The organism is Solitalea agri, from assembly GCF_023914155.1.
Lineage (GTDB): Bacteria > Bacteroidota > Bacteroidia > Sphingobacteriales > Sphingobacteriaceae > Solitalea > Solitalea agri.
The window spans coordinates 1-43,416 of the sequence record NZ_JAMWYS010000021.1 but is presented as its reverse complement, the minus strand read 5'-3'; the positions used below and the strand labels follow the sequence as shown (position 1 = coordinate 43,416).

The following is a 43,416-nucleotide window of genomic DNA, read 5'->3' as shown; positions in this document are numbered from 1 at the left end:
AAGTACATAGATGGTAGGGAAGATGTCTAAAAGCAAAAAATCCCGACCAAATGAATGATCGGGATTATGCTCCTGAGGCTGGGCTCGAACCAGCGACCCTCTGATTAACAGTCAGATGCTCTAACCGGCTGAGCTACTCAGGAATTGTGAGAAGTGGGAGTCGTCCCTTTTTCGTATTGTCTAAAGAATTAATCTTTAACAATAGCGCTCCTGAGGCTGGGCTCGAACCAGCGACCCTCTGATTAACAGTCAGATGCTCTAACCGGCTGAGCTACTCAGGAGTGTGAGTATTTTATATATCCCGAAATTCGGGACCGGTAAAAATCAATTTTTCAAATTTTATCTGAGCAAATCTCTGATAAGTTTTATGGTTCAAAGTTAAAAATTTCCAACCATTTTCCCCTTTGTTTTCGATAGCGTTCCATCGATTTGGGAGTGCAATATTCGGGATTTAGAATTAATTATGCAATATTTGCGAAGAAAAATTTTAAAAAAAATCGAATGAGTTTATTGGCAGTAGGTACCGTAGCATTTGATGCTATTGAAACCCCTTTTGGCAAGACCGACAGAATCGTCGGAGGAGCAGCGACTTACGTTTGTTTAGCCGCTTCTTACTTTACTAAAAATGCAAATTTAGTAGCTGTTGTTGGAGATGATTTTCCTGAGGAAGAAATTAGAGATTTGAATAATCATGGCATCAACACCGAGGGATTGCAAATAAAAAAAGGAGAAAAATCTTTTTTCTGGGCAGGTCGTTACCATAACGATATGAACAGCCGTGATACCTTGGTGACCGATTTGAATGTATTGGCCGATTTTGATCCAATTATTCCGGAAAGCTATCAAGATTGCCAGTTCTTAATGTTAGGCAATCTTACGCCTAAAATTCAACAAACGGTAATCAATCGCTTAAATAATCGTCCAAAATTAATTGTAATGGATACCATGAACTTTTGGATGGACATTGCAATGGATGATTTGAAAGAGACGTTGAAGATGGTAGATGTGCTTACGATTAACGATGCAGAAGCTCGTCAATTATCCGGAGAGTATTCTTTGGTCAAAGCCGCCAAGAAAATTCAGGAAATGGGCCCAAAATACCTTGTAATTAAAAAAGGTGAACATGGAGCGTTGCTGTTTGGTGAAGGGCAAATATTTTCAGCACCAGCATTACCTTTAGAAGAAGTATTTGATCCAACAGGAGCAGGTGATACTTTTGCAGGTGGCTTTATCGGTTATCTTGCAAGCCAAAATGAGGTTAGTTTTGAAAAAATGAAGAAGGCCGTTATTTACGGTTCGGCACTGGCTTCGTTTTGTGTAGAAAAATTCGGTACAGAACGGATTAAGAATTTATCACAAGAAGAAATTAACAATAGAGTAAATCAGTTTTCAAGTTTGGTAAGTTTTTAATTACTTAGCACCTAAATTTATTTTTTAAACAATGGACTTTTTCTTACAGACCTTAGCGTTCCTCGTAACTGGATTTTTCATGACAGCATTGGTAGTTCTATGCTATTATTTAATTAAGTTCCTGCGGAATCTAACCGACCTTACAGAAATCCGGATGGAGAAAGAAAAAAAGGAAACTGAGCTTTTGAAGGAGCAAATAAAAAAAGCTCAATCATAACAACCTTCCAACAACTTTAAATTTCTCAAAAACATTTTCACTGTGCGGTGCATCTTTTAACTCATCGGTTAAATCTTGTCCCGCCCAGTGTTCATAATGCTTCCCGTTTCTCCAAAGCCTGCTTTCCGAAACATCATAGATCATTCCCTTGTAGGCAACCCAAATTTGCGGCTTATCCTGCCCGTTTCTTAATGCCAGTTGATTTCGTGTGTATCCTTGCTGTGTTTCTTCCATTGTGGCAAAAGTAAAAAATCCTTGCGCATTCAAAATTTGAGTTTGGTAATTCTGATAGTATGGGACTTCAAATAAAAAAACCGAAGTTTTGCAACTCCGGTTCTCTTCTTCATATAACTATCTAACTAACTAATTTCCTGCTATTACTTCTGTTCTGTTTTGAGACTTAAAAGTTCTTTCGGTTGTTACAGGCCTTAGCCCCTCATTAGTGCTTTTAAAAACCAATTTATTTTCAGTTAATTCTACCAAATCAAAGACTTCATTAAAAATCTTATGATCGGCTATGTCTCCATCGAATGCTATTTTTACCTGGTTGTTTTCCAGTGTCCATGTTCCGAGATAATCGTGCGGAGATAACATCCTATAGCCGTTTTCATCTCGATTCTCAACATAATATGTTTTCTTGCAAAGTTGTTTGCCCTGGCCATCAATGGAAAAGTCATATGCAACACCATAGGTAATCAAATAGCTTCCGCTAAATCCACCTGATTCAGTTCCACTCCATATATAGCTGGTCAGTTTCGTTGGATCAATAACTTTTGCTTCATCATCTTTTTGGCATGCTATTGTTGTAAATAGGCCCACAACTAAGGCAACCACATAGGCTAATTTTTTCATGTTTAAAGAGTCGTTTTTTAAGAGTTTTGTCCTGTAAATAAGGATGTGTTTCATCTTTATACGTATTCAAAATGAATGAGTTACAATTTTTAAAAGATAAAATTGAAAAAACATAAGTCGTTAACTATCAGCAAATAAATATTCATTATGGATAAATTAAATGAATAGAACTAAAGTTTAAAATTGAAATCGAGTTGTCTGAAATTCTTGGTAGCTTAAGGTTAAATAAATCTAAATCCTATGCGCTCTAACAAATTAAAATGGATAACATCATCGATTATGCTGCTGTTATTCGCTCTCTTTTTTACGGCTTGTGGGCCAAAAGATTCTCAAATCTCAGAGGAGGTAAATAAGCAAATTGCTTCCTATGGTCCAGGTGTTTCCGCAACGGTTGAAAAAGGAGTTGTTACTTTAAATGGAGAACTGGCTGATGAAATGAGTCGCGGATCGCTCGAAACATTGGTCAAAAGTGTAAAGGGAGTTAAGTCTGTTGTAAATAACACAACTGTTAAAGTTGAACCTCCACCACCTGCCGCTGTTCAAATTAACCCCGATGATGTATTAAAAACTACTATCGAAGAATCGTTTAAGCAGAAGGGGATCTCCGGGGTTACATTTTCTATTTTAAATGGAGAAGTAACGCTTACGGGAGAAGTTACAAAGGAAGACCTGATGAAGGCCGTGCAGGCTGCAAATGAAGCTAAACCCAAGAAAGTTATCAATCAACTTAAAGTTATTAAATAAACAGCTATGGCTTTACAAGATAAATACCAGGAATTGATCAGTTTTGCCCGGGCCAATGGGGTGAACGATCTTTCTGTTCAGGAACAAAACAATGTATTGTATTTAACCGGTACGGCTCCCGGTGATGCAATAAAGCAGCAAATTTGGGCGGTGTATGAAAAGATTGACCCAGAAATGCGGTCGGCAGATTTGGTGCTGAACATTAGTGTTGCCCCAGGTGCCAGTACAACTTACACAGTGCAGCCGGGCGACAGCTTAAGTAAGATAGCCACGAAGTACAGCGGGCTTAAATGGCAGGATATATTTGAAGCGAATAAAGATCAAATAAGCAACCCGGATTTAATAAAACCAGGGCAGGTACTTAAGATTCCTCAATAGGGAATTTCTTAAAATTAAAAGGCCTTCAGAATCAAACTGAAGGCCTTTTAATTTATTTTTGCTTTGAGGTTATTAATGTTCGTTAACAACACCCATTGAAGAGAATTTATCGATACGCTCAGCAATCAATTTTTCTATTTTCTTTTTACCTAATTCTTCCAGATCGCTAAGGATTTGCGCTTTTAAGGTCGCTGCCATTTGAGCAGGATCGTTTTGAGCACCGCCCAATGGCTCTTTTACAATGCCGTCGATAAGTTTGTTTTTAAACATATCCTCAGCGGTAAGTTTTAGTGCATCGGCCGCTTTTTCTTTATGATCCCAGCTTCTCCATAAAATAGATGAACATGACTCTGGAGAGATAACAGAATACCAAGAATACTCAAGCATATAAACTTTATCGCCAATACCAATACCTAAAGCTCCACCCGAGGCACCTTCGCCAACAATGAAACATAGAACAGGTACTTTTAGAACCGACATTTCGAGAAGGTTTCTGGCAATTGCTTCTCCTTGTCCACGCTCTTCAGCTTCAAGTCCAGGGTAAGCACCCATTGTGTCAATTAAACTAATAACCGGAACATTAAATTTCTCGGCAAGTTTCATTAGGCGAAGCGCTTTTCTATACCCTTCAGGATTGGCCATGCCGAAGTTGCGGTATTGACGCTCTTTCGTGTTTTTTCCTTTTTGATGGCCAATAATCAATACTGGTTTTCCATCAATAGTTGCAAAACCACCAATAATGGCTTTGTCATCTTTTACAGTACGATCGCCATGAAGTTCAATAAAATCTTCACACATCATCGAAATATAATCAAGCGTTTGTGGACGCTCGGGATGACGCGACATTTGTACTTTTTGCCAGCCTGTAAGGTTGTTATACACGTGGTGCTGTGTTTGTTCTATTTTAGTTTCTATTTCGCGAATAGTTGCCGAAAAATCTACTTTGGTCTTTTCCTGAGCCATTTTCACTTTTTCTAGCTCTTCCATCAGGATGCCTATTGGTTTTTCGAAATCAAAAGTTGGTTTCATCAAATTGTGTCTCTTAAAATTAACCTTTGAATTTGCCTGTTTAGAGACTACTAAACGGAGAGCATGTGAACGCAAAATTACATCGGTCTAAAATTGAGGGGTAAAAGTAAGAAACATTTTCAATATCGATGTATATCTGTACGCTTAATAAAGGTTAATGATTATTAAGTATTTGAAGATTAATAGCTTGAGTCTTTAATGACAATGGCTCTGTATTTTTGTTCCCCGTTGGAAGATTTAAATGTATTGATGATATTCAGTAGTTTTCCTGTAGATATAAGTTTTGAATCGAAATGAATATTAGCTGTGGCAAGCTCAAAATTGATTTTAACACTATTTACTCCTTGCTGTTTTTTTAACTCTTCGCTTAACTTCTCCGTTTGTTTTTTAGAAAGTTGATCTCCTGTGATTTTTACATATAATGAATCATCAGCTTTGTTTTTAAGCCATTTAGATGGAGAATAAATATTAACGCTTCGATCCTGCAGCGGTGATTCAGCAAATAAATTTGTGGTAATTGTAAGAAGAAACAGGACTGGCAGGAGTTTACAAAAATGCGTTTCCATATGTTATAGTGTTTGCATTTCTATAACTCTATTTCATCTGAATTATTGTTTATAAAGTGTTATAATTCTTTGAATTAAGAGTAATAAATTAGAACGTAAGCGTATGGTTTGCCTGTTTCATTTTTTTTAATTCGGAAAATGGAATAATTGACCACCCCGGGTTATCACATGACCTTGCAACACGTGCAAAATAAGCCCCTACGTATAGCCCTTTTTGGGTAAAATACCAAGAACCAAAGTCCCACACTTCTGAATCTGTATAATCACAATTCTCTTCTGTTTGGGGCTTTATCATTTCTGTAGGGTAGAGTCTTTTAAACAATTTAACAATTTGTGGTGCATAGGTTTTTGATCGATAACTGAACCATTCGTCAGATTCTTTTTTAGGTTTAGCTCCGGTTCCAAACCATAAAATGTCTTCCAATTCCAACTTCTTGCCGGTTTTAGTATTGAAGGTAATGCCGGATTCGCCAAAGTCGGGGTGAGCCGCCGGATGACAATACCAACCACTGCTAATACAGATGCTCACAAACTGCTCATTTAAAAAACAGCTGGTGATTTCGATTTGCTCGTAGCCCGCATTTCCATCCATATCAGAGCAAGAGAAATAAGCTTCGAAATTTTGATAATACTCGTTATAAAGCTGATCGTTAATTGTATTGATAATCGGTTGAGGGTAACCGCTAATAATTTTAAAGACATTGATTTTGGAGTTAGGTTCGCTGTACCATTGAATAAGATACTTTTGATTCAACAATTCCTGTTTGCCGGGTATAAGCTTTATTTCGTTTAAACGAAGCTTTGAATAATCGCTTAGCGTTTTTGAAAGCGTTTCATTTACAAAAAGTAGTTTAACTGAATTTGGTTCAACATCATTGAGCCTTACCGGTAGTTTAGTTCCCTTTTTGTTAGTATAGGTCCCGTTTAATGTATGGCCATTTCTAGTTAACTCAAACTTGTCGCCGGTTGATTCTGATTTAAGCGAGAGATTATTGGAAGCCGCAGTTCCCTCAAAGGCAATGTCTTGTTTAAGTTTTTTATAGAAATAAGTGCCTGAGGCAGAAACTGGGTCGATATTTAATTCCATTACAATTGGAATTTTACCAATTGTGCCTTGCAAGGTTATGGTTCCGGCATATGATTTTTTTTCAATTAATATGAGGGTGCATAATAAAAGAATTATAACAGTAAGTTTTTTCATTATTAGGGTTATTTGAGCACTGCACTAGGTAAGGAGCAGAGCTGTTAAGTCGATTTTTATAAAGTTCCGGTCTTCAACACTTTAAAATGCTTTCTTCGATATAGTATGCCGATTTTTTATTTGTGGTTTTGTTTACTATGGTGGATTGGGCTTTTAAAATTGTAAAACAGAGGTTAAACAAGAGTACAAGCGGCAATAATTTTTTCATTTCAGTTTTAGTGAAGAGAATAAATTTGATGTATTTCAATTTTAAATTGAATCATAAGTAGATTGTACCTGCTTTTAATAAAAGCTATTTTGAGTTGTTGTTAGTCAGTTATTTGCTATACAAAAATAAAAATGAATTAACTAAAATGAATTATTTTTTACCAAAAAGAAAGCTCTTGACTGTAAGATTAGTTTCGTGGGTCGTGTAATATGTTTGTTAGTAATTCCCGACCTTTTTAAATAAATTAATATTGTTGCTTTTTATTTAAGCAATTAAGCTAAGTTTAATCTCCATGAAAATTAAAAACCTATTCAACATTTGCATGCTCTCTATCCTTTCTCTTGGGTTTAGTACGTCTAAAGCTCAAGATCTTCCAAGAACAGAATTAACAATAGCAACGTATAACATCCGCTTAAATGTCGCTTCAGATAGCATAAATGCCTGGCCTAATCGTAAAGATTGGGTTAAAGAGCTTATTCAATATCACCAGTTTGATATTTTCGGAGTCCAAGAAGCATTGAACGAGCAGATGGTTGATTTGGATGAATTGCCAGGATTCGATTATGTAGGCGTTGGTCGTGATGATGGTAAACAGGCAGGGGAGTACTCGGCGATCTTTTATAATACCAGGAAGTTTAGTGTATTGAAAACCGGTACTTTTTGGTTATCACCTACACCCGAGAAACCATCAAAAGGCTGGGACGCAGCCATCGTGCGCATTTGCACTTGGGCTTGTTTTTCCGATGTTAAAACCGGAAAACTGTTTTATGTATTCAATACGCATTTCGATCATATTGGCGTAAAAGCTCGTGAGAATTCAGCCAAACTGATACTCGAAAAGATAGAGGATATTGTTCCCCCGGGAACTCCGGTAATTGCAATGGGCGATTTCAATTCAACACCCGAAACTTCGGCCTTTAAAACCATGAACACGAACATGGCGGATGCCCGCGAAGTAACGAAAGCCAAACCTTATGGGCCAATTGGTACGTTCAATAACTTTAATTATAACAGCGATTTAAAAGATCGCATTGATTATATTTTTGTGAACAGCAAAGTTGAGGTGCTGAAATACGGTGTGCTTTCTGATGCAAAAGATAAGCGTTTCCCTTCTGATCACTTGCCGATTGTTTGCCGGATCGTTTTAAACTAAGCCTCACCCTAAATCCCTCTCCTTCGGAGAGGGACTTTTGTGACCTTGCTAGCCCATTAAACCTGCCGCTTTGGTCATTGTTTAACTACTGCTCAGTTACAAAAAATGGTGCCTTTGAGCGAACTGAAAAACAGATAATCTACCTCTTTTATATAAACTAACTCATGAAAAAACAATTTTTATACATCTGCTTATTTTTAATGAGTCTGCTGCTCATCTCGGGCTCCTGCAAAAAAGAAAAAATTGGCATTGCCGCCTTACCAGAGGCTACCCAGGAAGGGAAAAATACATTTGGATGTTTATTAAATGGGAAAGCGTTTTTACCTAAGGGTTCAGCTTTCGGTAGCCCGGTACTTAATTGCTATTACCAATACATTAATGATTCTAAAGGAAATGGATATTATTTTCATGTTTCTGCAAGTAAAGAAACTGATAAAGAATGTGAAGTTTATTCTATTGCAATTAATTCTACACTGATGAGTATTGAAGAGGGGGAAACTTATCCATTAAAAAGCGAAAGTATTGGTAATATTTCAGGTGACTTCTGGTATTATCCACCTAGTTGTGTAAGTAATTTCACCCATTATAGTACCACTTCTAATTCTATCGGAGAATTAAAAATTACCCATTTTGATCAAACTAGACAAATTGTCTCAGGCACTTTTTGGTTCGATGCCATAAACGATAAAGGAGAGAAAGTAGAAGTGCGGGAAGGTCGATTTGATATGAAATATACTCTATAATACATCTATATACTCATTTAAAAATGAAAAACTATTTAGTGAAGGCCGCGATGGCCGTTTTTTGCTATTGCCTTTTTATGAGCACTACCTCGGCACAAATTGCGGGTGCAACAATGACTACTGCTATTAATGCAGGTACAATAACAGGTTCGTTTTATCAAATTTGAAGATAATAAAAAAAATGGCTGCCTGATTTGGACAGCCATTTTCAGTTATTGATCAGCTAATTTCATAGCAACCGGTACGACTTCCTTTTTATTTATGGGAAATCTTCTTTTAAACAAGGAATATTGCCTCAATTTATAGAAATAACTCATTCGACTTAAAGAAAGTTTCATTTAGAAACAGGAGTTTTTAATCCGGTTAATGGAAAATTGCTTTAAGAAAAGGCAATTTTGCTATGTCACTAAGCAAAATTTCATTAGTAAAGGGCAATACAGTATTGAGTTTAGGCAGTTCTTTTTCAAAATCTTGACATTCTGAAGTAGGAGAGAGCCGATGCCCGGAGAATACTATGAAACCTGCAGACTCCCTATTTAGGGTATTGATCTAAAACAACAAAAAACCTCCGACTTATTTAAATCGGAGGTTTTTTTATTTTTTATCTTTTCAGTTTTTATTGCTGCATTACTGCGCTGAACTTAGTTTCTAACGACTGTAGTTCGGTTTTAAGTTTTTGAGTAAGTGCAGTTTGTTTGTTTTTCTCAGCCATTCCAGCTAACTCATTAACCAGACTTAAGCCAAAGTTAATCTCTTCGCCAAATCGGCCAATGCGTTGGTTACCTAATGAATGATAATAATTAAGCTGATTTGTAATGAAATTGTTGATTAACTCCACCTGTTTAGTCGCTTTTTGCGGCTGATTACATTTGAAATATAGATCCGCAGTCATTAAATCAGGAATCAGGTTATAGCCAATTTGATTGCTCATAAACGGAATGGAAACATTCATTTTATCAAGCGTTTTAACACATGAATCAACTTTGCCTTTATTAAATAAAGATTGCGCTAAAATAGTGAAGGTACTCTTACAAGTGGTGGTCATACGTGAACTTTCCGGATCAACGTAAATTTTACCGTTGTTATAGTTACCCCATTTAAACTTGTTGTGCACATTGTTGTACAATATGTTCACGTCAATACTTCCTTCGCGGCCTAAAATAGCATCAGTTGAATCACTTAATACAGGTACCAAGCGATAAGCGAAACCTTCGTTCTGGAAGTATTTTTCTAATCCATAGAAATTACGATCAGGAACGGTGATGGCAAAATAGATAGGACGCTCCCAAATGTTGTGAGCAATAATATCTAAAGCTAATAGGTCATTTTTGTATAAACCGTTGCCAGGCAGGCTCCAATTAATACTCTGAACAATTTTATCGTTTTCAGAAGCGTCAACTACTTTGTTAGCAATTGCAGCATTTTTATCAACGGTAATTTTCAGGTTTTTTGTCGGAAGGTAATTAATAAAATCTCCTCCTTGTGTTTGAGCTTTTGCTTCCTGACTATCGCTGCCAATAAAATCAACTACGTCTTTCAGCTCGGCATTTCCTTGCATACTCTGGTCGAATAATGGAGTATAATCACGTATGCCGGCAGCAAATTTTTCGTTCGCCATTGAAATTTTAACAGGTGCCGATTCATTCATTTTTTCTTTCATCTGACGTCCATACCAATCAGTACCCAATAAACTCAGGTTCACTATACGAACATCCGGACGAATATTTTCCACTTCCTGACAATACCACAACGGATAAGTATCGTTATCGCCATAGGTAAAGATGATAGCATTTGGTGCACAACTGTTTAAATAGTTGGCAGCCAAATCGCGTGAAGTATAACGATTTGAACGGTCATGGTCGTCCCATTCTTCTTTAGCCATTACATAAGGTACAGCCACTAAACAAAGAACCGTGGTAATACCAGCAGAAGCCATAAGGTTGATCTTCTTACCTAAAAACTCATAAATAGCTAAAACTCCCAGCCCTATCCAAATAGCAAAGGCATAAAAGGAACCTACATAAGCGTAGTCTCGTTCACGCGGTTGCAAAGGGGTTTGGTTTAGGTATAGTACAATGGCAAGTCCGGTCATAAAGAACAACAGGAACACGACTGAGAAGTCTTTAAGATTGCGTTTGTATTGGAAGAATAAACCAATTAAACCTAAAATAAGTGGTAAGAAATATAAGCGGTTGTACGCTTTATTTTCAGTAATGCTGGCAGGTAAATTATCCTGGTTGCCTAAGCGCCAGGCATCTAAAGGTTTAATACCACTTATCCAGTTTCCTTCATGTACAGCTCCAGCTCCTTGCACGTCGTTTTGGCGACCTGCGAAGTTCCACATAAAATAGCGGAGATACATATAGTTAACCTGGTAACCAATAAAGAAACCAATATTATCAGCGTAAGTAGGTTCGCCGCTAATGCCCATCCAGCTTTTGTAAAACTGAACATGATTGGGATCATCGCTGTAAATGCGAGGGAACGGAATATTCTTCGCATATTTAGCTATTGGTCTTGCTCCAACTTCCTCGTATTTGGTTGCTCCCTTACGGTATTGCATATCGCCTTTATCCTGACCAGTCATTTCAGTATTGAAGTAAGGTCCGAACGCAAGAGGACGATCGCCGTATTGCTCACGGTTCAAATAACTTAAAAAGCTATAAGCATTTGAAGGATCATTGTTGTTCAAATTTGGATTTGCTTTCGCTCTGATAACGATCATGGCAAAAGATGCATATCCAATCATAATGAACATGGTGCATAAAACCGCTGTATTTAAAATATACTGATTGATAGTTGGTTTCCAGTAAAACAGTACAAGGCCCATAGCTACTGCCGCAATTGCTCCGCCTAAAACTCCCCAGCCGAAGAAAAGCTGAACGACCAGGTTTGCAGCAGCAAAATACAGCAGATTTTTATTCTGATTCATGCTATAGATAAGCAGACTTATCAGGAACGAAAAGAATAAAATACCAAATACAATTACACCACTGCCAAATGTCATTCCTAATGAATTAACAAAGAACAAATCGAATTTGGCTGCAAAAGCAATGGTTCCCGGAATTAATCCGTATTGTACGAATACTAAAATAACACAGGAGATTAAAAAAGCGCCAATCACCCCTTTAGTAGTGGCCTGATGTTTCTTAAAATAGTAAACCATACCCAAAGCAGGGATGGTCAATAAGTTTAATAGGTGAACACCAATTGATAAACCCATTAAATAGGCGATGAAAACTAACCAACGGTCAGCAGATTTTTCACCTGCTTCATTTTCCCATTTTAAAATGGCCCAGAAAACAACGGCTGTACACAATGATGACATGGCGTATACCTCCGACTCAACGGCTGAAAACCAGAATGTGTCAGAAAAGGTATAAGCTAAAGCTCCTACTAATCCGGCGCCAATAATGGCGAAGATCTGAGAACCAGAGATTTCGGTATTGACTTTAAAGACTAGTTTCTTGGCCAGGTGTGTAATGCTCCAGAAAAGAAACATGATTGTAGCTCCGCTTGAAACAGCAGATCCAAAATTGGTCCACCATGCAATCTGACTTCTGTCGCTTGCAAAAAGTGAAAGCACTTTCGAAATCATCAAAAACAATGGTGCTCCCGGCTGGTGACAAACCTGCATTTTATAAGCAGATGAAATAAACTCGCCGCAGTCCCAAAAGCTGCCGGTAGGTTCAAGGGTTAATGTGTAAACAGTAGTTGCAATCAGGAAGGTAACCCATCCAAAAAGGTTGTTTAACCTGGTGTAATTCGTCATAATATATGTTTGACTTCTGGTTTTTAGCTATTCAATTCAAAACGCCGAATTTAGAAAATATTTTAATGTCTGTAGTTTTTGTTTGTAAAGAATCTGAGAATCCCAGATTAACGTTAAAAGTGTAGAAAATATTGCCTTATTAATTAGGATAAACTTTAGTGGTTTTCTTTAATATATAGAGCTAAATAAATCAAACAGGTAAATGAAAAACGATCATTTGATTTTCAAAATTGAATGACCATGCTATCTTTGCAGGCGACTTCAATGTTGTTTGGACATTGTTTAAGGCTTGATAAAATATTTTCTACTGACTTTCAGAGAGTTTTATCAGCTCATAAAAAAAAGTGAAAAAAGATTTTGGAGAAATAAAATTGATTTCTACTTTTGCAGTCCCAAACAACAACAAACGGTAACACGAAAGAAGTTGTAAAGGAGATAGCCCGATAGTATAATGGTAGTACGACGGTTTTTGGTACCGTTTGTCTTGGTTCGAATCCAGGTCGGGCTACTTAAAAAAAGCAAATTATTGCGAAATACGATTCTTAAAGATTTCGTATTTCGCAATTTTAGTTTTAAGCTAAGCTTCAAAAAAAACGCTTCTCAGTCATTTGAACTAATGCCGTGAAGTTTGTTCAGCGTCCCGATAGCTATCGGGATTGATGACCGCTAAAAAACAAAATGCAAAGCATTCATGAGTGCATTAGGAATAAAACAACTCACGAATAATTAAACGTTCAGAAAAAATGCCTTCACGTTTTAATCCCGTTAAGTTATTTGCCGGCTCAGCTTCGAGTGGTCTGGCAGATCAAATTGCTCAGGCTAGTGCTCGTGAGCTAGGTGATATCACAGTTTCGCGTTTCAGCGATGGTGAGTTTCAGCCGATCTATAACGAATCTGTTCGCGGTTGCGATGTTTTCCTGATTCAGTCGACATTCGCTCCTTCAGATAATTTAATGGAGCTGCTGCTGATGATCGATGCAGCAAAGCGTGCTTCAGCGCATTACATTACAGCGGTTATCCCGTATTTCGGTTTAGCCCGTCAGGATCGTAAAGATAAACCGCGTGTAGCCATTGGAGCTAAATTAGTTGCTAATTTATTAGCTGCTGCCGGTGCTCACCGTATTATGACCATGGATCTTCACGCTGCTCAGATTCAGGGCTTTTTTGATATTCCGGTAGATCACCTGGATGCCTCGGTTATCATGGTACCTTATATCAAATCGTTGAAATTGCCTAATCTGGTAATTGCATCTCCTGACATGGGCGGTACCGCTCGTGCTCGTGTGTTTGCAAAAGCCTTAAATGCTGAGGTGGTAATTTGTGATAAGCAACGTAAACGTGCCAATGAAATTGAATCAATGTCGGTGATTGGTGATGTTAAAGGAGCTGATATAGTTTTAGTAGATGATATTTGCGATACAGCCGGTACATTAACTAAAGCCGCAGCTTTATTGAAAGAAAAAGGTGCAAACAGTGTTCGCGCGGTTTGTACGCATGGTGTTCTTTCAGGTAAAGCATATCAAAATATTGAGAATTCAGTTTTAGAAGAATTGATCATTTGTGATACAATTCCATTGAAACAGGCAAGCGATAAAATTAAAGTTTTAACTGTTGCCGACTTATTCTCAAAAGCAATTGCCAATGTTTACGAACATGGATCTATTTCTGATCTGTTCCGCATGGGTGATGGCGTTCAAACAACAGTTAAGTTTTAAACACGAAGTACACGAATTAAACTAATTACACCAATTAGTAAAATTCGATCAATTCGTGAAATTAGTGCGTATAATTTTTAACATAATATATTTTTAAAAAATGAAATCTATAGCTATTAGCGGTTCGAAAAGATCGAACGTAGGGAAACGTGATGCTAAGGAGTTACGCTATGAAGGTTTAGTACCAGCTGTATTATATGGTGGTAAAGAACAAACTCACTTCTCAGTATCCGCTGCAGATTTACGTCCAGTATTGTACACTCCAGATGCAATGTTCATCGAGTTAACAATTGATGGAGCTAAACATACTGCAATTGTAAAAGACTCACAGTTTCACCCATTAACTGACCTTGTTACTCACATCGACTTTTTAGAGTTATTTGATGACAAACCAGTTGTTATGGAATTACCTATCCGTTTAGAAGGTACTTCTCCAGGTGTACGTATTGGTGGTAAATTGAACCAAAAATACCGTAAACTGAAAGTTAAAGGTTTACCTAAAGACTTTGTTGACTACGTTCCTGTTGATATCAGCAAATTGGAATTAGGTAAAAACATTCGCGTTGGTGAAATCAAGTTAGAAAACCTTGAAATCTTAAATGCAAAAGTTGATACTATGGTTTCTGTTCTTGCTTCACGTGCTACACGTCAGGCTGATGCTGAAGCTGCAGCTGCAACTAAAGGCGGTAAAAAATAATTTTTTCATCCTTGAAAATGAAAGCAGTCCCGGTTTAGGCCAGGACTGCTTTTTTTATTTGAGATTTTTGTTCAGCCTGATTTTTCATTGCATTGAAGAGAAATTGGGAGCTCTGAAGTTCAAAAACTTATATTGAATTATTAAAAAACCGATAATCCTCTATTTTTGCATGAGTTTTTGGGAAATGAATAATCTCAAACCTCATTTCGCAATTGTCATATCTATAAAACAATGAAATACTTAATTGCCGGACTTGGAAATATAGGGCCAGAGTATGCCGATACACGCCATAATATAGGGTTTATGGTTTTGGATCAATTTGCCAAAGAAGAAGGAGTGAAGTTTGTTACAGAACGTCATGCTTATTATACTGAAGTAAACTTTAAAGGCCGGACCTTGCATCTGATCAAACCAACTACTTACATGAACCTTAGTGGCAAGGCTTTGAATTACTGGATGCAAACATTAAAAATTCCGGTGGAAAATGTTTTGGTGATTGTAGATGAATTGGCTTTGCCTTTTGGCCGAGTTCAATTAAAACCCAAAGGAGGGAATGCCGGTCATAATGGATTAAAAAACATCGAATCAATGATTGGGACACAGGCTTATCCTCGGATCCGTTTTGGGATCGGCGATAATTTTCCGCGCGGTCGCCAAGTCGATTATGTATTAAGTGGCTTTGACAATGATGAAACTCCGCAGTTACCTTTATTAATTGATAAAAGTATTGAAATGATCAAAGGTTTTTCTACCGTTGGTATTGAGCTTGCAATGACTCGATTGAATAAGTAGACCGCATAATTTATTTGGTTTTAATGATTTTCCAATGGGTGTTATATAGTTTAGTCAGATAAAGGTAACATCGGATAGTTTCTTATCTTTTTTGTAAACAAATTTTTAAGAAAATAATTAAACTCTATATTGGGTTTTTGAAATAATACAACCAAAATATCCAAAATCAATGAAGAAGAGTTTAATTATTATTAGTGCAATTACTTTAGCTGCCTGTGGAACTTCAAAAGTAACAAGCAAAAATGCTGACGTAGAAAGAGGAGCATTAAAGTTTCCGGGCTATACCGTTTCAGAGTATAATGCCGGAAAAAAAGCAACCCAAGCTTATTGTGGAGGCTGCCATGCTTTAAAAACACCGCAAGACTTTAACGAAGCGCAATGGAGTATGATTGTGCCCAAAATGGTTAAAAAGGCGAATAAGAAAGCTGGAAGTGAAGTGATAGATCCCAAAGCTCAGGAAGCCATTATGAAGTATTTAATTACTATGAGTTCAGCACCGGTTACTGCTAGTAAATAGGGTATAGTTAAGAGATCATAGTTCATAGTAAGAAAATGCTATGAACTATGATCTACAAACTATGTGCTATCGCATCTCTTTCCACGCATTGATCAACCCATTGGTCGAAGAATCGTGAGAAGAGATTTTATCACCTGACATTAATTCGGGAAGAATAACATTAGCCAATTGTTTACCCAATTCAACTCCCCATTGGTCGAAACTGAAAATATTCCAAATAACACCCTGTACATATATTTTTTGTTCATACATGGCTAACAAAGCTCCAAGATTAAATGGCGTTAAACGCTTGTAGATAATGGAGTTCGTTGGACGGTTACCTTCAAATACTTTGTAAGGAGTAATGAAATCAATTTCTTCCTGTGATTTTCCTGAACCTAAAAACTCTTCCCTTACATCTGCTTCAGTTTTTCCAAAAGCTAATGCTTCGGTTTGAGCAAAGAAATTTGATAATAATTTTTCCTGATGGTCACCCATGTCATTTAACGGTTGTGCCGCTGCCAGAAAATCAGCAGGAATCAATTTAGTTCCCTGGTGAATTAATTGGTAAAACGCATGCTGACCATTGGTGCCCGGCTCTCCCCAAATAATTGGCCCGGTTTGGTAGGTTACAGCATTGCCCGAACGGTCGATGTATTTACCATTACTTTCCATATCGCCTTGCTGGAAATAAGCAGCAAAACGGTGCAAATACTGGTCGTAAGGTAATAAGGCATGACTTTCAGCTCCGAAGAAATTGTTATACCAAATGCCCAATAAAGCCAAAATTACCGGAATGTTTTTATTAAAGTCTTCTGATTTGAAATGCTCATCCATTGCGTGAGCCCCGTCAAGAAGTTCTTCGAACTTATCAAAACCAACACTTAAGCAGATCGACAGTCCAATGGCACTCCATAATGAATATCGACCGCCAACCCAATCCCAAAAACCGAACATATTGACCTCATCGATACCAAATTCAGTTACTTTGGTTTTATTGGTAGAAAGCGCCACAAAGTGTTTAGCAACCGCGGCATTATCTTTTGCTGATTTCAAGAACCAATCACGGGCAGAAAGTGCATTGGTCATGGTTTCCTGCGTAGTAAAGGTTTTTGAAGCGATGATAAATAAAGTGGTTTCGGCATTTAAGCTTTTCAATGTTTCGGCCATGTGAGCACCGTCAACATTTGAAACGAAATGCATTGTTAAGCGGGTTTTGTAATGCTTTAAGGCCTCACAAACCATATATGGACCTAAGTCAGAACCACCGATACCAATGTTTACTACATCTGTAATTTCTTTACCTGAAAAACCTTTCCATTCGCCCGAAATTACTTTTGCCGAAAATGTTTTCATTTGCCCTAAAACAGCATTTACATCAGGCATCACGTCTTTTCCATCCACTAAAACAGGTGAGTTTTTACGATTGCGTAAAGCGGTGTGTAGAACTGCACGTTTTTCGGTCGCATTGATTACATCGCCTGCAAATTGCTTTGTAATGGCATCTTTAAGACCACATTCTTCAGCTAACTCTAAAAGCAATTGAAGGGTAATGTTGTTGATTCGGTTTTTTGAATAATCAACTAAAATATCATTGAATTGAATGTGATGAGTTTGAAACCGATTGATATCGTTAGCAAAAAAATCACGGAGATGAGCGTCTTTAATTTCCTGGTAATGCTGTTCAAGCTTTTTCCAGGCATTTGTACTAGTAGGATTTACGCTTTTAAGTGCCATTTTTATAAGTCTGTGGTTTGCAAAGTGTCAAAAATACACAATTAAATATTTACGTTGGGGCTAAGTTTTAAAACCTTTTCAGCGAATTTATAGCAAGCGTTTTCAACGCTTTTAATGTCTTTGCTTTTCAGAGGGTTTCCCAATACATGATTTTCTGGAGTAGCTAAAGGTACGAACTGTTTTAATGCAGATGGGGTTCCAAGCTGCTCCATCATTTCTCTCATGGCCGATACTTTTACAACAGGATCCTGATGTTGTTCATCTTTGTAATAACAAACCGTTAAAACAGGACACTTCACTTTCTCAAAAGTTTCTTTGGTCATCGATGTTTCCAGTAATTCCTCTAAAGCCGAAACCGACTCAATTCTATATTTATAATACCAGTACTTTGGCCCTTCTGCAGTATCAAGTTCAGAATTTCTGTATTTGCCCCCTAAAACCAGCTCCGCCAATTTTAATCCCCAGTGATTATTAGCAATAAAAGCTGTTGGATCATTGATAGCAATATTGGGTGAGAGGTTTAGGAGTGCATGAATCTCCGGAAACTCGGCGGCCAGTTTTAATGCCAGGGTTCCACCAGTAGATGTACCCAGAATAATAACTTTATCACCCAACTGTTTGGCAATTGCATAGGCTTGGACAGCACTTCTCCAATAATTTTCAGCAGTTAAATTGGCCATTGCGTCTGTAGTGTCTATTCCATGTTCGGCCAATCGGGCTAAATATAAATTACATCCATAACGCTTGGCAAAATTACGATGCACCGGATTGCCTTCTTCATGACTGGCGGAAAAACCGTGAAGGTATAAGACAGCGTAGGGTGTTTTTGTTTTAGTAGAATCATTCCAAACAATCTCAGAACCATTTCCGGGTTTTATCTTATGATGACTATCAATTCCTTTGACATAGTTTTCAAGGGCAGTAGGGGAAGATGGAACTTCCGGGAGCTGTGTATTATAAACAGGTCTTTCAGGTGTTGGTCCTAGAAGGTATGCAATAATCGAAATAAACAGGAGGAGTATAACAATTGTCAAAGCTTTTTTCATTTAATAAGGTCTATAATAATAAATTAAGAGGGCAAATGGTTAACTCAACAGGATTCAAGATTAAGCAATAGTTCATTTATTAACTAATCTGCCCATTCAAATTAGTAAATTTAATGGTTCACCAATGTCTCTCTTATGAATAATCAATTATTCTATCTGGTGGTGATTACCTTGCTGCCAATTATTCCGTCTTACATATTATATAAAGCATTGCCTTCCAAAACATCGGTTAAAGGACCTTTTAAGGGCTTGACCTTAAACCTTTCGGGTGCCTTTGCCGCTTATTTTCTTTTGTTTCTTATGCTGATGGGCTTTATATATTTTATTACTCAACATGATTTTAATAAAGAAACGGTTTCTCTTAGCAATGATGAAACAATTAAAGCATTAAAGACTGAAAACACAGAGTTAAAACAAAAGCTATCTTTATTAGAGACTTCGAACCAATTGTGGACAATGGAAGGAAAAATAGAAGCCAACAGTGTTGAACAGACGAAATTCTTTGTGGATGACGGGTCTTCAAGGGTTTTATCAACCGGTCGGTTTAAGGTACTGGTGAAGGTTCCCGTTTTAGATAATAAGCCCCTGCTGCCGGAAGCGATCTGTATATTTAATCGTTCGGCCAGTTATAAGGTCATCGACCTGAACAGGGTTTCTTCTCAGGATTTAAAAACTTACGGAATTTCATTTATAGATAAAGATCGTCTGATCCAATTTGACCAACCTGTTAAACTTCCCGAATGGCAAAAACCATGGCATGTGGTTAAGAAGTAGACTAGTTCATAGCTCATGGTCCATAGTTAATGGTCTATATATTCCTACTTTCTATGGACTATCGACCATGGTCTATGGACTAATCTAATTAACTGAATATTAAATTACTATCAAGCCTTGTTAAATAAGAAATAAGTTTCTACTTTTGCAGACCCCAAATTAGGGGTGTAGTATTTAAATTTTATAAAGCAAAAATGCCTACTATTCAGCAATTAGTAAGAAAAGGTAGAGTAGCTCTGGTGGAAAAGAGTAAGTCACCAGCGTTGGATTCATGTCCACAGCGAAGAGGCGTGTGTACCCGTGTATACACTACTACCCCAAAAAAACCTAACTCTGCAATGCGTAAAGTTGCCCGTGTGCGTTTAACCAATGGTAAAGAGGTGAATGCGTACATCCCAGGTGAAGGTCACAACTTACAAGAGCACTCGATCGTATTGATTCGTGGTGGTCGTGTGAAAGACTTACCAGGTGTACGTTACCACATCGTTCGTGGCGCATTGGATACTTCAGGTGTTGATGGCCGTAACCAACGTCGTTCTAAGTACGGTACTAAACGTCCTAAACCAGGTCAAGCACCAGCTGCCAAAGGAAAAGGTGGCAAGAAGAAGTAATTAATTCAAGGCAACAAAGACATTAAAACAAAATGAGAAAGGCAACCCCTAAGAAGCGCATCATTTTGCCAGATCCTAAATTCAATGACGTAATGGTAACTCGTTTCGTTAATCACATGATGTGGGATGGTAAGAAAAGTATTGCGTACGATATTTTCTACAAAGCTGTAGAACTAGTTGAGAAAAAAACCAGCGAAAATGGTTTAGATGCTTGGAAAAAAGCATTAGCTAACATTATGCCTGCTGTAGAGGTTAAAAGCCGCCGTGTAGGTGGTGCTAACTTCCAGGTTCCTACTGAAGTTCGTCCTGACCGTAAATTAGCGTTAGGTATGAAATGGATGATTCTTTATGCACGTCGTCGTGGTGAAAAAACCATGAATGAGCGTTTAGCTGGCGAGATCATCGCTGCTGCTAAAGGAGAAGGTGCTGCGGTTAAGAAAAAAGAGGATACGCATAAAATGGCTGAGGCTAACAAAGCGTTCTCTCACTTCCGTTTCTAAGATAAGATTTGGATTACACCGAGCCATTCGTGGTTTCGGTGTAATCTATTTTCAATAATCACTGTAATATTATTACAATGTCAAGAGACTTAAAATTCACGAGAAATATTGGTATTGCTGCTCACATTGATGCGGGTAAGACCACTACTACTGAGCGTATTCTTTATTATGCCGGTGTAAACCACAAAATTGGTGAGGTTCACGAAGGTGCTTCAACAATGGACTGGATGGTACAAGAGGCTGAGCGTGGTATCACCATTACTTCTGCTGCTACTACCGTTTTCTGGCCTTATAGAGGTAACAAGTTCCAAGTGAACATTATCGATACTCCTGGTCACGTTGACTTTACCGTAGAGGTAAACCGTTCATTACGTGTATTGGACGGATTGGTGTTCTTATTCTCGGCGGTTGACGGTGTTGAGCCTCAATCAGAAACTAACTGGCGCTTAGCTAACAACTACAACGTATCTCGTATCGGTTTCGTTAACAAAATGGACCGTTCAGGTGCTGACTTCTTAAAAGTTGTTAAACAGGTTAAAGATATGTTAGGTTCTAATGCAGTTCCATTGCAATTACCTATCGGTTCTGAAGATCAGTTTAAAGGTGTAGTTGACTTAATCAACAACCGTGGTATCGTTTGGAATGAGCACGATAAAGGGATGACCTTTACTGAAGTTCCAATTCCTGACGATATGTTAGACGAAGTTGCTGAGTGGAGAGAGAAATTATTAGAATCAGTAGCTGAGTACGATGAGTCTTTGATGGAGAAATTCTTCGAAGATCCTAACTCAATCACTGAGCGCGAAGTATTAGACGCATTACGTCAGGCTGTATTAGCAGGTTCTATCGTTCCTATGGTTTGTGGTTCATCTTTCAAAAACAAAGGTGTACAAACTATGCTTGACCTGGTAATGGAGTTATTGCCTTCGCCAATGGATCAGGAAGCAGTTAAAGGTACTAACCCTGATACTGGTGAAGAAATCGTTCGTAAACCGGATGTTAAAGAGCCATTTGCCGCTTTAGCATTTAAAATTGCAACTGACCCATTCGTAGGTCGTTTGTGCTTTATCCGTGTTTACTCAGGTAACTTAGAAGCAGGTTCATACGTATATAACGCTCGTTCTGAGAACAAAGAGCGTATCTCTCGTATCTTTCAAATGCACGCTAACAAGCAAAACCCAATTCCTAACGTAGGTGCTGGTGATATTGCTGCTATCGTTGGATTTAAGGATATCAAAACCGGTGATACCTTGTGTGATGAGAAACATCCAATCGTTCTTGAAGCGATGGAATTCCCTGAGCCAGTTATCGGTTTGGCAATTGAGCCTAAAACTCAGGCCGACGTTGATAAATTAGGTATGGCTTTAGCGAAACTAGCTGAAGAAGATCCTACTTTCCGCGTTAAAACTGACGAAGATACTGGTCAAACTATTATCTCTGGTATGGGTGAGCTTCACTTAGAGATCATCGTTGACCGTTTGAAACGTGAGTTTAAAGTAGAATGTAACCAAGGTGCTCCTCAAGTATCATACAAAGAGGCATTCACAGGTTCTGTTACTCACCGTGAGGTTTACAAAAAACAATCTGGTGGTCGTGGTAAATTCGCCGATATTCAGGTTGAAATTTCTCCAATCACTGAAGAAGGTAAAACCGGCTTACAATTCGTTAACGAAATTGTGGGTGGTTCAATTCCTCGTGAGTTTATCCCTTCAATTGAGAAAGGTTTCAAATCAGCGATGGCTAACGGTGTGTTAGCAGGTTACGAAGTTACCGACATGAAAGTTCGTTTATTTGACGGTTCATTCCACGCGGTTGACTCGGATGCTCTTTCATTTGAGATCTGTGCTCGTGCAGCGTTCCGTGAAGCGTTACCTAAAGCTAAACCAGTGTTAATGGAGCCTATCATGAAGGTAGAAGTTCTTACTCCAGAGGAGAACATGGGTGATGTTATGGGTGACTTGAACAAACGTCGTGGTCAATTGGAAGGTATGGATACTCGTGCCGGTGCACAAGTAATCAAAGCTAAAGTTCCATTGAGCGAAATGTTTGGTTACGTAACTATCTTACGTACTATTACTTCTGGTCGTGCTACTTCAACAATGGAGTTCTCTCACTATGCTGAGGCTCCTAAAAACATTGCTGAAGAAGTAATTGCTAAAGTAAAAGGCAAAAAAGCAAACGCATAAATTCAGATATGAGTATTGGGATTTGTGATTCGAGATCTTCTCAATTGCAAATCTCAATCTCAAATCAAAAGATAATCTTCAAACCGTAGCAAATAGCTCTTACGGGGCGAAACAAACAAAAACAAAATGAGCCAAAGAATTCGTATCAAATTAAAATCTTACGATTACAACTTAGTTGACAAGTCAGCTGATAAAATCGTAAAAACTGTTAAGCCTACTGGCGCAGTAGTTAGCGGACCACTTCCGTTACCAACCGAGAAAAAAGTATTCACTGTACTTCGTTCTCCACACGTTAACAAAAAAGCACGTGAGCAGTTCCAATTATGTTCTTACAAACGTTTATTGGATATTTACAGTTCAAACGCTAAAACTGTTGACGCTTTGATGAAACTTGAATTACCTTCAGGTGTTGAAGTAGAAATCAAAGTGTGATAGATTCACAATAAAAAATTAAAAAGGAGATGGTCGAAAGATCATCTCCTTTTTAATTATATAAGGAAGCTATAGAACAGGGATTTGCTTACTGAGGTGATATTTTTTAATTCTTAAGATATTGATAAAAAATTAGTTGCGTAACTCTTTGATTTTAAGTAATTGTTTTCTACCTTTGCGGTCCCTTAGCGAGTAAAGTGTAACAATCTCATCGCCAAAGTGTTTGAGCTTGTAAAGCGGCAACTGCGAAGGGAAGAGAAAAATTAATTAATTAATCAATTTTTAGAATGTCTGGTATTATAGGTAAGAAAGTTGGAATGACCAGCATCTTCGGTGCCGATGGAAAAAATATTCCATGCACAGTTATCGAAGCTGGTCCTTGCGTGGTTACGCAAGTAAAAACTTTAGAAAAAGACGGATACTCAGCGATCCAGTTGGCCTACGACGAGAAGAAGGAGAAAAATACTTCTAAACAGTTGTTAGGACACTTCCAAAAAGCGAACACCACTCCAAAACGTAAGTTAGTGGAATTCAAGCACTTTGAGGAAGAAAAGGCGTTGGGTGAGACTGTAAACGTAGACCTTTTCGCAGAAGGCGACTATGTTGAAGTTGTAGGTACTTCAAAAGGTAAAGGTTTCCAAGGCGTTGTTAAACGTCATGGTTTCTCTGGGGTAGGTGGCCAAACTCACGGTCAGCATAACCGTTTGAGAGCTCCTGGTTCATTAGGTGCATCTTCATGGCCTTCACGTGTATTCAAAGGAATGCGCATGGCGGGTCGTATGGGTGGTAACCGTGTGAAAGTTCAAAACTTACAAGTTTTAAAAGTGTTCACTGAACAGAATTTATTAGTAGTTAGCGGTTCAATCCCTGGCGCTAAAGGTTCTTACGTAATTTTGGAGAAATAGCCATGGAAGTAAAAGTAGTAGATATTACAGGAAAAGAAACAGGCAAGACCGTTACTCTTGCTGACGCTATATTTGGTATTGAACCGAATGACCACGCTATTTACTTAGACGTTAAGCAATATTTAGCGAACCAACGTCAAGGTACTCACAAATCGAAACAACGTAACGAAATCTCTGGTTCAACCCGCAAGCTGCACAAGCAAAAAGGTACTGGTGGTTCTCGTAAAGGTAGCATCAAGAACCCGTTGTTCCGTGGTGGAGGTCGTATTTTTGGTCCACAACCTCGTGATTACAGCTTCAAGCTGAATAAAAAATTGAAATCACTAGCTCGTCAGTCAGCATTGACTTACAAAGCTATTGCTAACAACATCGTAGTTTTAGAAGATTTTTCTTTCGATACTGCTAAAACTAAAAATTACACCAACTTGGTAAGTGGTTTAAAATTGAACGATACTAAAACTTTATTGGTTTTAGCGGAAGGCAACAAAAACGTTTACTTGTCAAGCCGTAATTTGCCGAAAGCAAAAGTTATCACTGCTTCAGAGTTGAACACTTATGCGTTATTGAACGCTTCGAAGCTTTTGCTTACTACGAGTTCAGTTAAAACTATCGAAGAGTCATTTGCTAAGTAACAGTAACAATGGAAATCTTAAAGAAACCGGTATTGACAGAGAAAGTTGCTGGATTAACTGAAAAGTTAAATCGCTTCGTTTTTGTTGTCGACAAAAATGCCAATAAAATACAGATTAAAGAGGCCATTCAAAAAATGTACGGTGTTACTGTTGAGTCAGTAAACACAATGCGCTATAGCGGTAAAGTTAAATCGCGCGGTACAAAACGTGGCTTCGTAGCGGGTAGAACCCCTTCATTTAAGAAAGCGGTGGTAACAGTAGCCAAAGGCGAAACCATCGATTTTTACGGAACAGTTTAATTGATTAGAGAAATGGCAGTTAAAAGATATAAACCAATCACTCCGGGTACCCGTTTCAGAATTGGCGCTGATTACTCTGAAATCACAACCAACATCCCTGAAAAATCGCTGGTAACCTCTATTAAGAAAAGCGGTGGTCGTAACCATGATGGTAAAATGACCATGCGTTATATCGGAGGTGGACACAAGAAAGCTTATCGTATCATCGATTTCAAACGTAATAAACCTGAAATCCCTGCTACTGTAGCTACAATTGAGTACGATCCTAACCGTACAGCATTTATCGCATTATTGAATTATGCTGATGGTGAAAAACGCTACATTATTGCTCCAGCCGGCTTAAAAGTTGGTCAAAAAGTTCAATCAGGCGAGAATGCAGCTCCTGAAGTAGGAAATGCATTACCATTAAAAAATATCCCTTTAGGTTCGGTAATTCATAACATTGAGTTAAACCCAGGCCAAGGCGGTACTTTAGCTCGTTCAGCTGGTGCGTACGCACAGTTAGCTGCTCGTGATGGTAAATATGCGGTAGTTAAAATGCCTTCTGGCGAAACCCGTATGATCTTATTATCATGTTTAGCAACTATTGGTGCAGTATCTAATTCAGATCACCAATTAGAGCGTAAAGGTAAAGCTGGTCGTAACCGTTGGATCGGTATCCGTCCACGTGTTCGTGGTGTTGCAATGAACCCTGTTGATCACCCAATGGGTGGTGGTGAAGGTAGAGCCTCTGGAGGTCACCCTCGCTCACGCAAAGGTTTATTAGCGAAAGGTTTCAAAACCCGCTCAAAGAAAAAAGCATCGAATCGTCACATTATTGAAAGAAGGAAAAAATAATGGCTCGTTCAATTAAAAAAGGTCCTTATATCGCTCATCACTTAGAGAGCAAAGTACTTGCTCAAAATGAAGCGAGTAAAAAATCAGTTATCAAAACCTGGTCTCGTAGATCAATGATTTCTCCGGATTTCGTAGGTCATACATTCGCAGTACACAACGGTAATAAATTTATTCCGGTGTATGTAACTGAAAACATGGTTGGACACAAATTAGGTGAATTTGCTCCTACACGTACATTCCGTGGACATGGTAGCGATAAAAAGAAATAAAAAATGGAAGCAGTAGCAAAATTAAATGATTGCCCTACCTCGCCTCGTAAGATGCGTTTGGTAGTTGACCTGATCAGAGGTCAAAAGGTAGAACATGCTTTACACATTTTGAAATATAACACCAAGGAAGCTTCAGTACGAGTTGAGAAACTCTTATTATCTGCTGTTGCAAACTGGGCGGCAAAAAATGAAGGTACTCGCATTGAAGATGCTGAGTTGTATGTAAAAACTGTTTTTGTTGACGGTGGCCGTCAGTTAAAACGTTTACGTCCTGCTCCTCAGGGTCGCGGTTACCGTATCAGAAAGCGTTCAAACCACGTGACATTAGTAGTTGACAGTAAAAATAGTGCTAACTAATAACTAATTAGAAGAAAACATGGGACAAAAAATTAATCCGATTAGTGCTCGTTTGGGCATCATCCGTGGATGGGATTCTAATTGGTTTGGTGGCAATAACTACGCTGATAAACTGGTAGAAGACGATAAAATCCGCAAATACTTAAAAGCTCGTATCGCTAAAGGCGGTGTAGCTAAAGTTGTTATTGAGCGTACTTTAAAACGTATCACTATTACTATTCACACTGCCCGTCCGGGAATCGTGATTGGTAAAGGTGGTCAGGAAGTTGACAAGATCAAAGAAGAGTTGAAGAAAATCACTAAGAAAGATGTTCAAATCAACATTTTCGAGATCAAACGTCCTGAGTTAGACGCTACTTTAGTAGGTGAAAGCGTAGCTAAACAATTAGAGGCTCGTATTTCATTCCGTCGTGCAATGAAAACAGCTATCGCTTCAACCATGCGTATGGGTGCTGAAGGTATCAAAATTATGGTATCTGGCCGTGTAGGTGGTGCTGAGATGGCTCGTACTGAACAATACCGTGATGGTCGTGTTCCATTACACACATTCCGTGCTGATATTGACTATGCTTTGTCAGAAGCTCAAACTACCTATGGTAAATTAGGTATCAAAGTTTGGATCTGTAAAGGTGAAGTTTTTGGTAAACGTGATCTTTCTCCAAATGTAGGTGCACAACAAGCTGCCGGTAAAGGCCGTGAAGGTGCTGCTTCATTTAACGAAAGAGGTGGTCGCGATAACAAAGGCGGTCGTGGTCGTGATAACCGTGGTGGTGGACGTGGCGGTGATAACCGTGGCGGTCAAAACCGTGGTGGTGGCGACAATCGTGGCAAAGGCGGTCAAAACCGTGGCGGAAAAAGATAATTTATATTTAGAGAACATTATTAAAGTATAATAATATGTTACAGCCAAAGAGAACGAAGTTTAGAAAGACGCAGAAAGGCAAAATGAAAGGCAATGCCAAGCGTGGTTTCGAACTAGAATTCGGCTCATTCGGAATCAAATCTCTTGAAGAATGCTGGATCACTGCACGTCAGATTGAGGCGGCCCGTATTGCGGTTACCCGTTCAATGAAACGTGAAGGACAAGTATGGATCCGTATTTTCCCTGATAAGCCTATCACCAAAAAACCTGCAGAGGTACGTATGGGTAAAGGTAAAGGTGCTCCTGAATATTGGGTAGCTCCAGTTAAACCTGGTCGTATTATGTTCGAAGCAGAAGGTGTATCACTGGAAACAGCGAAAGAAGCGTTGCGTTTAGCAGCTCAGAAACTTCCGGTAAAAACTAAGTTCGTAGTACGTAGAGATTACGTAGAAGCTTAATCTATTGTTGAACCGGTAAAAATTTAAAACAATGAAATACGCAGAAATTAAAGAGTTAACTGTAGAAGAAATCAAAGCTCGTATTGCGGAAGAAGAAGCAAACTTAACGAAAGCTAAGTTTGGTCACGCAGTTTCAGCGCTTGAAAATCCTCTAAAAATCAAGGCTCTTCGTAAGGACATTGCTCGTTTAAACACTGAGTTGACTCAGCGCAATAAAGCTGCTGCCAACCAGCAATAATACTTTTAAGTAAAATGGAAAGAAACTTAAGAAAAGTAAGAATCGGGAAAGTCATTAGTAACAAAATGGACAAGTCTGTTGTCGTTACTGTTGAACGTAAAGTTAAGCACCCGATTTATGGTAAGTTTATTAAGAAAACTACCAAATTTATGGCTCATGACGAGAAAAACGAGTGCGGTATCGGTGATACTGTGTCAATTATGGAAACTCGTCCGCTGAGTAAAAATAAAAACTGGAGATTAATCGAAATTATTGAGAGGGCTAAATAATGATACAACAAGAAAGCAGGCTTACTGTTGCTGATAACAGTGGTGCCAAAGAAGTATTATGTATTAGAGTTCTAGGCGGTACCGGCAAGCGCTATGCTTCTGTTGGTGACAAGATCGTTGTTTCTGTAAAACACGCTATTCCTTCTGGAAACGTGAAAAAAGGAACTGTATCGAAAGCCGTAGTAGTTCGTACCAAAAAAGAAGTACGTCGTAAAGATGGTTCATACATCCGTTTCGATGATAATGCTGCTGTGTTGTTAAACAACCAGGACGAGCCACGTGGTACTCGTATCTTTGGCCCTGTTGCCAGAGAGTTGAGAGAGAAACAATTCATGAAAATTGTATCATTAGCTCCGGAGGTGTTATAATATGAAAAAAACTGTTAAACAGCCTAAGCTAAAGATCCGTACTGGTGATTTAGTGAAAGTTATCGCAGGTGATGCGAAAGGTACTCAAGGTAAAGTACTAGCTGTAGATATCGAAAAAAACCGTGCAACTGTTGAAGGTGCAAATTTGGTTTCTAAGCACACTAAACCTAATGCTAAAAATCCTAACGGTGGTATCGTTAAGATGGAAGCTCCAATCAATATCTCTAACTTGAAATTAGTTGATCCTAAATCAGGTAAACTATCTCGCGTTGGACGTAAATTGGTTGATGGTAAATTAGTGCGTTACGCTAAAGTTTCAGGGGAGGTAATCAAGTAATGTCATACGTACCTAGATTAAAAGCAAAATACACTGCAGATGTAGTGCCTGCTTTGAAAGAGAAATTTGAATACAAAAGCAGCATGCAAGTTCCTAAGTTATTGAAGATCTGTTTAAGCCAAGGTGTTGGTGCTGCAGTATCTGACAAAAAACTTATTGACAATGCTGTTGAAGAAATGACCATTATCTCAGGTCAGAAAGCGGTAGCTTCAAAATCGAAAAAAGATATTTCGAACTTTAAATTACGTAAAAACGTTCCTGTAGGGGTTCGTGTTACTTTACGTGATAACAACATGTACGAATTCTTAGATCGTTTGATCGCCGTTGCTTTACCTCGTATCCGTGATTTCAAAGGCATTAACGATAAAGGTTTTGATGGCAAAGGTAACTACACTTTAGGTGTTACCGAGCAAATCATCTTCCCAGAGATCAACATTGATAGAATCAACAAGATCATGGGTATGGATATTACCTTCGTTACTTCGGCTGATACTGATGCTGAAGCATTTGAATTGTTAAAATCATTCGGAATTCCATTTAAAAAATAAGGATAATGGCTAAAGAATCAGTAAAAGCCCGTGAGGTTAAACGCCAAAAATTGGTTGATAAATACGCTGAGAAACGTGCGGCATTAAAAGCAGCAGGTGATTACGTAGCCTTGGATAAATTACCTAAAAATGCTTCTCCGGTTCGTTTACACAACCGTTGTAAAATCACCGGACGTCCACGCGGTTATATGCGTCAGTTCGGTATTTCAAGGGTGTTGTTCCGCGAGATGGCTTCACACGGTAAAATTCCAGGTGTAACCAAATCTAGCTGGTAATCAATAAAAAAATATAAAAATATTTTCAAGGCACAAGGATACTTTGTATCTTTGCGCCTCGTTTTTTATGAATTAATATAAATAAAAATGTTAGGTGATCCAATAGCAGACTATTTAACCAGAGTAAGGAATGCCATTAAGGCCAACCACCGGGTTGTCGAAATTCCTGCATCTAATATCAAAAAGGAAATTACAAAAGTACTTTTTGATAAAGGATACATCGCAAACTTTAAGTTTGAAGAGGCTGGACCTCAGGGAGTTATTAAAATCGCGTTGAAGTACAACCCGATTAATAATCTTTCTGCAATTACAAAGATTGAAAGAATCAGTAAACCTGGCCACCGCCAGTACGTAGGTGTTGAAGAACTTCCTCGCGTATTGAACGGTTTAGGTGTTGCCATCCTTTCTACTTCAAAAGGTGTTATGACCGACAAAGAGGCTCGTACTCAGAAAATTGGCGGTGAAGTATTATGTTACGTTTATTAATAGGAGGAAGTAGAAGAAATGTCACGTATAGGTAAATTACCAATCGCACTAGCTTCGAACGTTCAGGTAACTGTATCTCCTGAGAACGTAGTAACTGTAAAAGGTCCTAAAGGCGAGTTAACTCAAGCCATCGATACCGATATCACAGTTGCAGTTGAAGACGGAAAATTACTGGTTCAACGTCCAACAGACCAAAAACGTCACAAAGCATTACACGGTTTATACCGCGCTTTGTTAAACAACATGGTTAAAGGCGTTACCGAAGGATATAAAATTACACAAGAATTAGTAGGTGTGGGTTACCGTGCTTCAAACCAAGGTAATACACTTGATCTTGTGTTAGGATTCTCTCACCACTATGTATTCCAATTACCGGCAGAAATTAAAGTTTCTACCACTGCTGAAAAGGGTAAAAACCCTACTATCATCCTTGAAGGGATCGATAAGCAGTTAATTGGACAGGTGGCTGCAAAGATCCGTTCGTTGCGTGCTCCTGAGCCATATAAAGGTAAAGGTGTTAAATTTGAAGGTGAAGTTTTACGTAGAAAAGCTGGTAAATCAGCTGGTAAGAAATAATTGAGCCATGGCAAGTAAATTAAGTCGTAGAGACAGAATTAAAAAAGGTATCAGAAAAAATATTGCCGGAAGTACTGAGCGTCCACGTTTAACTGTATTCCGTAGCAACAAAGGTATCTATGCTCAAATCATTGATGATGTTGCAGGTAAAACCTTAGTATCAGCTTCTACATTAGCTGATAAATTGGCTACCAATGTAAACAAATCTGAGCAATCAAAATTAGTAGGTAAATTAATCGCTGAAAAAGCTGTAGCGGCAGGTATTACAACTGTAGTATTTGATCGTAATGGTTACCTGTACCACGGTCGAGTGAAATCATTGGCTGAAGGCGCGAGAGAAGGCGGTTTAAACTTTTAATTGAAGAACAATGTCAACTGCAAATATTAAAAGAGTTAAATCTAGCGAAATCGAGTTGAAAGACCGCTTGGTTTCTATTCAACGTGTTGCCAAAGTAACTAAAGGTGGTCGTACCTTCAGTTTCTCAGCTATCGTAGTGGTAGGTGATGAGCACGGCGTAGTAGGATATGGTTTAGGTAAAGCGAAAGAGGTTACCGAAGCAATTTCAAAAGGTGTTGATGACGCTAAAAAATCGTTGGTAAAAGTTCCTGTATTAAAAGGTACTGTTCCTCACGAAGCGCACGGTAAATTCTCAGGTGGTTATGTATTCATTAAACCTGCAGCTCACGGTACTGGCGTTATTGCCGGTGGTGCGATGCGTGCGGTTCTTGAGTCAGCTGGTATTACCGACGTATTAGCAAAATCAAAAGGATCATCAAACCCTCATAACGTAGTTAAAGCTACTATTGATGCATTAACTAAAATGCGTGATGCAGTATCTGTAGCTCAGCAACGTGGAGTATCTTTGGACAAAGTATTTAACGGTTAAGAAAATGGCTAAGATAAAAATCACTCAAATTAAGAGCGTTATCGACCGTTCAGAGCGCCAAAAGAAAACGATGGTAGCTTTAGGGTTGACCAAGATTAATAAAAGTGTAGAGGTTGAAGCTACTCCGGCTATTATCGGAATGGTGAAACAAGTAACACATTTGGTAGCAATTGAAAATATTTAATGATATGAACTTAAGTAGTTTAAAACCTGCAGAAGGTTCTGTAAAGCATGGTAAGCGTATAGGTCGCGGTACTGGATCTGGTAAAGGTGGAACCTCTACTCGTGGTCATAAAGGTGCTGGATCTCGCTCTGGTAACTCAACCAAAATTGGTTTTGAAGGTGGCCAGATGCCTTTACAGCGTCGTTTGCCAAAAGTTGGCTTTAAAAATATTAACCGTGTAGAATATGTAGGTATCAACCTAGATGTTTTACAAGGGTTAGCGGAGAAATTTAACTTATCAGTTATTGATAACGAGGCTATGAGAGCTCATGGTTTAGTTTCAAAATCTGACTTGGTGAAGATCTTGGGCCGTGGAGAACTGAAAGCTAAAGTTGAAGTTAAAGCGCATGCTTTCTCTGAAAAAGCTGTTCAGGCTATCGAAGCTCAAGGTGGTGTTGTTGTAAAGCTGTAATTGTAAATACATGAAACGACTGGTAAGCACTCTTAAAAACATCTGGCATATCGAGGATCTTAGAACTCGTATTCTAAATACTCTCTTGTTCCTATTGATTTACCGTATTGGTTCTTATATCGTATTACCGGGAGTTGACCCAACGCATTTAAAACAAAGCGCCCAAGAAGGTATTCTTGGGTTGCTTAATATGTTTGCGGGTGGTTCATTTTCTCGTGCATCAGTGTTCGCACTGGGTGTAATGCCGTATATCTCGGCTTCAATCGTTATTCAGTTATTAACGATAGCGGTTCCATCTTTCCAGAAGATGCAGAAAGAAGGCGAAAGTGGCCGTCGACAAATCAATAAAATTACTCGTATTCTGACAGTTGTTATTACTGCAGCGCAGGCAATCGGTTACTTAAAAACCATGGTTCCTGCTGAAGCCGTAATAGTGAACGCTTCTTTGTTCACATTGTCATCAGTAGTGATTCTTACCGCAGGTACCATGTTTGTAATGTGGTTAGGTGAGAAAATTACTGACAAAGGTATTGGTAACGGTATTTCTATCATTATCATGGTAGGTATCATTGCTCGCTTGCCATTGTCGTTAGTACAAGAACTTCAAACCCGTTTAGGTGGTGCAGGTGGTGTTATCACCTTCATTATCGAAAATGTTATTTTATTAGGTATTGTTATGTTCGCTATCCTGATTGTTCAGGGTACTCGTAAAATACCGGTACAATACGCAAAACGTATCGTAGGTGATAAACAATATGGTGGCGTTCGTCAGTACATTCCTTTAAAAGTGAATGCTGCTGGTGTTATGCCTATCATTTTTGCCCAAGCAATCATGTTTATTCCTTCCACCATTGGTCAATTCTTCCCTGAAGCAGCTTCTAGTGGTTTGTTAGGTGAATTCCGTGACTTTACTTCGGTAACCTACAACGCATCGTTTGCCATTTTAATCATCCTTTTTACTTTCTTATACACGGCTATCTCGGTTAATCCGGTTCAGATGGCTGATGATATGAAACGTAACGGAGGTTTTGTACCAGGTGTTAAACCAGGAAGACCAACTGCTGATTTTATCGATCAGATCGTTTCACGCATTACTTTCCCTGGTTCGGTATTCTTAGCAATTATTGCGATCATGCCTTCAATAGCTATGAAAGCTGGGGTTACGGCAGGATTTGCCCACTTCTTTGGTGGAACTTCTTTATTGATTACCGTAGGTGTAGTTCTTGATACATTACAACAGATCGAAAGTCATTTATTAATGCGTCATTATGATGGATTAATGAAGACAGGCAGAATTCAAGGTCGTACACCTGCGACTTCTGCAGTTCAATAATATCGTATTGAGGGAAAGCCTGGATGGTACATTATAAGTCAGCAGAAGAGATTGAACTAATTCGTGAAAGTTCTTTATTAGTTTCAAAAACATTAGCAGAAGTTGCTAAACATATTAAGCCGGGAGTTACTTCCCTTAAGCTTGATCAAATTGCCGAGGAGTTTATCCGCGACAATAAAGCGATACCTGCATTTAAAGGATATGAAGGATTCCCTGCATCACTATGTATTTCAGTAAATGAAGTAGTGGTGCATGGGTTCCCAACTAAAAACGAGTTAAAAGAAGGGGATATCATCTCTGTTGATTGTGGTGTTCTTAAAAACAAGTTTTACGGTGATTCAGCCTACACTTTCGCGGTTGGTGAAATTGCCCCTGAAGTTCAGCAATTGCTTGATGTTACTAAAGAATGCTTAGCATTTGCAATAGAGAAAGCGGTTGTTGGAATGAGGTTAGGCGATATCAGTTATGCTGTTCAGGAACATGCCGAAAAGCATGGATACGGAGTAGTTAGAGAGTTGGTGGGCCATGGAGTTGGAAAGCATTTGCATGAAGATCCTCAAGTTCCTAATTACGGTAAACGTGGTTCGGGAATGAAACTTCAGGAGGGCTTAGTAATTGCGATTGAACCCATGATTAATATGGGAACACACCGAGTTAAGCAAGCAAATGATGGGTGGACAATCTTCACTCAGGACCGCTTACCTTCAGCTCACTTTGAACACACTATAGCTGTTTCTAATGGAAAAGCGGATGTGTTATCAACTTTCTCATGTATAGAAGAAGTATTAGCAAAATAATATACTAAATGGCAAAACAATCCTCAATTGAGCAGGACGGAATCATTAGAGAAGCATTATCAAATGCAATGTTTCGTGTAGAACTTGAAAACGGGCACGAAATTATTGCACACATTTCGGGTAAAATGAGAATGAATTACATCAAAATTTTACCTGGCGATAAAGTTAAATTAGAAATGTCGCCTTACGATTTAACCAAGGGGCGTATCACTTATAGGTATAAATAAAATGAAAGTTAAAGCATCAATTAAGAAGCGTAGCGTTGATTGCAAAATCATTCGCAGAAACGGGAAACTTTATGTTATTAACAAAAAGAATCCTAAGTACAAACAGCGTCAAGGGTAATTTAGAACTTAATAGATTGAATTAAATATGGCAAGGATAGCAGGTATTGATTTACCAAGAAACAAACGAGGAGAAATCGGCCTAACTTACATTTTTGGTATCGGTCGTAAATCAGCTCAAGAAATTTTAACTGAAGCTGGTATTGATTGGAATACTAAGGTGCAAGATTGGAATGATGATCAACTAGGTGCAATTCGTACAATTATCGATCAGAAATTTAAAGTTGAAGGTGCTCTTCGTTCAGAAGTGCAGTTAAACATTAAACGTTTGATGGATATTGGTTGCTACCGTGGTGTTCGTCACCGTAAAGGTCTTCCACTTCGTGGTCAACGTACTAAGAACAACTCACGTACCCGTAAAGGTAAACGTAAGACTGTTGCTGGTAAGAAAAAAGCTACTAGATAGTAGTAGATAATTAACTGGGGTTATTGAAGTGATTTCGATAACTGATCACCTCCCTTAGAGGAATTACTAAGGGTATACTTTTAAGTTTAACTATAAGAATGGCTAAATCATCAAAAAAAGTTACTAAGAAGCGCATTGTAGTGGTTGAGGCTCAAGGCCAAGCTCACATTAACGCTACTTTTAACAATATTATTATCACCCTTACCAATAATCAGGGACAAGCAATTTCTTGGTCTTCTGCTGGTAAAATGGGTTTTAAAGGTTCTAAGAAAAATACCCCTTACGCTGCTGCACAAGCTGCTACTGATTGCGGTAAAGTTGCGCACGACCTTGGTTTACGTAAAATTGAAGTATTTGTTAAAGGCCCAGGTGCTGGACGTGAGTCGGCAATGCGTACTTTACAAATTGTAGGTTTGGAGATCAGTTCTATTAAGGATATTACCCCGCTTCCTCACAACGGTTGCCGTCCTCCAAAACGCAGAAGAGTTTAATTAATTATTATTTATTATAGGTTTTAAAGCTAAGATTTAGTGCCTACAGGGTACTAATACTTTAAAAACAAGAACATGGCTAGATATATTGGACCAAAATCAAAGATTGCTCGTAAGTTTAATGAGCCTATCTTTGGACCTGACAAAGTTTTAGAAAAGAAAAACTATCCTCCAGGTCAACATGGCGCATCAAAAAGACGTGCTAAAAAATCTGAATACGCAGTACAATTAGCTGAAAAACAAAAAGCTAAATATACTTATGGCGTTTTAGAAAAACAGTTTGCTTTAACTTTCGATAAAGCTTCTCGTAAACAAGGTGTTACCGGTGAGATGCTATTGAAATTTTTGGAAGCTCGTTTAGATAATACTGTTTACCGTTTAGGTATCGCTTCATCACGTGCTGCTGCACGTCAGTTGATCGGTCACAAACATATCACTGTAAATGGTAAAATTGTAAATATTCCTTCGTACTCGCTTAAAGCTGGTGACGTTATTGGTGTTCGTGAAAAATCTAAATCATTAGAGGCTATCACTACTTCATTATCAGCAAACAGAGTATCTAAATACAACTGGTTAGAGTGGAACAAAGCAGAGATGCAAGGTACATTCCTTACATTACCTGAAAGAGATCAGATTCCTGAAAATATTAAGGAACACTTGATCGTCGAGTTATACTCTAAATAGTAGTTAATGGTTGATGGTTATTTGTGAAGAAATATTCTATATTAGCAAATAACCATCAATATTGTAAATTAACGCTTAACTAATTATATAAGTTTAAAAATCTCAAATGGCAATTTTAGCGTTTCAAAGACCTGACAAAGTAATCATGCAAAAAGCGACCGATTTTCAAGGTCTCTTTGAATTCCGTCCGTTAGAGCCTGGCTTTGGCGTAACCATCGGAAATGCTTTGCGCAGGATTTTATTATCATCTTTAGAAGGTTACGCAATTACCAGTGTTAAAATTGCAGGTGTTTCGCACGAATTCTCTACCATTAAAGGGGTAGTTGAAGACGTAACCGAAATTATCCTCAATTTGAAACAGGTACGTTTCAAAAAAACCGGCGAAAGTGGCGACTCAGAAAAGATTTTTGTTGTAATCAACGGACAAGATGCTTTTACAGCAGGTGATATCACTAAGTTCTCAAGTAACTTTACGGTATTAAATCCTGATTTTATTGTCTGCAATATGAATACTGAAGTAACTCTTGAATTAGAGTTAACAGTAAACAAAGGCAGAGGATATGTTCCGGCTGAAGAAAATAAATCGGCAGATGCGAATGTTGGTGTAATCGCGATCGACTCAATTTATACTCCTATTAAAAATGTGAAGTATTCGATTGAGAATTATCGTGTAGAACAAAAAACAGACTATGAAAAATTAGTTTTGGATATTGTTACCGACGGTTCAATTCACCCTGAGGAAGCCCTTAAAGAGGCTGCTAAAATCCTGATTCAGCATTTCATGTTGTTCTCTGACGAACGTATTATGCTTGAAACTCAAGCGAAAGAAGAATCAAAAGAAGTGGATGAAGAAATTTTACATATGCGTAAGATTTTGAAAACCGAACTTCAGGACCTTGATCTTTCTGTACGTGCGTTAAACTGCTTGAAAGCAGCTGATATCAGAACTCTTGCCGAGTTGGTTACTTACGATGTTGCTGATATGTTAAAATTCAGAAACTTCGGTAAGAAATCACTTACTGAGATTCAGGAATTAGTTAAGTCGAAAGGTTTAACCTTCGGCATGAACCTTTCTAAATACAAATTAGACGAGGATTTATAAAATTTATCCGATGTAAGAAGTAGGAGGTCCGAAGTCACAGAAGTGCTGACTTCAACTTAAAGGAAGACTTCGAAAACTTCAGACGTCAAGCTTCAATAGCATACAGAAATGAGACACGGTAAAAAAGTTAATCACTTAGGAAGAACCGACGCGCACCGCAAAGCGATGTTGTCGAATATGGCTTCTTCTTTGATTCTAAATAAACGAATCACTACTACATTAGCGAAAGCAAAAGCTTTACGCACTTATGTAGAGCCTTTAATGACAAAGGCAAAGTCTGATACGACTCACAATCGTCGTACAGTATTTAGCTATCTTCAGAATAAAGACTCAGTTACTGAGTTATTCCGTGAAATAGCGACTAAAATTGCTGAACGTAACGGTGGTTACACTCGCATTATCAAAACTGGTAATCGTATGGGTGATAACGCTGAAATGTGCTTCATCGAGCTTGTAGATTATAACACTGTTTATTCTGCAGGTAAAGTAGAAGTTAAGAAAGCCAAAGCAACTCGTCGTCGTGCAGGAAGTGGTAAAGCTAAAAAAGCTGAAGCTGCTACTGAGGCACCTGCTGCTGATGCTCCGGCAACTGAATCAGCTGAATAATTTCGCAAAGATTCAATCTTTAAATATTAAAGGGAATACCTTCGGGCGTTCCCTTTTCTGTTTTATATTCATTTCGTAGTTTCGTTTTATGTTTGGTTTATTTAATAAGAAAAATAAGGTTGAATCCGTACCTTTTTCATTTCCTAAGGTGGATATTCATTCTCATCTGATCCCGGGTATTGATGATGGTTCACCTGACTTACCAACTACGATTAATTATTTAACAGAGCTGCAGGAGCTGGGTTATGAGTATGTTATTACAACTCCTCACGTAATGATGGATATGTACCCAAATAGTATGAGTACAATTTTAAAGGGTTGCGACGAAGTTAGGAATGCCATAACCCAGGTTGGATTAAAGATAGAGTTTGACACTGCTGCAGAATATTTTATTGATGAGCAGTTTCTTGAATTAATAGCTAATAATCAGCTTTTGAGTTTTGGGAGGGATCAATACATCTTATTTGAAATGTCGTTTATGCAGGAATCATTGCTTGTAGAACGGGTAATTTTTGATCTGAAAGCAAAAGGATATACCCCATTACTAGCTCATCCCGAGCGTTATAATTATTATTTGCAAAATCACGATAACCTTCATCATTTTAAAGAATTAGGCTGTAAGCTTCAGTTAAACCTAAACTCAGTTACCGGATACTATGGCTCTAAACAGAAAGCCTTGGCGTTAAAACTGCTAAGAGAAGGGCTTGTTGATTTTGTTGGCACTGATCTGCATCATGAGAAGCATTTAAATGCCTTAAAAAGCCTTATTGATACCTCTGTTGAACCAATGTTGTTAAAAGCTGTTGAGCAGAATAATTCGATTGTTTAAAAATCATAATAGAAATTATTCAAGGCAGTTTTAATTCCAATATAAACCATAATAGAATTAGTGGAAATTACAGAACTTGATTCAACTCTTTTCGATAACCCTAAACATAATTTCAGATTTGTTTTAGGATTAACGAGGTAGCTCAAATCAGCTTGTACGTTGGTCAGCTTTGTTTTGATACCCTGCCCGGTATAGTTTCCAAACGAATTTTGACCATACTGAGAGTCGTAATCAGATAAGAAAATGTTTTTGCCAAAATGTGTGCCGGTGGTATCGGCACCGTAAGTTGCAAAGTTAATTTTTCCGTTTAGCTCCAGTTTTCTGAACTTATAGGCCCCAATAAGTATCAACTCATTAAAGTTAGCTCCTAAAGGATGCGCTAAAGGTTCATTAAAATGGGTATAGTTGATCTTGAGGGTTCTATGCGTGTATACGTAGGGACGAGATCGATTGAACTCTGCCTGAAAATATAAGTTGGGAACGTTTAACGCATCAAAGTATTTCCAACCCAGTTGATAGGCATACTTTTCCTGAAAGAATGTGCCACCCTGTTTTGAAAGATTTCCTAAGTTAAAGTCATCCAGCAGCAATTGCCCGTATAGTTTATGACTTTTCATTAACTGATAACTAAATCCTAAGCCCATTAATGAATTTGCCGGAGATCCCATATTAAAGTTAAGAGCATTAAAATAGATCATTGGGTTAATATAGGCCCATTCAATAGGATTACCAGTGCTATCCTGAGGCCAGACTAATGCCTGGAAAAAATTTAGATTAAGCCGGCGGTTAACCTGATAGGATAAGAACTGATAGGAAGCATACTTTTTGGGGAAGCTTCTGGTGTTGGTAAACTTGAACTCACCGCTGGCATCAACATATTGGGTCCATAGGTTGGTATATTTAATTTTCCAAAAAGTGGTGCTGATTTTAAAATATGGATAGGTATAACTGCCATCAGAAAGGAACAGAGAACGATAGCCATCCCCTATAAAGTTTTTACCCTGCCCAAGTTGAAAGTTAAAGTTTGCATTAGGTGAATAACTGATGTAGCCATACGGAACTCCATAATCAACTGTTCCCTTAGGGCTTATTCTAGCCACACTTTGACCTGGCACTACTTTATGTTCCTTAATATAGTTGTTGAGGTATTCAGGGAATTGGGAGAGATTTTCGGTTATAGCCGTATAAAATGAAAATTTATTGCCTATATCTCCCGCTAATTGGGCCCCACGGGTATTAGTAAATATATTACCACGGTTTAACTCTTTTCCTACATTAAGCTCAAGCAACAAATCGGCATAAATTCTAATGTTCGATTGATTAACGTTTCCTAAATGCTCCTGGGTTAGTTTTCTTAAAAACCAATTGTTTTTTCTAGCAGTATCAGTATTGAAATAAGCATTTACAGCAGAATCAATAGCTACTAAACTATCAAGATTGCTATATAAAAAAGGACGCATATTGCTATGATAGGTCTTTTGCTTTAAAAGCAAAGCTCTTTCAATAACTCTATTATAGTCCCTGTTAAGGTATATAGTTTGTTGTTGGGCGTATACAGTAGTAAAGCTTAGCAGGATAAAAGCAAATAGTATGAGTGATTTTTTAAGCATGGTAATAGAAATCAATAGGCTTTTTTGTCGCCGGCAAAGACATTGTAAATAGTCATGAAAATAATCTTAAGATCGAGTAGGATGGACCAGTTTTCAAGGTACCATATATCGGCTTCCACTCTTTTTTTCATGTCTTTATGGGTTTTAGTTTCTCCCCGTAAGCCATTAACCTGGGCCCAACCTGTGATGCCAGGTGTTAAGAAATGCCGAACCATGAATTTATCGATGATTGCTGAATACTCTTTGGTATGTTTTATCATGTGAGGTCGCGGGCCAACTACCGACATATTTCCAATCAAAACATTAATAAACTGCGGTAATTCATCCAGGCTTGTTTTTCGAAGAAACCTGCCGATCTTGGTAATACGTTTGTCGTTCTTTGTGGCCTGCACGGAGTTAGCATCCTTGTTTACTGTCATACTTCTGAATTTGAGACAATAAAAAGGCTTGTTATCTTTTCCAGATCTGATTTGACGAAAGAAGACCGGACCGCGAGATTCAAGCTTAATAAGTAAGGCAAGAAAGGGAACTACCCAACTTAGGATAAAGACAATGACAAATAAGGAGAAAATAATATCGAAGCTTCTCTTTAAAATCTGATGACCTTTGCTTTCTAACGGCTCCATGCGCGGACTCAATACAGGCAAGTGCCCGTATAACTGAACCATTACATTCTTCTTAAAATAATCTTTAACATCCGGTACCAGTTTAAATCGGATAAGATGCTTGTCGGCATCGTGCATTAATTTGTTGATGTACTCAAAGTCTTTATCCGGTAATGCACAAAATATCTCACCTATATTTTTTTTTCTAACAAATTCAATGCAATCATCAATTTTGCCGATAACATTTATATTGTTTTTAACACTTGATCCATCTCCTTCGTGATTAAAAAAGCCCATCACTTTATAGCCTAAATAAGCATTGTTACTGAAATAATGATATAGATCTAAGCCGTTCCGGCCTGTTCCCACGATAACAATAGGTTTAAACTCGGTTAATGAATTCTTGTGCGGTCGTCTCTGCAATAGAAATATTAACTTCCAGATAATTATTGTTGTGGTAAAGAAGGTAAAACTTATTACGAGAAGTGTGGAATCATAGGGTAAATACAAGATGTTTTTTTGGATGAACACCATTAATAGCCCATAAAAAATTAATGACCGAAGCATCGATTTAAAGCTGGGTACTGCTTCTCGAATGAAAACATCAGTGTATAAATGACAAATACGAGAAGATAGGTACCAGATCAGATTCATAAGGATGACATGGGTCAGGTTATGACTTGGACCAATTTCCATATCCCATTTATTATTAAGGATAACATATCCTATATAAAAGGATAGGTTCAATAGTGTAAAATCAATAATAATATTGAGCCCCTTTAAAAAAGAAGAGTACTTATTTGTCATTGCAAGCGGTTTGGTTGAGGAGCGGTTTGATTGTATTTTTAGATTTTCGAAACTATAAAAAAAGAAAGTAAGTATAAATACTAATTAGTAAGTATTTTGAAATATAATTAGATGTAAGTAATTAGTTGTAATTGCCTGTTATAGAGTTCGTTACTATTTAACAAGCGTAGTTATTAATTAATAGTTAATTACTTGTTTTCAAAAACAGTTTTTATAATATTTTTTTACTTTAATAAACAAAAAGCTTGTAAAGCATATAAATAAGCTATATTTTCAACCCCATATTAAATTAAACCAAAGTTAAGATCATGAAGAAGTACTTTCTTTTGCTAGTATTGTTTACTATAAGTTATTTTTCAGCCTCCGCGCAGTTCAGATATAACAGATTTTCAGCTACCTTAAGTGCCGGTGCTTCACGAGCCAATATGGACGCAGCAAATGGTGATGTGAATTTTAATTTAGGGCTTTCTGCAGAGTGTCACTTTACCCCGTTTACTTATTTTAGTCTTAATTATAACGACGGTAAGTTTTCTAAAATGTCTCCTGATCAGTACGGTAGAGCATTTGTGAGTGATTATTCTACTTTTTCAGGCTCGATAAATATGAGCTTGGGCGAAATCATTCATCCATGGTGGAAAGAAACTTATGGTTTCTGGAATAATATCTATTTCGGAGCTGGTCTTGGTATAGTTTCGAGCAAAATGAATGAGTACAATAATATTGCTATGGACTATCAACATCCTGATATGGGTGGTGCTAAATATTCAGGAACCAATGCTTTTATACCTATAAATACAGGTATAAACTTTAAGTTTACTGAATATGGGTTGGAAACACCTATCGAAATTAATCTGAATATGCAGCATTGTATTGGGTTAACGGATAATATTGATGGCTATAATCCTAAATTTGATAATAAATATAGCGATGCATTTGATATAGTTACCATTGGTTTACGTTATACATTTGGACCGGAGAAGGTATATTATATGTGGAGATAGTATTTTAAGCTACACAACTAAAATATAGAAGGATTGTCATTGTTTGACAATCCTTTTTTTTTATGTAATTATTTTGTGTGCATAGTACTTCGTTCTTCGTGCTTCGTGCTTCGACTGCGCTCAGCATGACACGCTTAGCATGACGGCTCAGCCCTTCGACTGCGCTCAGGGTGACGGGCTCGGACAGACTCCTCATGTTTCGTGCTTGCGCTCAGCCTGAAATTGATGTCACCCTGATTTCTATGACAAAACCAAATCATTTTTATAGGTGGTTTGGTTTTTTATTAGGGCATATATCCTGTGA

At 38.0% G+C, this 43,416-nt stretch carries 56 protein-coding genes and 3 tRNA genes; 47 read left to right on the top strand and 12 right to left on the bottom strand.

The window, feature by feature from the left end:
• Positions 1–69 precede the first annotated feature (69 nt).
• Positions 70–143, bottom strand: a tRNA-Asn gene (locus NF867_RS04695).
• A gap of 64 nt (positions 144–207) precedes the next feature.
• Positions 208–281 (bottom strand) — tRNA-Asn (locus NF867_RS04690).
• Between the two features lie 220 nt (positions 282–501).
• Between NF867_RS04690 and NF867_RS04685 the strand changes: the two genes are divergently transcribed.
• A complete protein-coding gene (locus NF867_RS04685; protein WP_252586442.1) occupies positions 502–1,410 on the top strand; it encodes a PfkB family carbohydrate kinase in 909 nt (302 codons plus the stop codon).
• 211 nt (positions 1,411–1,621) lie between these two features.
• On the opposite strand, the gene NF867_RS04680 is transcribed toward NF867_RS04685, so the two are convergent.
• Positions 1,622–1,861, bottom strand: coding sequence for a cytochrome b5 domain-containing protein (locus NF867_RS04680; RefSeq protein ID WP_252586441.1), 240 nt, complete (start codon positions 1,859–1,861; stop codon positions 1,622–1,624).
• Positions 1,862–1,990: 129 nt separating this feature from the next.
• A complete protein-coding gene (locus tag NF867_RS04675) occupies positions 1,991–2,479 on the bottom strand; it encodes a lipocalin family protein (protein WP_252586440.1) in 489 nt (162 codons plus the stop codon).
• Between the two features lie 240 nt (positions 2,480–2,719).
• On the opposite strand from NF867_RS04675, the gene NF867_RS04670 reads away from it, so the two are divergent.
• Both NF867_RS04670 and NF867_RS04665 read left to right on the top strand, forming a co-directional pair.
• Positions 2,720–3,223, top strand: a complete 504-nt coding sequence (locus NF867_RS04670; RefSeq protein WP_252586439.1) for a BON domain-containing protein — start codon at positions 2,720–2,722, stop codon at positions 3,221–3,223.
• Positions 3,224–3,229: 6 nt separating this feature from the next.
• Positions 3,230–3,601: a LysM peptidoglycan-binding domain-containing protein gene (locus NF867_RS04665; protein ID WP_252586438.1), complete on the top strand. Its 372-nt coding sequence runs from the start codon at positions 3,230–3,232 to the stop codon at positions 3,599–3,601.
• Between the two features lie 72 nt (positions 3,602–3,673).
• On the opposite strand, the gene NF867_RS04660 is transcribed toward NF867_RS04665, so the two are convergent.
• The 3 genes from NF867_RS04660 to NF867_RS04650 form a co-directional block, all read right to left on the bottom strand.
• A complete protein-coding gene (locus tag NF867_RS04660; RefSeq protein ID WP_252586437.1) occupies positions 3,674–4,630 on the bottom strand; it encodes an acetyl-CoA carboxylase carboxyltransferase subunit alpha in 957 nt (318 codons plus the stop codon).
• Between the two features lie 179 nt (positions 4,631–4,809).
• The gene (locus tag NF867_RS04655) at positions 4,810–5,196 is read right to left on the bottom strand and encodes a hypothetical protein (RefSeq protein WP_252586436.1); all 387 of its coding nucleotides are present in this window, start codon (positions 5,194–5,196) and stop codon (positions 4,810–4,812) included.
• A gap of 88 nt (positions 5,197–5,284) precedes the next feature.
• Positions 5,285–6,397 carry a hypothetical protein gene (locus NF867_RS04650; RefSeq protein ID WP_252586435.1) on the bottom strand — a complete coding sequence of 371 codons (1,113 nt, stop codon included), beginning with the start codon at positions 6,395–6,397 and terminating at the stop codon, positions 5,285–5,287.
• A gap of 500 nt (positions 6,398–6,897) precedes the next feature.
• Here NF867_RS04650 and NF867_RS04645 point away from each other — a divergent pair, with 500 nt between their 5' ends.
• From NF867_RS04645 to NF867_RS04635, 3 genes are all read left to right on the top strand, one after another.
• Positions 6,898–7,758 carry an endonuclease/exonuclease/phosphatase family protein gene (locus tag NF867_RS04645; protein WP_252586434.1) on the top strand — a complete coding sequence of 287 codons (861 nt, stop codon included), beginning with the start codon at positions 6,898–6,900 and terminating at the stop codon, positions 7,756–7,758.
• A 164-nt stretch (positions 7,759–7,922) separates the two neighbouring features.
• On the top strand, positions 7,923–8,501 hold the full coding sequence (locus NF867_RS04640) for a Riean_0653 family protein (protein WP_252586433.1): 579 nt from the start codon (positions 7,923–7,925) through the stop codon (positions 8,499–8,501).
• 23 nt (positions 8,502–8,524) lie between these two features.
• The gene (locus NF867_RS04635) at positions 8,525–8,668 is read left to right on the top strand and encodes a hypothetical protein (RefSeq protein WP_252586432.1); all 144 of its coding nucleotides are present in this window, start codon (positions 8,525–8,527) and stop codon (positions 8,666–8,668) included.
• A gap of 449 nt (positions 8,669–9,117) precedes the next feature.
• On the opposite strand, the gene NF867_RS04630 is transcribed toward NF867_RS04635, so the two are convergent.
• Entirely contained in the window at positions 9,118–12,273 is a 3,156-nt protein-coding gene (locus NF867_RS04630) for a glycosyltransferase family 117 protein (RefSeq protein ID WP_252586431.1), read from the bottom strand.
• Positions 12,274–12,710: 437 nt separating this feature from the next.
• On the opposite strand from NF867_RS04630, the gene NF867_RS04625 reads away from it, so the two are divergent.
• From NF867_RS04625 to NF867_RS04605, 5 genes are all read left to right on the top strand, one after another.
• Positions 12,711–12,781: transfer RNA gene (locus NF867_RS04625), tRNA-Gln, on the top strand.
• A 235-nt stretch (positions 12,782–13,016) separates the two neighbouring features.
• A complete protein-coding gene (locus NF867_RS04620) occupies positions 13,017–13,988 on the top strand; it encodes a ribose-phosphate pyrophosphokinase (protein WP_252586430.1) in 972 nt (323 codons plus the stop codon).
• Between the two features lie 100 nt (positions 13,989–14,088).
• Positions 14,089–14,685 carry a 50S ribosomal protein L25/general stress protein Ctc gene (locus NF867_RS04615; RefSeq protein ID WP_252586429.1) on the top strand — a complete coding sequence of 199 codons (597 nt, stop codon included), beginning with the start codon at positions 14,089–14,091 and terminating at the stop codon, positions 14,683–14,685.
• A gap of 231 nt (positions 14,686–14,916) precedes the next feature.
• The gene (gene pth / locus NF867_RS04610) at positions 14,917–15,477 is read left to right on the top strand and encodes an aminoacyl-tRNA hydrolase (protein WP_252586428.1); all 561 of its coding nucleotides are present in this window, start codon (positions 14,917–14,919) and stop codon (positions 15,475–15,477) included.
• Between the two features lie 169 nt (positions 15,478–15,646).
• Positions 15,647–15,994 carry a hypothetical protein gene (locus NF867_RS04605; protein WP_252586427.1) on the top strand — a complete coding sequence of 116 codons (348 nt, stop codon included), beginning with the start codon at positions 15,647–15,649 and terminating at the stop codon, positions 15,992–15,994.
• Positions 15,995–16,060: 66 nt separating this feature from the next.
• Here the strand turns inward: NF867_RS04605 and pgi are convergent, their stop codons facing one another.
• A complete protein-coding gene (gene pgi, locus NF867_RS04600; protein ID WP_252586426.1) occupies positions 16,061–17,710 on the bottom strand; it encodes a glucose-6-phosphate isomerase in 1,650 nt (549 codons plus the stop codon).
• 41 nt (positions 17,711–17,751) lie between these two features.
• Complete coding sequence (locus tag NF867_RS04595) at positions 17,752–18,756, bottom strand: alpha/beta hydrolase (RefSeq protein WP_252586425.1); 1,005 nt, start codon at positions 18,754–18,756, stop codon at positions 17,752–17,754.
• A gap of 135 nt (positions 18,757–18,891) precedes the next feature.
• Between NF867_RS04595 and NF867_RS04590 the strand changes: the two genes are divergently transcribed.
• The 35 genes from NF867_RS04590 (at position 18,892) to NF867_RS04420 (ending at position 39,089) form a co-directional block, all read left to right on the top strand.
• Positions 18,892–19,530 (top strand): hypothetical protein, encoded by a 639-nt coding sequence (locus NF867_RS04590; protein WP_252586424.1) that lies wholly within the window; start codon positions 18,892–18,894, stop codon positions 19,528–19,530.
• A gap of 194 nt (positions 19,531–19,724) precedes the next feature.
• The gene (gene rpsL, locus NF867_RS04585; RefSeq protein WP_252586423.1) at positions 19,725–20,141 is read left to right on the top strand and encodes a 30S ribosomal protein S12; all 417 of its coding nucleotides are present in this window, start codon (positions 19,725–19,727) and stop codon (positions 20,139–20,141) included.
• 32 nt (positions 20,142–20,173) lie between these two features.
• A complete protein-coding gene (gene rpsG / locus NF867_RS04580; protein WP_103790515.1) occupies positions 20,174–20,641 on the top strand; it encodes a 30S ribosomal protein S7 in 468 nt (155 codons plus the stop codon).
• A gap of 77 nt (positions 20,642–20,718) precedes the next feature.
• Positions 20,719–22,827, top strand: coding sequence for an elongation factor G (gene fusA / locus NF867_RS04575; RefSeq protein ID WP_252586422.1), 2,109 nt, complete (start codon positions 20,719–20,721; stop codon positions 22,825–22,827).
• Between the two features lie 126 nt (positions 22,828–22,953).
• Positions 22,954–23,259, top strand: coding sequence for a 30S ribosomal protein S10 (rpsJ, locus tag NF867_RS04570; RefSeq protein ID WP_103790513.1), 306 nt, complete (start codon positions 22,954–22,956; stop codon positions 23,257–23,259).
• A 287-nt stretch (positions 23,260–23,546) separates the two neighbouring features.
• On the top strand, positions 23,547–24,164 hold the full coding sequence (gene rplC / locus NF867_RS04565) for a 50S ribosomal protein L3 (RefSeq protein ID WP_252586421.1): 618 nt from the start codon (positions 23,547–23,549) through the stop codon (positions 24,162–24,164).
• Between the two features lie 2 nt (positions 24,165–24,166).
• The gene (gene rplD / locus NF867_RS04560) at positions 24,167–24,796 is read left to right on the top strand and encodes a 50S ribosomal protein L4 (RefSeq protein WP_252586420.1); all 630 of its coding nucleotides are present in this window, start codon (positions 24,167–24,169) and stop codon (positions 24,794–24,796) included.
• 8 nt (positions 24,797–24,804) lie between these two features.
• Positions 24,805–25,095, top strand: coding sequence for a 50S ribosomal protein L23 (gene rplW, locus NF867_RS04555; RefSeq protein WP_252586419.1), 291 nt, complete (start codon positions 24,805–24,807; stop codon positions 25,093–25,095).
• 12 nt (positions 25,096–25,107) lie between these two features.
• Complete coding sequence (rplB, locus tag NF867_RS04550; protein ID WP_252586417.1) at positions 25,108–25,932, top strand: 50S ribosomal protein L2; 825 nt, start codon at positions 25,108–25,110, stop codon at positions 25,930–25,932.
• Complete coding sequence (rpsS, locus tag NF867_RS04545) at positions 25,932–26,201, top strand: 30S ribosomal protein S19 (protein ID WP_103790505.1); 270 nt, start codon at positions 25,932–25,934, stop codon at positions 26,199–26,201. Before rplB ends, rpsS begins: the two co-directional genes overlap by 1 nt.
• Before the next feature lie 3 nt (positions 26,202–26,204).
• Positions 26,205–26,558 carry a 50S ribosomal protein L22 gene (gene rplV, locus NF867_RS04540; protein ID WP_103790504.1) on the top strand — a complete coding sequence of 118 codons (354 nt, stop codon included), beginning with the start codon at positions 26,205–26,207 and terminating at the stop codon, positions 26,556–26,558.
• Between the two features lie 19 nt (positions 26,559–26,577).
• Positions 26,578–27,420, top strand: coding sequence for a 30S ribosomal protein S3 (gene rpsC / locus NF867_RS04535; protein ID WP_252586415.1), 843 nt, complete (start codon positions 26,578–26,580; stop codon positions 27,418–27,420).
• 35 nt (positions 27,421–27,455) lie between these two features.
• Positions 27,456–27,878 carry a 50S ribosomal protein L16 gene (rplP, locus tag NF867_RS04530; protein WP_103790502.1) on the top strand — a complete coding sequence of 141 codons (423 nt, stop codon included), beginning with the start codon at positions 27,456–27,458 and terminating at the stop codon, positions 27,876–27,878.
• A gap of 31 nt (positions 27,879–27,909) precedes the next feature.
• Positions 27,910–28,116 (top strand): 50S ribosomal protein L29, encoded by a 207-nt coding sequence (gene rpmC / locus NF867_RS04525; RefSeq protein WP_252586413.1) that lies wholly within the window; start codon positions 27,910–27,912, stop codon positions 28,114–28,116.
• Positions 28,117–28,130: 14 nt separating this feature from the next.
• Positions 28,131–28,385, top strand: coding sequence for a 30S ribosomal protein S17 (gene rpsQ, locus NF867_RS04520; RefSeq protein ID WP_103790500.1), 255 nt, complete (start codon positions 28,131–28,133; stop codon positions 28,383–28,385).
• Complete coding sequence (gene rplN, locus NF867_RS04515; RefSeq protein ID WP_014681263.1) at positions 28,385–28,753, top strand: 50S ribosomal protein L14; 369 nt, start codon at positions 28,385–28,387, stop codon at positions 28,751–28,753. The genes rpsQ and rplN overlap by 1 nt, the downstream gene beginning before the upstream one ends.
• A gap of 1 nt (position 28,754) precedes the next feature.
• The gene (rplX, locus tag NF867_RS04510; RefSeq protein WP_252586411.1) at positions 28,755–29,090 is read left to right on the top strand and encodes a 50S ribosomal protein L24; all 336 of its coding nucleotides are present in this window, start codon (positions 28,755–28,757) and stop codon (positions 29,088–29,090) included.
• Complete coding sequence (gene rplE, locus NF867_RS04505) at positions 29,090–29,638, top strand: 50S ribosomal protein L5 (protein WP_252586409.1); 549 nt, start codon at positions 29,090–29,092, stop codon at positions 29,636–29,638. Before rplX ends, rplE begins: the two co-directional genes overlap by 1 nt.
• Positions 29,639–29,643: 5 nt before the next feature.
• A complete protein-coding gene (rpsN, locus tag NF867_RS04500) occupies positions 29,644–29,913 on the top strand; it encodes a 30S ribosomal protein S14 (RefSeq protein ID WP_103790497.1) in 270 nt (89 codons plus the stop codon).
• A gap of 87 nt (positions 29,914–30,000) precedes the next feature.
• A complete protein-coding gene (gene rpsH, locus NF867_RS04495; protein ID WP_252586408.1) occupies positions 30,001–30,399 on the top strand; it encodes a 30S ribosomal protein S8 in 399 nt (132 codons plus the stop codon).
• 18 nt (positions 30,400–30,417) lie between these two features.
• Positions 30,418–30,975, top strand: a complete 558-nt coding sequence (gene rplF, locus NF867_RS04490; RefSeq protein ID WP_252586407.1) for a 50S ribosomal protein L6 — start codon at positions 30,418–30,420, stop codon at positions 30,973–30,975.
• 7 nt (positions 30,976–30,982) lie between these two features.
• On the top strand, positions 30,983–31,333 hold the full coding sequence (gene rplR, locus NF867_RS04485; protein WP_252586405.1) for a 50S ribosomal protein L18: 351 nt from the start codon (positions 30,983–30,985) through the stop codon (positions 31,331–31,333).
• Between the two features lie 10 nt (positions 31,334–31,343).
• Entirely contained in the window at positions 31,344–31,862 is a 519-nt protein-coding gene (gene rpsE / locus NF867_RS04480; protein WP_252586403.1) for a 30S ribosomal protein S5, read from the top strand.
• Positions 31,863–31,866: 4 nt separating this feature from the next.
• Complete coding sequence (gene rpmD / locus NF867_RS04475) at positions 31,867–32,046, top strand: 50S ribosomal protein L30 (protein ID WP_252586401.1); 180 nt, start codon at positions 31,867–31,869, stop codon at positions 32,044–32,046.
• Positions 32,047–32,050: 4 nt separating this feature from the next.
• On the top strand, positions 32,051–32,497 hold the full coding sequence (gene rplO, locus NF867_RS04470) for a 50S ribosomal protein L15 (protein ID WP_252586399.1): 447 nt from the start codon (positions 32,051–32,053) through the stop codon (positions 32,495–32,497).
• 10 nt (positions 32,498–32,507) lie between these two features.
• Positions 32,508–33,830 carry a preprotein translocase subunit SecY gene (secY, locus tag NF867_RS04465; RefSeq protein ID WP_252586397.1) on the top strand — a complete coding sequence of 441 codons (1,323 nt, stop codon included), beginning with the start codon at positions 32,508–32,510 and terminating at the stop codon, positions 33,828–33,830.
• A 23-nt stretch (positions 33,831–33,853) separates the two neighbouring features.
• Entirely contained in the window at positions 33,854–34,627 is a 774-nt protein-coding gene (gene map, locus NF867_RS04460) for a type I methionyl aminopeptidase (protein WP_252586395.1), read from the top strand.
• An 8-nt stretch (positions 34,628–34,635) separates the two neighbouring features.
• Complete coding sequence (gene infA / locus NF867_RS04455) at positions 34,636–34,854, top strand: translation initiation factor IF-1 (RefSeq protein ID WP_014681251.1); 219 nt, start codon at positions 34,636–34,638, stop codon at positions 34,852–34,854.
• A gap of 1 nt (position 34,855) precedes the next feature.
• A complete protein-coding gene (gene rpmJ / locus NF867_RS04450; RefSeq protein WP_014681250.1) occupies positions 34,856–34,972 on the top strand; it encodes a 50S ribosomal protein L36 in 117 nt (38 codons plus the stop codon).
• A 27-nt stretch (positions 34,973–34,999) separates the two neighbouring features.
• The gene (rpsM, locus tag NF867_RS04445; protein WP_237847264.1) at positions 35,000–35,377 is read left to right on the top strand and encodes a 30S ribosomal protein S13; all 378 of its coding nucleotides are present in this window, start codon (positions 35,000–35,002) and stop codon (positions 35,375–35,377) included.
• A 98-nt stretch (positions 35,378–35,475) separates the two neighbouring features.
• Positions 35,476–35,868 (top strand): 30S ribosomal protein S11, encoded by a 393-nt coding sequence (gene rpsK / locus NF867_RS04440; protein ID WP_252586393.1) that lies wholly within the window; start codon positions 35,476–35,478, stop codon positions 35,866–35,868.
• A gap of 75 nt (positions 35,869–35,943) precedes the next feature.
• Positions 35,944–36,552 carry a 30S ribosomal protein S4 gene (gene rpsD, locus NF867_RS04435; protein ID WP_252586392.1) on the top strand — a complete coding sequence of 203 codons (609 nt, stop codon included), beginning with the start codon at positions 35,944–35,946 and terminating at the stop codon, positions 36,550–36,552.
• Between the two features lie 106 nt (positions 36,553–36,658).
• The gene (locus tag NF867_RS04430; RefSeq protein WP_252586391.1) at positions 36,659–37,654 is read left to right on the top strand and encodes a DNA-directed RNA polymerase subunit alpha; all 996 of its coding nucleotides are present in this window, start codon (positions 36,659–36,661) and stop codon (positions 37,652–37,654) included.
• A 108-nt stretch (positions 37,655–37,762) separates the two neighbouring features.
• Positions 37,763–38,260, top strand: a complete 498-nt coding sequence (gene rplQ / locus NF867_RS04425; RefSeq protein WP_252586389.1) for a 50S ribosomal protein L17 — start codon at positions 37,763–37,765, stop codon at positions 38,258–38,260.
• A gap of 88 nt (positions 38,261–38,348) precedes the next feature.
• A complete protein-coding gene (locus NF867_RS04420; RefSeq protein WP_252586388.1) occupies positions 38,349–39,089 on the top strand; it encodes a tyrosine-protein phosphatase in 741 nt (246 codons plus the stop codon).
• Here the strand turns inward: NF867_RS04420 and NF867_RS04415 are convergent.
• Positions 39,086–40,699, bottom strand: a complete 1,614-nt coding sequence (locus tag NF867_RS04415) for a hypothetical protein (protein WP_252586387.1) — start codon at positions 40,697–40,699, stop codon at positions 39,086–39,088. The two genes, NF867_RS04420 and NF867_RS04415, sit on opposite strands and share 4 nt — an antisense overlap.
• An 11-nt stretch (positions 40,700–40,710) precedes the next feature.
• Complete coding sequence (locus NF867_RS04410; RefSeq protein WP_252586386.1) at positions 40,711–42,111, bottom strand: undecaprenyl-phosphate glucose phosphotransferase; 1,401 nt, start codon at positions 42,109–42,111, stop codon at positions 40,711–40,713.
• A 308-nt stretch (positions 42,112–42,419) separates the two neighbouring features.
• Here NF867_RS04410 and NF867_RS04405 point away from each other — a divergent pair, with 308 nt between their 5' ends.
• Positions 42,420–43,112 (top strand): hypothetical protein, encoded by a 693-nt coding sequence (locus NF867_RS04405; RefSeq protein WP_252586385.1) that lies wholly within the window; start codon positions 42,420–42,422, stop codon positions 43,110–43,112.
• Positions 43,113–43,416: the final 304 nt, after the last annotated feature.

Bases quoted from the DNA above. Each gene is read 5' to 3' on its own strand.
- rplC (WP_252586421.1), top strand. From the start codon at position 23,547: ATGTCTGGTATTATAGGTAAGAAAGTTGGAATGACCAGCATCTTCGGT.
- rpsL (WP_252586423.1), top strand. From the start codon at position 19,725: ATGCCTACTATTCAGCAATTAGTAAGAAAAGGTAGAGTAGCTCTGGTG.
- NF867_RS04405 (WP_252586385.1), top strand. From the start codon at position 42,420: ATGAAGAAGTACTTTCTTTTGCTAGTATTGTTTACTATAAGTTATTTT.
- NF867_RS04650 (WP_252586435.1), bottom strand. From the start codon at position 6,397: ATGAAAAAACTTACTGTTATAATTCTTTTATTATGCACCCTCATATTA.
- rpsH (WP_252586408.1), top strand. From the start codon at position 30,001: ATGTTAGGTGATCCAATAGCAGACTATTTAACCAGAGTAAGGAATGCC.
- rplR (WP_252586405.1), top strand. From the start codon at position 30,983: ATGGCAAGTAAATTAAGTCGTAGAGACAGAATTAAAAAAGGTATCAGA.
- NF867_RS04630 (WP_252586431.1), bottom strand. From the start codon at position 12,273: ATGACGAATTACACCAGGTTAAACAACCTTTTTGGATGGGTTACCTTC.
- rplX (WP_252586411.1), top strand. From the start codon at position 28,755: ATGAAAAAAACTGTTAAACAGCCTAAGCTAAAGATCCGTACTGGTGAT.
- rpsS (WP_103790505.1), top strand. From the start codon at position 25,932: ATGGCTCGTTCAATTAAAAAAGGTCCTTATATCGCTCATCACTTAGAG.
- secY (WP_252586397.1), top strand. From the start codon at position 32,508: ATGAAACGACTGGTAAGCACTCTTAAAAACATCTGGCATATCGAGGAT.
- rplB (WP_252586417.1), top strand. From the start codon at position 25,108: ATGGCAGTTAAAAGATATAAACCAATCACTCCGGGTACCCGTTTCAGA.
- rplV (WP_103790504.1), top strand. From the start codon at position 26,205: ATGGAAGCAGTAGCAAAATTAAATGATTGCCCTACCTCGCCTCGTAAG.
- rpmC (WP_252586413.1), top strand. From the start codon at position 27,910: ATGAAATACGCAGAAATTAAAGAGTTAACTGTAGAAGAAATCAAAGCT.
- rpsD (WP_252586392.1), top strand. From the start codon at position 35,944: ATGGCTAGATATATTGGACCAAAATCAAAGATTGCTCGTAAGTTTAAT.
- rplF (WP_252586407.1), top strand. From the start codon at position 30,418: ATGTCACGTATAGGTAAATTACCAATCGCACTAGCTTCGAACGTTCAG.
- rplD (WP_252586420.1), top strand. From the start codon at position 24,167: ATGGAAGTAAAAGTAGTAGATATTACAGGAAAAGAAACAGGCAAGACC.
- NF867_RS04660 (WP_252586437.1), bottom strand. From the start codon at position 4,630: ATGAAACCAACTTTTGATTTCGAAAAACCAATAGGCATCCTGATGGAA.
- pth (WP_252586428.1), top strand. From the start codon at position 14,917: ATGAAATACTTAATTGCCGGACTTGGAAATATAGGGCCAGAGTATGCC.
- rplN (WP_014681263.1), top strand. From the start codon at position 28,385: ATGATACAACAAGAAAGCAGGCTTACTGTTGCTGATAACAGTGGTGCC.
- NF867_RS04595 (WP_252586425.1), bottom strand. From the start codon at position 18,756: ATGAAAAAAGCTTTGACAATTGTTATACTCCTCCTGTTTATTTCGATT.
- NF867_RS04665 (WP_252586438.1), top strand. From the start codon at position 3,230: ATGGCTTTACAAGATAAATACCAGGAATTGATCAGTTTTGCCCGGGCC.
- rpsG (WP_103790515.1), top strand. From the start codon at position 20,174: ATGAGAAAGGCAACCCCTAAGAAGCGCATCATTTTGCCAGATCCTAAA.
- NF867_RS04685 (WP_252586442.1), top strand. From the start codon at position 502: ATGAGTTTATTGGCAGTAGGTACCGTAGCATTTGATGCTATTGAAACC.
- rpmD (WP_252586401.1), top strand. From the start codon at position 31,867: ATGGCTAAGATAAAAATCACTCAAATTAAGAGCGTTATCGACCGTTCA.
- rpsQ (WP_103790500.1), top strand. From the start codon at position 28,131: ATGGAAAGAAACTTAAGAAAAGTAAGAATCGGGAAAGTCATTAGTAAC.
- rpsC (WP_252586415.1), top strand. From the start codon at position 26,578: ATGGGACAAAAAATTAATCCGATTAGTGCTCGTTTGGGCATCATCCGT.
- NF867_RS04620 (WP_252586430.1), top strand. From the start codon at position 13,017: ATGCCTTCACGTTTTAATCCCGTTAAGTTATTTGCCGGCTCAGCTTCG.
- rplE (WP_252586409.1), top strand. From the start codon at position 29,090: ATGTCATACGTACCTAGATTAAAAGCAAAATACACTGCAGATGTAGTG.
- rplQ (WP_252586389.1), top strand. From the start codon at position 37,763: ATGAGACACGGTAAAAAAGTTAATCACTTAGGAAGAACCGACGCGCAC.
- rpsE (WP_252586403.1), top strand. From the start codon at position 31,344: ATGTCAACTGCAAATATTAAAAGAGTTAAATCTAGCGAAATCGAGTTG.
- NF867_RS04635 (WP_252586432.1), top strand. From the start codon at position 8,525: ATGAAAAACTATTTAGTGAAGGCCGCGATGGCCGTTTTTTGCTATTGC.
- rpsJ (WP_103790513.1), top strand. From the start codon at position 22,954: ATGAGCCAAAGAATTCGTATCAAATTAAAATCTTACGATTACAACTTA.
- NF867_RS04420 (WP_252586388.1), top strand. From the start codon at position 38,349: ATGTTTGGTTTATTTAATAAGAAAAATAAGGTTGAATCCGTACCTTTT.
- NF867_RS04655 (WP_252586436.1), bottom strand. From the start codon at position 5,196: ATGGAAACGCATTTTTGTAAACTCCTGCCAGTCCTGTTTCTTCTTACA.
- fusA (WP_252586422.1), top strand. From the start codon at position 20,719: ATGTCAAGAGACTTAAAATTCACGAGAAATATTGGTATTGCTGCTCAC.
- rplO (WP_252586399.1), top strand. From the start codon at position 32,051: ATGAACTTAAGTAGTTTAAAACCTGCAGAAGGTTCTGTAAAGCATGGT.
- NF867_RS04590 (WP_252586424.1), top strand. From the start codon at position 18,892: ATGAATAATCAATTATTCTATCTGGTGGTGATTACCTTGCTGCCAATT.
- NF867_RS04430 (WP_252586391.1), top strand. From the start codon at position 36,659: ATGGCAATTTTAGCGTTTCAAAGACCTGACAAAGTAATCATGCAAAAA.
- NF867_RS04680 (WP_252586441.1), bottom strand. From the start codon at position 1,861: ATGGAAGAAACACAGCAAGGATACACACGAAATCAACTGGCATTAAGA.
- NF867_RS04670 (WP_252586439.1), top strand. From the start codon at position 2,720: ATGCGCTCTAACAAATTAAAATGGATAACATCATCGATTATGCTGCTG.
- rpsM (WP_237847264.1), top strand. From the start codon at position 35,000: ATGGCAAGGATAGCAGGTATTGATTTACCAAGAAACAAACGAGGAGAA.
- NF867_RS04415 (WP_252586387.1), bottom strand. From the start codon at position 40,699: ATGCTTAAAAAATCACTCATACTATTTGCTTTTATCCTGCTAAGCTTT.
- NF867_RS04615 (WP_252586429.1), top strand. From the start codon at position 14,089: ATGAAATCTATAGCTATTAGCGGTTCGAAAAGATCGAACGTAGGGAAA.
- rplW (WP_252586419.1), top strand. From the start codon at position 24,805: ATGGAAATCTTAAAGAAACCGGTATTGACAGAGAAAGTTGCTGGATTA.
- rpmJ (WP_014681250.1), top strand. From the start codon at position 34,856: ATGAAAGTTAAAGCATCAATTAAGAAGCGTAGCGTTGATTGCAAAATC.
- rpsK (WP_252586393.1), top strand. From the start codon at position 35,476: ATGGCTAAATCATCAAAAAAAGTTACTAAGAAGCGCATTGTAGTGGTT.
- NF867_RS04675 (WP_252586440.1), bottom strand. From the start codon at position 2,479: ATGAAAAAATTAGCCTATGTGGTTGCCTTAGTTGTGGGCCTATTTACA.
- infA (WP_014681251.1), top strand. From the start codon at position 34,636: ATGGCAAAACAATCCTCAATTGAGCAGGACGGAATCATTAGAGAAGCA.
- rpsN (WP_103790497.1), top strand. From the start codon at position 29,644: ATGGCTAAAGAATCAGTAAAAGCCCGTGAGGTTAAACGCCAAAAATTG.
- NF867_RS04410 (WP_252586386.1), bottom strand. From the start codon at position 42,111: ATGACAAATAAGTACTCTTCTTTTTTAAAGGGGCTCAATATTATTATT.
- NF867_RS04640 (WP_252586433.1), top strand. From the start codon at position 7,923: ATGAAAAAACAATTTTTATACATCTGCTTATTTTTAATGAGTCTGCTG.
- pgi (WP_252586426.1), bottom strand. From the start codon at position 17,710: ATGGCACTTAAAAGCGTAAATCCTACTAGTACAAATGCCTGGAAAAAG.
- NF867_RS04605 (WP_252586427.1), top strand. From the start codon at position 15,647: ATGAAGAAGAGTTTAATTATTATTAGTGCAATTACTTTAGCTGCCTGT.
- NF867_RS04645 (WP_252586434.1), top strand. From the start codon at position 6,898: ATGAAAATTAAAAACCTATTCAACATTTGCATGCTCTCTATCCTTTCT.
- rplP (WP_103790502.1), top strand. From the start codon at position 27,456: ATGTTACAGCCAAAGAGAACGAAGTTTAGAAAGACGCAGAAAGGCAAA.
- map (WP_252586395.1), top strand. From the start codon at position 33,854: ATGGTACATTATAAGTCAGCAGAAGAGATTGAACTAATTCGTGAAAGT.